The organism is Calothrix sp. CBUCES-K 9914 (assembly GCF_059640475.1).
Map to the genome: position 1 here is coordinate 1 of NZ_JBXXZH010000011.1, position 57671 is coordinate 57671.

The following is a 57671-nucleotide window of genomic DNA, read 5'->3' on the forward strand; positions in this document are numbered from 1 at the left end:
CGGCAAACCCATAACCGCGCGGGCCTGTGATTGACACAACCTTCTCTGTGCCATAATAGTTCATTAAATCTTTCTCAGTCGCGCGTCCACGCAGGAGTTGATAGTAAAACTTCTTCCGATTATGACTTCCTAGTATGTAAACATGCGGACCGCTGTTTATATCAACATCTGTCAAATAAAAGAAAAATTTAATAAACTTATAATCATCAAGGTCGCAGTGAAAAACTTGTGCTGCTTTTGACTGTTCAAAAAAAGTTGCATTCGCAGGAAAACTCCAGAAAAGCGAATTTGCTATATGTACAGGTTTCGCTTTAATATATCTTGCTGCAATTTCTAGTAAAACTGGGTCATTTTGTAGCATCTGAATCGCTTGGCATTGCGATGCAGTATTAAAATATTTAGCCAATAATATTTTTTGCTTGTAGTACATTTGCACTTTGTCTTTCTCATGAAACCGAAAACCAAGTTCCGGGTCTTTTCCTGCATAGCAATTTGTGTTACTAGCAAACTCTAAGATGTTTTCGACTATGTGTTCAGGTAGCTGTAAACCTTGATACATTCCTTCTTTTTCTAGGCTAGTAACCACATAGTCTATATTAACATTGGTAAAAATACTTGACTTTTGATTATTGCTGATATCCGGCACATCTTTATGATTATAAATACCTGTTTTGCATCTACGGACGACCTCAAATCGCCCTATTCGTCGCATGATAAACCATTGAGGATTACTAATCAGCTCTTTAAAACCGTTATTAAGATAATCAATTACCTTGATATGAAAACTCTGGAAAAAGTCTATCATAGTTTTTACTTTTCTCTCGCCAACTTATTGATTAAAATCGCTCATAATTTAATTTAAATTTTTCTTTACTAAAAAATATAAAGTTAGTATCAAGATGCTAATCTTAACTATAGAATTTTGATTTAAAAAGAGTTTCAAGCTACAACTGAATGATCGTAAAACCTAAATATAACAACTAGTAAACATAGAGTGACGCCAACTTAATTAGTTCATACGTATTTCTGTTTAATATAACCAAAGTTCTTTAAGTAAAAATATTTTTTATAAAAAAACATTTGTAAAATTTTTGAAATGATAAAATTCTTACACAAGATAATATACATAAATCAAAAACCCAAAATTAAATGGCCGATGAATATTTATACCGCTATCCACCTCTATATCCAGGTATTTTAGTAAAACGCTATAAGCGGTTTTTTGCCGATGTCGAACTTGCTTCAGGAGAAATAGTTACTGCTCATTGTCCGAATACAGGACCAATGACAGGAGTCTCAACACCTGGTAGTACAGTTATGGTATCAAGAAGCGACAATGAAGCACGTAAGTTAGCTTACACTCTTGAACTTATACAGGTACACGATAACGAACCAACGTGGGTGGGTATTAATACAGCTTTACCAAATCGAATAGTTAAGTTAGCACTTTCGCAATATTTATTTCCAGAACTAGGGAATTATACTTTTGTTAAGGGTGAAGTACCTTATGGAATAAACAAAAAGAGTCGTATTGATTTTTTATTAACAGGAAATAATACTTTTATACCAACTTATGTTGAAGTCAAAAATACAACTTGGACTTCGGGTAGATTAGCGTTGTTTCCCGATACTGAAACAACGCGCGGACAAAAGCATTTACGGGAACTAATGGCATTATTACCTTCAGAGCGCGCGGTAATGCTGTATTTTATCAATCGAGGAGACTGTACAGCTTTTGCTTCCGGTGACAGTGCTGACCCCGTGTATGGCAAGTTGTTGAGAAATGCTTATGCTATGGGAGTTAAAGTATTGCCCTGTCTATTTGAGGTTACTCCACTAGGTGTTCGCTACCTAGGTTTAGTTCCATACGTAGAGACGTGATTTATCAGGTCTCAATTCTCACAAATTAAGTTGATTGACGCTCACCTGCCTAAAGGCGAGGTGATTCACTACCTTAACACTGATTACATCACGAAAACGTTTACGTTTTCACCTAGTTTTCATCCCTGCCCTCAAGGATACTGCTGGCGAATAGGGGGTAGTACCCATCATTTCATGAAAACAGGCGTGTAGAGACCGAACATGTAAGGTCTCTACATTTCCGGAAATGACGCAAAATCGTGATACTGAGGGGTCAAACCTATCATTCGCCAGCGGTATCCTGAAGGGTCAGGGTTTTCAACATATTTCTTATAAAAAAGCAGGCGCCTTCAAGACGACTGCTTAACATTACTTAGAGATCGAGGTTGACTTTTACTGAAATGTTTACTTTAGAGTACCTAAAACAGTTGCGGTTTCTGTTTCAGTAATTGTAGGAGCAAAGAGTTTTTGAGCATAAATGCCAGGATTTGATGCTGCTATTTGCGTGTAAGCAGAGCGAATTTGAGTATTAATTGCAACTGTCTTCACGTCATACATTTGCATTGTGAGCTTGGGATACAAACCAATACCAATAATTAGTACTAGGAAGCAAGCGGCAATAAATACTTCGCGCGGGCTAGCATCTCGGTAAACAGATTTAGTTGGGAGTACGCAGTCAGTACCAAAGCAGACAACATCTTCTGTTTCTAAAGTTTGCAAACCATCACTGCCAATTTCGCACTTAAGTACGCTTCCATTACCGTAAAACACTTGTTTGAGTAAGCTTAGTAGGTAAATTGGTGTGATAATAACTCCGACGGCTGCAAGGAAAACTGTAACGGTACAGAAGGTTGAACTGTAAATGTCGCTACTTGTAACGCCGATGAAGACTGCGAGTTCACTAGCAAAACCGCTCATCCCAGGTAAAGCTAACGAAGCCATTGCGCCAATGGTGAATAATGCGAATACTTTGGGCATTACCTGACCAACACCACCCATTTCTTCCATCATCATTGTATGAGTACGGTCATATGTAACACCAGCTAAGAAGAACAGCACTGCTGCGATTAAACCGTGGGAAATCATTTGTAACATCGCACCATTGATCCCCAAGTCGGTGAAGGAGGCAATACCTAGCAGCACAAACCCCATGTGCGATACTGATGAATACGCCAACCGACGTTTCATGTTCTTCTGAGCAAACGAATTCAAGGCGCCGTAGACAATATTAATGACACCAAGAATAGCTAAAACTGGTGCAAAGTAAATGTGGGCATCCCCAAGAAGCTCCATATTGACGCGAATTAAACCATAGCCGCCCATTTTGAGCAACACACCCGCCAAAATCATTGAGACAGGAGCAGAAGCTTCGCCGTGAGCATCTGGTAGCCATGTATGTAACGGAAAAATAGCTAGTTTTACACCAAATGCAATCAGCAATCCTGCGTATAAAACAAGTTCTAAGCCTATTGGATAATCTTTCAAAGCGAGAGTGGCGATATCAAAAGTCAAATCACCACCACCGTAAAGCCCCATTCCAAGGGCTGCTACAAGAATAAATATAGATGCCGCCGCTGTATATAGTATGAATTTTGTAGCTGCGTAACGGCGTTTTTGTCCACCCCAAATCGAAACAAGTAAATAAACGGGAACTAGTTCAACTTCCCACATAATAAAGAACAGCATCAAGTCTTGCGCGACAAATACCCCTATTTGCGCCGAGTATAAAACCAGCATCAGCGCGTAAAATAAGCGTGGTCGTCGGTCAACTTGCCATGCTGAGAACATAGCTAGTGTCGTCACAAACCCCGCTAAAAGAACAAGCGGAACCGACAACCCATCAACGGAAACAGCCCAGTTCAAACCTAACTGGGGTATCCAGGCATAATTCTCCGCAAGCTGGAATCTCGCACTAGTCGCATCGTAGTGCCTCCAAAATGCATAGCACATAAGCACTAAATCGGCGATACCTACTCCTAAAGCGTACCATCGCACTTGCTTGCCATCTTTATCAGGCAAAAATGGAATTGCAAGCGAAGCAACTAGTGGTAAGAAGATAATCGCGGTCAGCCAAGGAAAATGTTCCGCCATCATGTCAATAAGAAAAAATACTCATTTTTGTTATGAAGTCATTCTACTAAAGTTTGTAAAGTTTTGTTCATAAGTCTTTACCATAGTTATCCATAGCACTAATTTATAGTGCAATTTCGTACTTAATTTGCACTTAAGTAGTATTTCCGTAAACTGAGCGCTATATCATTAATAAAAATTAACACTCTGTAATCTCAGGTAAACATACCTAGAATTAATTTGATATTGTCATCAAAGCATAACAATCTATTGCGTTTTCAAAGTTGGCAATTAGATGCTCAAAAGTATTAAGTAAACAGGGGATAACACGAGACTCAGTATATATGTTCTAAAAATTGCAGCAAGCCACTGTTAAAAAAGTGTAGTGTGCCAGTGGCTGTAATTGGCTGTAAATAGATAAAATTTTCGTGTCGGTAGGCATAGTCGCGCTCTAAATTTCCTGCGCTCACTATGCATTTTTGTATCAAGTAGGCTAAGATTATTAGTCCTGAGTGTCAAATCCGTTTGGAATTGATTAAAATACGTTGTATACAATAAGAACAGTTTGTCAAGTCTCACAGGGCTGACATTTCAGTAGCACGTTCGCGTGCGATTAAAATTAAATAAGCTAAAGTTAAATTAATCTGCTGTTAGGGCTGATTCTGACTACACGTCCGCGCCAGACAGTGCGGTTGTTCCAACTTCAAGCGGAGCCACTTGATTGAAATAAGGCTCATTATGTCAAAATTTACGTGTTTGTAGCTTTAAAAAAGCGTGCAGGCACATGTTTGTGGGAAAAGGTGCCCGATGGAGGTGGTAACCACTTTACTGTTTGGGCATCTATGCTCGGGGTTACTGTAAGCTCCAGCAGTTTCATAAGGGAAAACCCAAATATTTTACCCATCTGTTCTGCAAACCCTGTAGATACCTCGGAGGAAATACCAAACCGGAATGGCGCTCTTGCTGCGCGCCGAGCAGCAAATTCCACTCAAAAAATATTAATTAAGGAAGTGTAATGTAAGACTGCTAAAAATTTTTAAAGAGCGTATGGCACTTTATATTCCGGTTAGTTTTGGCTTGCTGACCAGTTAATAGAGGTTTTGGCAAATACCTTGAACTTTCATGTAAGAGCGCGTTTCCCGGAATTTTAAACTCCGATATACGTGTTTGGAAAAGTTGAGGTATACAGTTGCCACTCGAAATTTCTATTTGGTATAACAGGCTTTTGACAATTTTAAATTATTCATGGATATTACACAAAATAAGTGCAATTTCTGTGAAACAGGCTACAATCTAAAAAGTCTTGACGAAAAAATATCCGCACTTACCATTAGTAAAGATGTTTTTTGCAAAGGCAATTTAACCGCAAATTTTTTGCGAAGGCAACAAAAATCCTTTTTCAACTAAGAAAACAAAAATGCCAATCACAATTTTACAGCCGCTACTACTCCATTCGTTGAGAAATCAAGAAGTGGTGGTTAGTATTTGTGTGCGGTAGTTTGAAAAAGCCCTAAAGCATATATATCGAAGTAGGGCTTAGTTTCAGAAAAGTATAAACATATTTTTTTGAATGAAAATATGTAGCATTTCTGAACATTTTTTAGCTAAATTAGTCATTAACCTAATGATAGGTATGACAGTTAACGCTCTATTTATTTAAGAGCAACTGCAATACCTTGAGTAATTGATTCTGCAAGGAGCATGAGGAACGCGGCATGAACCAGGCTAACAACGTACTCGAAAATATATTTCAGCCTGACCTAGAAGTAGCAAATCAGCCTGATTTCGAGTTAGAGGAACTTTTAATAGACGACGAAGACGACTTGTTACTTAACGATGAAGGCGAGATAGATGATTTTCTAGAACCAGCATCTGAAGAAGATGAGGCAAAGTCTGGAAAAGCCGCTAAATCTCGTCGTCGGGCACAGTCTAAGAAAAAGCATTACACCGAAGATTCGATACGTCTCTACTTACAAGAAATTGGTCGAATCCGTTTACTTCGTGCGGATGAAGAAATTGAATTAGCGCGTAAAATTGCTGACCTACTTGAATTAGAGCGAATTCGAGAAAGGTTGTCGCTGCAACTAGACCGTGACCCTAGAGATAGTGAATGGGCAGAAGCAGTACAGTTAACATTACCACAATTCCGGTATCGTTTGCACGTTGGACGTCGGGCAAAAGATAAGATGGTGCAGTCCAACTTGCGTCTTGTAGTTTCAATTGCCAAGAAATACATGAATCGCGGGCTGTCTTTCCAAGATTTAATACAGGAAGGAAGTCTTGGTTTGATTCGTGCGGCTGAGAAGTTTGACCATGAAAAAGGTTACAAATTCTCAACCTACGCTACATGGTGGATTCGTCAGGCAATTACGCGCGCTATTGCAGATCAATCACGCACTATCCGTCTACCTGTCCATCTCTACGAAACAATTTCTCGTATCAAGAAAACAACTAAGCTACTTTCTCAAGAAATGGGTCGTAAACCTACCGAGGAAGAAATTGCTACCCGTATGGAAATGACTATCGAGAAATTAAGGTTTATTGCGAAGTCAGCGCAATTGCCTATCTCGTTAGAAACCCCAATTGGTAAGGAAGAAGATTCTCGATTAGGCGATTTTATTGAATCGGATGGTGAAACACCAGAAGACCAAGTTTCTAAGAATCTATTACGTGAAGACCTTGAAAAAGTCCTCGATAGCCTTAGCCCTCGTGAGCGCGACGTACTTCGTTTACGCTATGGTTTAGATGACGGTCGCATGAAGACCTTAGAAGAAATCGGACAAATCTTCAACGTTACGCGCGAGCGGATTCGCCAAATTGAAGCAAAAGCGCTTCGCAAGTTGCGTCACCCCAACCGCAATAGCGTATTAAAAGAGTATATTCGTTAATAGCATTTTTGTCCATCTAAAACAGGTTAACAGATGTTAACACTTGTTAACGGGAGCTTAAAAATGCAATCTTCTACTTTCAATTAGGTAAAAGCCTGGGAGTTGTTTCTTCCAGGCTTAATTTTTTTGTCTGGACTTATATAGCAATCTAGTGGGCAGTGCCCACCTACCACATTGAAAATTAATTAAGAAATATTACAATAAATTTACTTACGTAAAAATCCTGGGAAGACAGGCAGGTATCTTCCCAGGTATTATCACATCTATAGGGTATCAATTTTAAGTAGCCAAGCTTAGACTTAGAGAATTCCCCAGAAGTGTAAAAATCCTTTGCCTGAAAAAATTTCGATTAGAGTTGCTGCCAAAAAGCCTATCATTGCTAGACGACCATTCCAAATTTCAGCTTGTGGGGTAAAGCCCCAGCGCCAAGCATTACGGTCTGCAATTACTGGTGCGTTGATATTGGTTGTTGCTGCTGTATTTTGCATGACTGGAACTCCAAAGTAAAATTAAAAGTTAACTGTCTTATGTAAATAAATATAACAAATATTTTCTTTTTTGTTACAAAACTTTAATAAAATCATACTTGAGACTGAATGTGATAAAAAATACTAATATATTACAGCCAACTTAAGTATACTAAAACACAAAAAATCAGCCGCGCGAGAATTATGCTGCACGGCTGATTCATGAGATTGAATTATCTCTATCGTATTTCGATAACCGAGATTATTTTCTCATCACGGTTAAGTTGAAGGATGTTTTCACCTGTACTATCGCGGTTGGATGTTGCTATAGTATCAATCGCAACACGAACAACTCGTTGATGGTTAGTTATTAAGGCAACTTCTTCTGTCGTCGCAATTGCAATTCCAGCTAAAGCATCAGTTTTGTTGGTGAACTTACAAAACTGAGTACCAATATCGCCTCGATTCGCCATTCGTAAACTGTTTAGGGCAATTTGCTTGGCATAACCTAGTTGAGTAACCAGCAGTACGCTAGCTGTATTTTTCATACTGACACAACCAGCCATTGTTTCGTTCAAGCGTAGACGCATTCCTTGTACACCCATTGCAGTGCGTCCCATTACTGGAAGTTGTTCGTCATTGACTGCAAATCGTAAAAGGCGCCCACCGGAACTTGCCAATAAAAGTTGTTCGCCTGGGTTTGTAAACTGAGTTACTAACAGTTCATCATCATCTTTGAGCTTAGTGATAGTGATACCTCGACGTGTAAGGCTTGTGAACTCTGTCAAAGATAATCGCTTGATACGTCCCTGTTTAGTTAATAAAATCATTTCACCCTGTTGAGGGTTATCTGGCTGCATAAACCGGGTAATGATTGCTTCGGTCGCGCCTTGAGCAGTGTTGCTAAGTAAGGTAATTAGTGGAGTTCCACGAGCGTTTGACCTTCCCGTTGATAGGGGAATATCACTAACTGCAACTGGATAAACTTTGGCGCCACTGGTAATTATAAGTAACTCCTTATCGGTTTGAGTTTCTACCGTCTGGAGAATAAAATCATTTTCGGACAAATTACCGTCAGTTTTTGGCTTTTTGCCGTTAGGTTGAGAACGTCGAACATAACCACGATGGGTAAGTTCAAGCGTTGCGTCTTCAACTTTAATATCAAGCTTTGGAGTTAGATTTGATTTTGTCTCGTCAGAGGAATTTTTTCTTGTTCCCTTACTTGGTTCGATAATTTCCTCTGTCACCATTCGCGTTCGACGCTCATCGCCAAACTTTCGCTTTAGAGTACGAAAATCTTTTTTCAGAGATTTTAGTAACTCTTTACGGTCACCCAACAAACGCCGTAATAAGTTAATTTGCTCGCTTAACTCATTAAACTCTTGCTGGAGATTTTGCTGTTCTAAGCTAGTCAGACGACGTAATGGCATTGCCAGTATTGCATCAGCTTGTTGCTCGCTCAATTCCAACCGACTCGCAATAGTTAATTTTGCAGTGCTCCCATCAGGCGCCTGACGTAATATACTGATGACTTCATCTAAATTAGACAAAGCTTTGAGCAAACCTTCAACCAAATGTGAGCGATTTTCTGCCTTACCCAACTCATAAGTATAGCGGCGTACTAACGTCTGCTCACGGAAATGTAAAAACTCCAGCAATAAATTACGTAAGCTCAACTGCCTTGGTTGACCGTCTACCAAAGCCAACAAAATGGCGCCAAAGTTAGTTTGTAAAGCAGTTTGATGATACAAAGCTTGAAGTATTTCAGTTGGGTTAATGTCCCGCTTGAGTTCAATAACAACTCGCATCCCATCACGGTCACTTTCATCACGGATATCGGAAATACCATTCAACCGTCCTTGGTTAACAAGTTCGGCAACTTTTTCAATCCAAGCCGCCTTATTTACTTGGTAAGGTAACTCGGTGATAATTATTGCTGTTCGCCGCTTCGTTCCTCTAGTTGCCGCTATTTCCTCAACTGTCGCAATTCCACGTAAAACTATACTGCCACGACCCGTAGTATATGCTTCGCGAATTCCCGAATTCCCAACAATTTCCCCACCTGTTGGAAAATCTGGACCAGGTATCAATTCAAACAACTTACTATCTGGCAACTCTGGATTGTCGATTAGCGCAATTAACCCATCAACTACTTCGTTCAAATTATGCGGGGGGATATTCGTTGCCATTCCCACAGCAATACCGGCACAACCATTGAGTATCAAAAATGGTAATTGTGCAGGTAGAACCGTTGGTTCTTGCTGCGAGTTATCAAAGTTACCAATAAACTCAACGGTTTCTTCGCCAATTTCGGTTAACATCCCTTCATAGCTGACGGGAGCAAGGCGCGTTTCTGTGTAGCGCATCGCCGCTGGAGGGTCGTTATCCACGCTACCAAAATTACCGTGACCCGCAAGTAAGGGATAGCGACTGGAGAAATCTTGAACCAAACGTACTAATGCGTCGTAAACCGATTGGTCTCCGTGTGGGTGATATTTACCGAGAACATCGCCGACAACGCGCGCGCATTTTCGATAAGGTCGTTCGGGTGTTAATCCCAATTCGTGCATCGCGTATAAAATACGACGGTGAACAGGCTTTAAGCCATCGCGTACATCGGGTAACGCTCGCCCGACAATTACACTCATGGCATATTCAAGATAAGACCGTTGCATCTCGGTGTGCAAGGCTGTGGTGACTACCTGTCCCGCTGAGAGAAGGTTTAACTGTTTCGCCATGAGTTTTTACCTGATATCTAATCTATACAAACAAGGCTGTTAGTTTTGAAGAATGGATGTTGCTGTGTAAGGCTTTGCAACTGCGGTATTCAGAGCGTTACAACACAATTTTGATACAAGACAGGATAAAAACAGTAGTATTATCCGTATTGGAAGAAGAAACATATGGATTGATAAAAAGGAGACTTTCAACCTTTGCTCAAAAAGCAGGTGGTCATCCCCCACACCCAACACGTTAAATTTTTATGAAAACAGTATTGATTGTCGAAGACGATCTGATTAACGCTCGCGTTTTTTCCAAGATTTTGATCAAGCGGGGCGGCTTAGATGTTAAACACACGGAAAACGTGGAAGAGGTAATGAGAATTGCCCAATCAGGAGATGCCGACATCATTCTGATGGATGTTTCGCTATCTCGAAGCGTTTATCAGGGTAAGTCTGTTGATGGTATCAAAATTACACAAATGTTAAAATCTGACCCACAAACTTCGTCTTTACCAATTATTTTGGTAACAGCACACGCTATGGAAGGAGACCGTGAGAATTTCCTCAAGCAGAGTGGCGCCGATGGCTACATTTCTAAACCTGTTGTTGATCATCAACAGTTTGTAGACCAAATCGTGGCACTTTTGCCTAAAGACGACAAAGCTTGAAAATGTTTGCGCTATTGACGGGAAAATCCCTTCATGCATACAACAAATCCGAGAAGCCGTTTTGGAATTACCCCAAAATATCACCTTTTAGTTCGTTTTAGCTTGACTAGAGTTGGTCGAGCTATTGCTTTTTAATCTTTACAATATATATGTACTATATTGTGCGTAATCTTGCAATAGGGAAATAAAAATTGGGAAGATGAGAAGGTGGGAGCGTAAGAAATATGCACTCCCACACTCCCATCCTCTTATTGTGGTCTTTGTTGTCTAGCTTCAGGGCTAGAGTTTTGTTCAATAGCTGCTTGAATGCGAGGTATGGAGACAAATTTCTTGGTATCAGTGAGCAAGCGTGAACCCCAGAGGTTTTGTTTAAGAAACTCTAAGTCAGCGTAACGCTTGTCGATACGTAATGCTTGTTCTCCAAGTGCAAGAGCTTGCTGCTGGTCGCCTTTGGTATACAATGCAACAGCTAATGCCATTAATGGTTCAGCAGCTTGTTTATCTAGCACGACAGCAGCTTGCCATTGCTTGATGGCACCGGCAGCGTCACCTTGTTCATATTTGATTAAACCGATATTGTTAATGGCAGGCCAGAATTTTTTATTTTGAGCTACTGCTTTATTGTATTGGGCTACAGCATCGGGTAATTTCCCAAGCATGTAATAAGCGTTACCCAAGTCAAATAATCCTTCTGGGTCTAATGGTTTTAATCTTAAACCTGAAGAGTAAAATCCAGCAGCTTCTTGATATTTTTGCTGTTGAAAGTGGACGGAACCCAGAGCAAACTGAACGTCAGCATTCTTGGGATTGAGTCCTTGAGCCTTCCTTAAGGAAGCGATGGCATTATTATAATCTTTCGTTTGTAAATACAACCCGCCCAAAAGAAACCAGACTTTATCGTTTTTCGATGCGAGTTGCGATGCCAAGCGCGCGCGTGGTAAAGCGAGTTCATACTGCTGAAACTGTCCTAGCGAAGCTGCTTCTTGAGCTAAAGAAAGCCCTTGTTTTTCCAGTTTCGCTGCATCCAGTTGCAATGTATGTGGTATCAAAGCTTGTGCGTTAGCATTTTTGGGCAACATCCACAAGCTACAAACCATTAGAAGAGAAATTAAACCAGTTTTTTTAGGCACACTACCGCCTCAATTGCCATAAAATCAAAGAATCTTCCGCTAGCTTAAACTATCTACGGCTTTGACGACAGCAATATTTTACCTAGAAAGGCGCCGCTACCCCTCATAAACCGTAGTTTTTAATAAATTTTAAACACAGAAGCGTAGGTTTGATACCGTCTTGTGAGAAATTGTTGAAAGTGTAAAAACTTTCTTAAACTGATTAAAAATATAGCTCCTCCAAATGGTTAACGATACCGAATATATCAAACAAGCCGAAGCAACGCGCGTCAGAGTTCTGAGTGAAGCTTTACCCTACATCCAGCAATTTGCAGGTCGTACCGTAGTAGTAAAGTACGGTGGTGCGGCAATGAAAGACAGTAAACTCAAGGATACAGTCATTCGTGATATAGTTTTTCTGTCTTGTGTGGGTTTACGTCCCATCGTCGTTCATGGAGGTGGACCAGAAATAAATAGCTGGTTAGACAAGCTCGGTATCGAAGCGCAGTTCAAAAATGGTTTACGTGTCACTGATGCACCAACAATGGATGTTGTCGAGATGGTGTTAGTAGGGCGTGTAAATAAAGAAATTGTTGCTTTAATTAATACTGCTGGTGGAAAAGCCGTCGGGTTATGTGGCAAAGACGGTAACTTAATTAAAGCCCGTCCTCAAGGTCAAGAAGGAATCGGTTTTGTTGGAGATGTAAGTAGTGTTGATGTTACAATACTTAATACTTTAGTTGAGAATGGTTATATACCAGTAGTTTCCAGCGTTGCAGCGGATGAAACCGGACAAGCTTACAACATCAATGCTGATACAGTTGCTGGGGAAATAGCTGCCGCACTCAATGCAGAAAAATTAATACTACTAACCGACACGCGCGGAATACTCGAAAATTATAAAGACCCATCAACGCTTATACCCAAACTTGATATTCAAGAAGCGCGCGACTTAATTGGAACTGGAGTTGTAGCGGGTGGGATGATACCAAAAGTTAATTGTTGTGTTCGTTCACTTGCCCAAGGAGTAAAAGCAGCGCATATCCTAGATGGTCGCATACCCCATTCCCTACTCCTAGAAATCTTTACCGATGTTGGTATTGGCACAATGCTTGTTGGGTCACATTTTACACCGTAACGTATCAGTAGCTACTAATGCATTATTACTAATAGAGTTAGAGACGCGATGTTCCTCGCGTCTCTACTGTGTTATCTGTGGTAAAAAATATCAGTAGTATCTGATTATGGAAAACTATACATAAACACAGAGCCTTTTCTTGGTTGGCGCCGATAATAAGGATTATTGATTATTGTTGGGTTGATAATAGTCGAGTTGCGAATATTAGGGTTTACTAATACTGGATTAACTAAGGTAGAGTCATTCACATACTGCCTAACATGTGGGCGCCTGTATACCCTAACTTCCGGAAACAAAATATTATTACTAGGATTATTAGGGAACAAACTATTTGTGGGATTTTGATTAAATAAACTATTGGTAGGTGGAAATAAACTCCGTCCTCCAATTGGACTTACAGGATAAGAAGTAGGAATTGGGCTACCGTAAATGTACTGAGTAACTTGGGGGTAAGTGGTAGTGTGTTGGTAAATAACTGTTGAGTTTTGGGCAAATGATGGAGACGCTACTACTAATGTGGCGCCAACCAAGCACGTTAAATTTAATAAACGTGATACTTTGTAGGCGCCTCTACATGGACTCAAGAGTTTTTTAAACATGATTTTATTTTTAGTTAGTTAACAAAGAAACCGGGTTTTAGTGAGACACGAAAAGTTCAGCTTTTACTTATTCGCTAATTGTTCTAAGAATGAGCCAAACTCAGCAATATTGTTTGCAGTAGCAGCTTTTTTGTGGATTTCGCTAAGGCAAGATAAATCCTCGATTTGATTTAACTTTTCAACAACTTTAGAAGGCGCATTATTGGTAAAGCGAACTTTCAAAAGTTCTAAAATGTACTCGCGCGCATTTTCTACCTTTGCTTCTTGTCGTACATCCTGAAAGTACCGTGTTTGTTTCAAATCATCTAAGGTAAACACACACTCTAACTCCTGCTTACAAACCTTAATGATGTTGGGTTACGCGCTTCGCTTCACCCAACCTACATATTAATTTTAGCCATTTAAAATGTGCTTTATGAATGGTCTATTATGCACGATTATCTGGTACTTGTTTTAGAAGTGAACCAAACTCCGCAAGATTCTTAGCAGTAGCGGCTTTTTTTACAATTTCATCAAGATAAGATGATTCTTCTATTTGATTTAACTTTTCTACAATTTTAGAAGGTATATCATTGGTAAAGCGAGCTTCCAAAACTTGCAAAATTTTCTTGCGCGCCTCTTCTACTCTCGCTTCTTGTTGTACATCCTGAAAGTACCGTGTTTGTTTTAAGTCATTTAAGCTAAACATACGCTCTAACTCCTGCCTACTTAGTTGAGGAAATTTGTATACCAATATTTTATCGATTAGTTCTAGGATTTTCTCTTGTGCATCAAAGGATGTTACTTGCTGCCTAGTTTGTTGTGCCAATGCTCTAGCTTTGTTGCCAGCGTTTGCTTCTGGCTCTTGTACTAATTCTATCATTCCTAACCCAAGGGATGAAGGTGAGGATTGTGATAGCTTATCTAAGTACACTATTGACACACGCCCACTCTCAAAAAACTCTTGATACTGTCTTAGTGGGCCTGGGTCAAAGCTCTCTTTGGCAAATATTGCTACCGCGCGCCAATTCTGTTTAGGTTGATATTGGCTATTGAATAAACCTATCTCTCCAAACAAGTCCCAGTAAAAGCTATCTTGCTTGCGGTATTGCACTTCAACAAAATAAATTAGCGTTTCCAAATCATTGGTTGTGGGCAAATATATGCCATCAAAACGAAACGCTAGCTCTTTTACCTCTCTAGAGGAAAATTCGTAACTATCATATTTTGACGCTGACTCTCCAATCAGTTCAAACAATACGCTTGGGACTAATTGAAATAATTGATAGAAAATTGTATCTGTTCTCATTGCTTTCGAGAAGTTATAGACCCCGGTTGATTCAGTATCTAATATTCTTGTATTGTTGAAATAAATTGATAACAAATCTTTAGGTGAACATTATTTTTAATAAAATGTGTCTAATTTTATACTGCAAAGTTAATTACTTCAAATAAATTAATAAATTTAAGCCAGGAATTGTGCGTGATAACGTCCATAAGAGTAGAGTTATATAACCCACTCCTAAACTCCATTGGAACCACGCCAAGCTTGATATAATTCCAGGGAGACATTCATCGCGCAAACGAATGTCATTAAAACCTAATCGCATTAAATTGTTTAGGCTAAAGTCGTAGTAATTCAACCAATTCCACCGTTTGTCCCATAATATCGGCATGTATCTTTCACGAAATGATGGGTTTCTGGGAATTACTGGCAGGCGCCCAATTAACAAACGTAGCTGGCGTAATGTGCCATCTTCGGTAAAATAGGATACGTCCATTTGGTTGTGAAAACGTCCTATTTTGTAAAGTCGAGCTATTAGGGTTAAGGATATAGGTAATATTATTAATACTAAACACCCTAGTGTAAACCAAGGCTGTTCAGCGTTGCGAAAAATGGCAAGTAATCCGATAGATGTGAATATACAATAGGATGTTAGTATCCAGCTTGTTTCATAACATGTTGGAACTATTGGAACTGGACGCAGGCGCCTAAATTTATCGATAAGCCAATACAATAATCCAAAATATGCTATTACAATGCTGCCAACACCAAATACTAACCAAACTTGTGTACCGTAACCAGATAGTAATAACAAAACAGCAATAAATAGCCAATTCCATGCTGTTAATAACCATCCACCAAGTAATAAAGGTTGATCAACAATAATTTGGTCACGTATTTTGATATATGTTTCAATGTCAATTTCGGGTAGTTCTAATAGCTCGCTTTGGTTGCGAAATGCTTCTTTGTGACGATAGTTGAGAATAGCTTCTATTTGCAGTTGTGTTAAACCTAGACTTTTTAATTTTTCTGTAGAGGCTTTATTTATATTTGTGCCGAATAATCTCCGACTCAATTCTATAAACCGTAATTGTTGCTTAGTATATTCAAGTTGGTTAATATCGCTAATTTGTTGCAACGAGCGAAAATTTTGCATTAAATTCCGTAATACGTTTTGATTTCCTTGTAAAGAAGACACATAAAGCATTTTGCCTATTTCGCCAGGATTTCCTAAAATTTTGGCGCTATTTGAGTTAAACGCTAGTCCAGACACATTTAAATAAGCACTATGAGCAAAAATAGCGTCGCTGAAGTCAGCTATACTAAGTATGCTGGTGCCTCTTAATGTCACAGGTTGCTTAAATCTAGCTTCGCGAAATGTTACAGCTTGCTCGAATGCAACTTCTGTTAATAAAAGGAATTCATTAAAATCTGCTGCGGTAAACTGCACTTGACCAATAAAGCTACCTCTTGAAAAGTCAGCATTTCCTCCAAAGCGCGCGCGGTTAAACTTGACCAAAGACCGAAAACTGGTGTCTTTGAAGTTAACACTTTCTAAGAAACTGCTGTCTTGAAAATAAGTAGCTTCCTGAAATTGTGCTTGCTTAAAATCTACTTTGTCAAAAAATATACTATTAACTAGCAGAATGTCTTTACGAAAACTAGCGTTAGAAAAGCTGACAGTACGACTAAACCGTGCTTCTGTAAAATTTACAGATTGATTAAAAATGGCGCCTTGGGCATCAATTGGTTGGAGAAAAAATGTATTTGCAAATTGAACGGCGCCATTAAACCGTGTTTGCTGCATGATGAGTGCCGAGCGAAAAACGCTGATATCAGTCGATATATTTGGTTCTTGACGTAATAACGAACGACAATCTTTTGCACTTGGTAATCCTATAACGAGTGATTTTAGACATACCTCGCGCAGCTTGAGTAGCTGTTCTTGCTCACTGGGAGTAAAAGTTGGAGAAATTGCTTGGGGGTAAATTGTGGTTCGCAGTCCCAAGTCGCTACCGATAAAATCACCTTGAATTAACGAGTTACTTAAATCTAGACCGAAAGGTTTGGCGCCTGTTTTTTGTATTTCCTTTCGTAGCGTTTGATAAAATTCATCACGAAACGCGGAATTATCTGGTCGTAAATCTATCGTCATTTGCCGTAAATCTACGGTGAGACTCCCTTCACGCAAAATCGGGTTATTAAGTCGCTGTTGTAGTATTTCTAAGGTTAACGGTGTACGTTCTGGTTGTGATTGAGCTTGGGCAGTGGGTATAAAAAACAATGAAATAAAAAATAAAGTTGCGGTTAGCGCAAAGGTTATTAATGTAGAAAGTATTGAATTCCCAGTTAGAACCTGGGAATGATAACGGTCAAACAATGCGTAGTTAGTCAAGTGCGGTAATGTATCTTTTATTGTTCTGTCAGTAGAATAATTTTACCCGTGATTGACCCTGTTTCAAGTAACTGATGAGCTTTCGCTGCGTCGGACATGGGTAGTTGGTGACGCACGTCGATTTTTAGTTTACCTTCGTCTATCCAATTTGCACATTGTTCTAATATTTCGGCTTGATGCTGTTGTGCTTCTACCATTCCTTGTAACATTGGTGTGAGCATCAATTCTAAACCAATACGAAGATTGCGGTTACGCGCGACTTTCCAAACTGTATTTTTATCAGGTTCTAAAATTGTCACTACATCACCATATACTCTTACTGTTGGAAAAGATTTTTGTAAAGTTTCTCCACCAACGGTATCGAATGCTATATCTACTCCTTCTCCGTTCGTCCAGTCTAATACTGCTTGCACAAAATCAGTTTGCTTGTAGTTTATCGCCAAGTCGGCACCAAGTTGTTGAGTATAGCGTGCTTTTTCTGGTGAGCTAATTGTAGTGCAAACACTAGCGCCTTTAAGTTTTGCAAGCTGTATTGCCACATGTCCAACACCACCTGCACCAGCATGAATTAATACTCGTTCACTTGGCGCAAGTCTTGCCCGTTCATACAAAGCTTCCCAAGCTGTAATTAATACTAAAGGCGCCGCAGCAGCTTCTGCAAAGGTAGCATGTTTAGGTTTACGCGCGGCTAACCGTTCGTCTATTGTTGTATATTCAGCGTAATTACCCTGATGTCCACCCAAGCCACCATTACAAAAATATATCTCATCGCCCACGCGAAACTTTGTTACATTGGCGCCTACTTCTTCAATAATACCCGCACCATCACAACCTAAAACAGCAGGCATTTTATCAGGGAAGAAAGTACCGCGACCCCTAAGTTTAGTATCAATAGGGTTAACACCAGCAGCTTTTAGCTTAACTAACAGTTCGCTACGACCTGGAGAAGGTAATGGTAAATCTTGTAATTGCAGTACATCCGGATTACCAGGTGCAGTCATCACAACAGCTTTCATAATTTTCCCCAAAAATGCACACCACGTGTAACTGTAGCACAGGCATCTCGCCTGTGAAGTGGTCAGGCGGGACACCTAACCTACGGTGAAAAATATTTTGGTTCTTTTTAGTTTGATCAAAGGATAATGTATTTTTTTATGTAAGAAATAAAATTTACTGTTAAGAAATAATAATATAATAGCTGCTACTTGATAACAGATGTTTATGGCTTCCTGAGAGCTAACCACAAAACATTACGAATTGTAACAATATTGGTTGAAGAAGGGATAATCAAGCTTGGCGCCATCGTGTATAAGTATATCGTTCTGTTTCGTCTTGGTTCTACGTAGATTATCAAGTTAAAAAAATATGTCGATTTTCTAGGCGTTACGCTTTAGAATTCTGAATGAATTTTAAATTTATATTTGAGGTCGGGCAAGTTGTATGAGCAGTTCCAGCGAACCTAGAGCAAACTTTCAAGAGTTTTTTAACCCAAAGGCAGTAAAAATACTTATTGCTATTGCTTTAAGCTTGCCTGTGTTTGTGCTTAGTTATATGTTACTTATACAACCATTGGGACGTTTAGCGCTTCCTCCAGAACAATGTCAGTTAAAAAAGTGGAATTTACCTCAATCTGCTAAACAAGCTAAAAGTCAACCAGGTACACCAAGTACATCAAGGCGCCCAGTACTTGTTGCTAGACCGTATGTTACATGTTGCGAAGGTGATGCTTCGTGTCTTGATAATCAAATTTGGGGTGAAAACGAACCAATTAAAGACCAAAAAGGTTTAATAGCGTCGATAGACCAAAGTTTAAAGTACTTACAAACTCCTTTGGCTGAGGCCGCATATAAAGATTATCCGGTAGCTTCCATTACGCGCGCTCGTGTGATTGCTAGCTTACAGCGGTTTCGACAGTTGGTACAAACGAGTAAATCTGCCAAAGAACTTAGTACAGCAGTCAGAAAAGAGTTTGTTGTTTATCAATCTATAGGTAGTGATAAAAAGGGAGGTGTGCTGTTTACCTCTTATTATGAACCAGTATATGAAGCTAGTCGTGTTCCCACTGCTGAATTTCGTTACCCTATTTATCGTAAACCACCTGACCTCGAATCATGGCAAAGACCTCATCCAAAACGTGTTGACTTAGAAGGAGCAGATGGTTTACAAGCTTCTAGAAGTAAATTACGTGGGTTAGAAATTTTTTGGTTCCGCGACCGTCTTGAACCTTATATGATGCAAATACAAGGTTCTGCAAAACTCCAACTGACTGATGGTACTGAAACTACGGTTGGTTATGCAGCCAGCATTGCTCAAAATTATAAAAGCATTGGTAAGGCACTTGCTGACGATGAAAAATTACCCTTAGAGGGTATGACAATGCCAAAGATTTTGGATTATTTTCATAAGTATCCACAAGAATTAAATGTGTATATCCCGCGTGACCCTAGCTTTGTATTCTTTAAGGAAAATCATGGTGTTACCGCAACTGGTTCGACTCAAGTTACTCTTACTACTGACCGTTCGATTGCTACCGATAAATCACTTATGCCACCAGGCGCCTTAGCTTTAATTCGTGCGTATCTTCCGTTTCCTAATACTCAAGGTCAAATGGAACACCGTGTCGTCAGTCGTTATGTACTCGATCAAGATGCTGGTGGCGCCATCAAAGGTGCTGGTAGGGTTGATTATTTTGTAGGTGCAGGTAAGGTTGCAGGCGAACGCGCAGGTGTTACCGTTGGTCAAGGACAATTATTTTATTTAATGCTTAAACCTAAAACTTAAGTAACAAATCAAACAATGCTAGTACTATAACAAAATATCTGATATGTTCTTCACATTTTTGTTGTTATCCAACCTGCATAAAATCTTTGATTCAACATAGTTATTATTACTAAGAAAGGAACTGAAGTAGATATACTTCGTCGAATATTCTTAGTATTAGTAACCAAGAGCGTAGTTCTTTTGTCTTTTCAGATTGACAAAAGCCAATAAATATGTAGATGCTTGGATGTAAATAATTCGTGGCGCCAATCTGTAATAAGTTCTTTTGGATTTGTAGATAAATCGTATGTAGGAACCTCTCTGGCATTGAAAATTATCAATGCTGTCTGAAACATAATAAACGTGTTAGTATTTAAATCGGGAGAATTATACAGTGATTGGAATATTAGTTGATGCTGATTTAATACTCGAAGTACTGATGAATAGAAATCAGCTATTAGAAGATATTAGTGAATTATTTGATCAAAAACAACCTTTAATTAAAATGTACGTTACAGATTTTGGATGGCAAAAGATATGCGCCTATGCAAGTAGATTTCAGAATTCACAAATAGCCCAATTAGTTATTGATTGGTTAAAAGAAAAAATTAGTATTTGTGCAGTTGATAAAAATGTCCTCCAGCAAGCACGTTTGTCACCAATTCAAGATTTTGAATCAGCAGTGGAATATGCGTGTGCTACGTATCAAGAATTCTACGCAATTGTAACTCACCGATACCAGGACTTTATTACTGCACCAAATAATTTTGTAATCTGGTCTGTATCTGACCTACAAACCCGAACATCACTTGAAGAACAGTTTCGCTCCACTGCCTATTCCAGTAAAACTGAAAAATATTCTTACTGAGAAGCAAAAAAACGGGTAAAGGAAAATAAAATAGCTGCAATCCCTTGTGTGATAAGGTTTGTAGATAAATGTGAACCACGGTTCACAAACTTAACGTAGCATAGGCGTCTCGCCTGTGCTACAAATCAAGTTTACTTTCAGATTCCCGACTTCGCATTCCGGAGTCGGGAATCTTACCATTAAGGTTAATTAAAATTTTGGATAGGCAGGTACATCAACTTGTACAGGTACATTGACTTTAATTGGTGGCATATTAATACCAGTAGGATTATCGCCACCGCTAACGTATTGAGAACTGTTACGGTTTTGATTCACTGAACCTGCACCTGTATATACTTGAACACCAGTATTTGTTGCACTATTGTTGTAGCAATCATTGCTTGCTTGTTGATTAACGTTATTGTTTTGACGAGCAACGCTGTCTTTACCGTGAATTGCAACTTGTACACCAACATCTGTAAGAACGCAAACCGCACTAGCTTTAGAAGTTAAACCAGGAATAAAGGTTGAGATAGCAGAAAATGAAAGCGCGCTAAGTGCAATTAATTTTAGTTTCATCGTTAATTTCCTTGTTAATTTGTCTGTTTCTTGTTTTAGGTAAGTAGTAACCGTTCAGGTGGCGCCAACTAAATTAAAGAAAGCATTAGCTACAGATAGTTGTAGTGCTACTGGTAAAAATTCGATTGTTTCCAGTAGACGAGCTTCTACGCTGTGTGACATTACGGCACTTCATATTGTTTGTCCGATTGTTTGTCCGATTCACACGCACTCGACGATTTTTATTAATATTTGGGTTTACAATTGGATTTACAATTACAGGTGATACAGGCGCCGTTCTAATAAAAACACCACCATTCGCATCAAGCAACATATCAACATTGCCCGTTTGAATTTCTACATCACTAGCATTTGCCATTCCAGCAGGTAATGCAACCATTGCAGCAATAGCAAGCGAAAACATCATTTTTTTGGCAGGCATGGCGTTCATCCTCAACTAATTAAAGAGTGATGAGTGCGCTCGTTCTGAGTGCTGAGTAAAGTTAGAGGTTCGTAGTTCAATACTCAGCACTCAGCACTTTCTACTCAGCACTCACTAATAGCAGTATTTTGATGCGTTAACTTGGTTTTGAACTGTTCTTTGTAAGGCATCGATATCAACTTTGTTGTTGTAGCCGTTAACAAGAGCAACTTGGTTTAAGTTATTTGCAGAACTTTGAGTTTGATTTCCTCCGTAACAGGCGCCTGACTGAAACTGGTTCTGGTTATTAATTTGTGTACCGCTTGTTTTAGTGGAGTTACCAGAACCGTTAATAACGGTAACTTGATTCATTGTGTTGTCTGAACCTTGGCTTTGGTTTGCTAATGCTGCGCTAGGAGCTATAATCAGAGCAGCTGCTAGAAAACCAAAGGTGCAGATTTTATTCTTCACCATTTTTCTAGACCTAATTAGTTGTGTGTTGCTGGTGTCGAGTTAAGTAAGTCAAAACGTCTATTAACTCGACTAACCAGCTTTTTAAATTACGCTATGTCTTGCTGGCTAATTATTCGCTCTTACGGAAAATAAGGGAAGGAACAGTTAGCATTTTGATTTTGAATAGTGCGTGCTGAGTTGGAAATACCGCTTATATTACCGAAGCCAACATTTCCAGTACTAATACCTGTGTTTGCAGCAGAACCTTGTGTTTGATTGCCAGAAGCGCAGAAAGGGTTACTGTTTTTTCCTTGATACTGGTCTGTATACGTACTACTGCTAATCCCGCTAACGTTTCCTGTACCAACGTTACCTGTTGTGATTCGGGTGTTACTTACGCTGCCTTGATTTTGGTCTGCTAACGCAGCAGGTGCCATTGCTAGAGCAGCAAGTACACCAAGAGCAAAAGATTTCTTCAACATAATTTTTATTCCTTTTTCAGTGTTTCTTAGTATTTCTTAGATTGAATTGAATAAATCTGAATTTAAATCGAGAATTGAGGCGCCTTGAAATAAACATTCATGTGAAACTTCATATGAAATTTATAGTCCATGAACGTTTATTCTTGTACAGCGCCCTATTCTCTAGACCCGCTTACCAAGAGCAACCAGCGCTTTGAGCTTGATTTGTATTGGCAGAGTTAACAATACCGTTAACGTTACCTAAACCGACGTTTGCCGCGTTAATGGCTGCGCCTGCTACGCTGCCTTGAATTTGATTACCTGAAGTGCAGAATGGGCTTTTATATTTACCTTGGTATTGACCAACACTGGTATTGTTATTAACGGCGTTAACGTTTCCTGTGCCTACGTTGCCAGTTGTAATTTGGTTGTCAATTGTACTGCCTTGAATTTGGTCTGCGAATGCAGCAGGCACCATTGCAAAAGCAGCTAGTACACCGAGAGCAAAAGATTTCTTCAACATGTTTTTAGTCCTTGTTAGTTGTGTGTTTTAGTTGTTTGTTGAATAAATGCTATTAGAGATTAATGGCGCCTGTTATCGGCAACCATAAGCATACTGAGATTGGCTAGTGTTAGCTGAGTTAGCAATACCATTGACATTACCTAAACCTACGTTTGCTGCTGCAATCGCATTATTTGCTACGCTTCCTTGTACTTGGTTGCCAGTCGAACAGAAAGGATTACTGTACTTCGATTGGTTTTGGTTGACAGTAGTGCTGTTGACGATGCCCGAAACGTTACCTGTACCAACGTTACCCGATTGAATATCTGTAGTAATTACGCTTCCTTGAACTTGATCCCCTGCAAACGCAGCTGGCGCCATTGCAAAAGCAGCTAATACACCTAAAGCAAAAGACTTCTTCAACATGATTTATAAACCTCATTAATTGTGTGTTTTTGATTCACCTAATTGATTTAGCTAAATATATTAGGTGTAGAAAGGCAAAAAAAAGCATTTTCAATTTCATACCCAATAGTCATCAGGGATAGGAATTTGAGCAGCTATAACCTTGAGATTGAGTGACTTAACAATAGCATTTTTCAGTATTATTACTGTTTCAATGCAGTGTTTTCCTCGCTAAGAATAATTCAAGCTACAGTATTAACTCGTATTATTCCGGATGGGTCAGAAGTTAGTATGACTTATTTTGTGTAACTAAATACGTTATCAACTTCTTCCCTTACACTACTTACTGCCTTGATTTAATCAATCGAGCGTAAGTAGCTGATAAGAACTCACTCAGTTCAATCAGCGTGTGTGTTCTCTATACCTAATATTTTTAACCTAAATTTTTAAGGCTGTCAAGGTCTTGGTTAAAATTTTTGGGCGTAATTTCTTTTTGGTGTTACGATAAACGACTAGTAAGTTTAGACAATGAGTGCTGTAACTGTGAAACGGAAAGCAAAACCAAGGATAGCGACATTACGCGAAAGGGCTGGCTTGACTCAGTTAGAGTTGTCCCGTCTTGTCGGTGTTACCGAAAGTACGATTCAAAACTGGGAAAGCGGAAGGACTGGCGCCGACCATATTGAGCGGATAGTAAAATTTTGTAAAGCGCTTAATTGCCAAGTTGAGGATTTAATTGAGTATGTAAGCGACTCATCCGACGAGAAGGTAGCGATACCGAGTTCGTTGAATGACATCCGTAGCCTTTTAGGAACCGAACAACCGATAGGTGCCGACTCGAAGCAGGAAAATACTGCTGAAGGAGTGGGACTTAGGGAATAAATAGATTTTAGATTTTAGATTTTAGATTTTAGATTTATTCCTAAATCCAAAATCTAAAATCCAAAATTGTTTCAGCTTGAAACATTATGCAGGGTATTAATAGTAACAAACTCATAGCCTCGTTCTAGTAACTTGGGTATTAAAGCTGCTGTAGTTTCGGCGACATCCTCACCCCCAAAGTAGCCATCGTGCAGAACTATAATAGAGCCATTTTGAACTTGGCTTAGTACACGCTGAAGTACTGTGTTAACACCAGGTCGTACCCAGTCTTCTGGTACAACGCTCCACATAACTGGGCGGTAATTCCACTGTTTTAATAGTTTTAAAGTGTTAGGAGTAAAAAAACCATTTGGTGGTCTAACATCACGAAGTAATTCTGGTGCTATATTACAGGCACTCTGGATAGCTGCTTGCGTTTTCTCCAAACTATCTTTAAGTTCGGCTGGCGAGAGCATTGGAAAATTGCGATGGTCATAACCGTGTAAACCTATCCAGTGGTTACGACTGTATATCATCTTAGCTACTTGCGGCGCCCGTTCTACACAAACACCTAACCAAAAGAAGCTAGCAGGAATTTTGTAATGGTCTAAAACAGCAAGTAACTGCGGTGTGTACGTCCGATGAGGACCATCATCGAAAGTGAGAGCAACTTTTTTACAATTCTTGTCACCCGTCCAAAGGCAGTTAGGAAAACTTGGTTGGAGAACACGATAGATAAAAGGATACAAGGGTGCAAACTGCAACATTGAATAAAAATTAATAGAACAAGCTTATTAAAACTCTAGCAAATATTTTCACAGATGTAGGAGTGTCAATTTTACTACACTGATAATAAACATGTTTTAAATTTTAATTCTTGTACATAATTATATAGAATATATAGAACAAGTTATATATTTTGGCTTATAATATACTCAGCTAACTTATAGATGCTTTTTATTTAGGTGATGATATAGCTACATAAGCTTTAAAGCGATATTTTTTACTGATTGCGTTTCTGAGAAAATTAATAAGTTATTTAAAGATAATTACAAAAAGGTGGAAAATACCTAAATTTATGCAGTAGAATAAAAAACTTCCGAGTAAATAGTATTTTTCACAACTGCATGAAATGAACAAAAACTGTAACATCTCCCGGCGCCGTATTGCTCCTGCTGTTAAGGAAGTACACACTTCGGTAAAAGGGAGGGCTAGGTATAAAGTTAATGGTCTTCAGGGTTCAAATGCTCTTAAGAAATACCTAGAGTTGAGATTGTCAGAATACAATGATATTTGTTGTGCTTCTGCCAACCCAGTCACAGGAAATATGCTGGTGACGTATAAACCAGCGCGCAGTTCGTCGGGTCTTGCATCGCTGATTGAAAATCTAGTTTTTGAATACCAAAAACAAAATAAAAATTCTGTCATCTTGGTAACGAAAAAAATCCACCAAGCTAACAAGAGAACGAAGAAGTCACGCGAGATTACCGAAACCAAAGCGCAAGAGATAGCACCTTGGCACGTATATTCTGCTGATACGGTAATTGCCCAGTTACAAACATCAGATGTATCAGGTTTATCAAGTGACTTAGCTGCTCGCAAACTCAAAAAGTACGGTTTGAACACCCTGCCGCAAGCGAAAGCGCGTTCTGGGTTAAGTATGTTTGTTGACCAGTTTAAATCACTACCTGTAGGGCTTTTAGCAGTTGCCGCTGGGGTATCTGTGGCTACGGGTGGGTTACTGGATGCTGCTGTAATCATGGGAGTGGTCGTTATCAATGCAGGAATTGGGTTTGCAACTGAAAGCAATTCTGAAAGGATAATTCGCTCGCTTCAAAACATAGTTAAGCCGACGGCAGTAGTTATTCGTGACGGTAACAGTGTTGAAATAAGTGCCCAAGAAATCGTCCGAGGCGATATTATAGTTCTCAAACCTGGTAGCTATGTACCATCAGATGCACGTTTAATTGAAGCTGAACGCCTAAGTATTGATGAGTCGGCATTAACAGGTGAAAGTATGCCTGTTGGTAAGTCTACCGCAGTTCTCGAAAGTGAAAAGGTAGCTTTAGGTGACCGGGTAAACATGGTTTACATGGGTACTTTGGTGACAGGGGGACAAGGAAAAGCGGTAGTTGTTGCAACGGGCAAATATACCGAGATGGGTAAAATTCAGGCGATGCTTGGTGAAGCTTCGACACCTGAAACCCCAATGGAAAAACAACTCGACCAAGCAGGAAGTCAGCTTGTTGTAATTAGTGGCGCCATTTGTGCAGTTGTATTTGGCATTGGTTTGTTGCGCGGTAATAGCGTGCTGCAAATGCTCAAGTCAACAATTTCCTTGGCTGTAGCAGCAGTACCAGAAGGACTACCAACGGTGGCAACGACTACATTAGCGCTTGGTATCGCTAACATGCGGAAGCATAACGTACTAATTCGGCGCCTTGATGCTGTAGAAACGTTGGGTTCTGTACAAACTATCTGTATGGACAAGACTGGCACCATTACAGCTAACCGGATGACGGTTGTTGAGTTGTATGCAGATAGTAGATGTATTGATGTTGCTGATGACAAGTTACGTGTTGGGGATGAGTCTATTAACCCTTATAGCAACGAGCAAGTGCTGAAGTTAATGCATATTTTGGTGCTTTGTAACGAAAGCATTATCGAGGAAGGAAAATCAGAACCGAACAAAGCAAACAATTACACCGTAAAAGGTTCTTCAACAGAAAATGCGCTGATCGACTTAGCAATAAATGCTGGGGTTAACGTAAACAGTCTGCGCGAAAATTATCCGTTGCAGAAAATTAGTCACCGTTCGCAAGCGCGTAATTACATGGTGACGCTGCACAATACACCTGACAATAATCAAAAACTCGTTGCAGTTAAAGGCAGTCCATCCGAAGTATTAGCGCTTTGTAGTCATCAACTCAAAAACGGTCAGCAAATACCTTTAACTGATGCTGATAGACAATTAATTGAGAATGATAACGAGGATATGGCAGGTAAAGCACTGCGTGTTCTTGGAGTTGCTTATTTAATTCAAGAGTCGGATGAGATCAATGCCGACAGTGAGTTAATTTGGCTAGGACTAGTGGGAATGGCAGACCCCATCCGTAAAGGTGTGAAGGAACTAATGGGAGGTTTCCACGCTGCTGGTATCAATACCGTAATGATTACTGGCGACCAAAGTCCAACCGCTTATGCTATTGGTAAAGAATTAAATCTTAGCCAGGGCAAACAGTTAGAAATTCTCGACTCAACCCACCTCGAACAAGTTGACCCAGAAGTAGTTAAAGGACTCTGCGACAGAGTAAACGTTTTCGCGCGTATTAGTCCCGCAAACAAACTCCAAATCGTCCAAGCACAACAAAACGCAGGTAAAATTGTTGCAATGACGGGGGATGGAATTAACGATGCTCCCGCGCTCAAAGCTGCTAACGTCGGTATTGCAATGGGGCATAGTGGTACTGATGTTGCCCGTGAAGTTGCGGATATCATCCTCGAAGACGACAACTTGGAAACCATGATTATAGCTGTTAGTCATGGACGCACAATCTACAACAACATTCGTAAATCTGTTCACTTTTTATTATCAACCAACACCAGTGAAATTATAGTGATGCTCGCGGCTACTGCTGCTGGTATTGGTGAACCAATGACAGCCATGCAGTTACTATGGTTGAACTTAGTGACAGATATCTTCCCTGCGCTCGGACTTGCAATGGAAGCTCCAGAACCAGATGTATTACTGGCGCCACCGCGTGACCCCTCGGAACCAATTATCAAAAATTCCGACTTCCGACGCATCGTTGGCGAGTCAGCGATAATGTCAGCAAGTGCTTTGGGCGCCTATGGTTATGCTATCAACCGTTACGGTATTGGAGCTACTGCTAGCACCATCGGCTTTATGAGCTTAACAATGGCACAGTTAATGTACGCTCTAAGCTGCCGTTCGCAAACCCACAGCATATTTAGCGGTAAGATATTACCACAAAACAAGTACTTGAATATTGCTTTGGGTGGTTCGTTCGCGTTACAAATTGCTGCTGCTACCGTACCTGGACTCAAAGGATTGTTGCAAATCGCACCAATTAACCTAGTAGATATGGTGGTTATTGGCGCCAGTGCTGTACTTCCTTTCTTGGTTAATGAGGGTCGAAAAGAATTTGTATCGCGTGACCGCAAAAACGAAGGCAAATATATTACAATTTTGCCCGATAGCGAAGACAAATCGAATTATACATTCACACCTACCAAAGAACGTGAGTATGTTATCACACGTAGCATAGGCGTCTCGCCTGTGTAGTCACATAGTTGCTCCCCCCAACCCCCCTTAATAAGGGGGGTTGGGGGGATTTAATTGTGCAAGATTTATTTCTGACATACACGACGCGCGCGAAAGTTTAAGACAGCAATCAATAACAGATATTAAATCGCTAAGTGGGATAGGAACTTGAGGAGAAAAAGTATTACTCGCGATATCGTTTAATACTTCAGGTGTTGCAATATTTCCAGGGTTAATTACTGTAAAACCAATCCCAGTGTTACTAAGTTCAATCTGTAACGCTTGTGCGGCGCCACGTAGTCCAAATTTAGAAGCTGTATTCGCTACTTCTCTTGATGCTTGATTATCTAGACCTGATAATGAGCCAATAAAAATTACTTTTGGTGCCTGAGATTTTTTCAAAGACGATATTAATCCTTTTGTTAGTTTAACAGGAGCTATAAGATTAACAGCGATTACATGGTCAATTTCTTCATCACTACTATTGATAAAATTATAATCGCTGGTGAAGGCGCCTTTTTCCCAAGTTCCCCCAAGAAACAAAAGCGCATCTAAAGGACTACTATCAAAAGCTGTAACAACTTTGTCAATACCTTCCTGCTTTGAAATATCAGCTTCAATCCACTTTCCATATTTTGATGCATTTCTCGAAACACACACCAGGTTATCTACTTTGTTGTGGTAATGTTCTGCTACTGCAAGACCTATCCCACGACTACCACCAATAATCAGTATATTTTCTGCCATAAGCGCAAGTTTTATCTAAATTTTTCTAGATTTTACACTACTAGCCTTTTTCATTTTTCATCTCGTATAGTAGGTATCACCTGCTAAAGCGCCTACATGGTGGATATTCTAATTATAGAAATAAAGTTAAAAATTCAAATCGATTTATTATGAAACGAAACTAAGCGTTAAAGTTGTTCAAAAGCCAGCAAATAAAGCTAAAAGATTAAATAATTATTTGTCACAAACAGTAAATTTTTTAATGGCGCCTCTAAAAAGCATATTGAAAAATATTTATTCATTGTCATGCTGAACGCAGTGGAGCATCTCATAAATATCGAAATTTTTAAGATTCTTCTCTTCGCTCAGAATGACAAGTAAAATTACTAGGTTCTAGCAGAAACGGAGCGTTGTAAATTAGCGAACGCGCGGTTATAGTCCAGAATAGCAGTGACGCGATTACCTTGCGCGCGTGTTAAGTCGTTTTCTGCTGCGATAACGTCGGTTTGTGTACCAACACCAGCTTGAAACCGTAAACGCGCGAGTCGTAGTGCTTCAGTCGCTTGGTCTACTGCTGCTGCTGCTGTTTGCACGTTGTCTAAATTTGACTGCAACTGAGCATAGTATTGTTCGACTTCAAAACGAATTTGGTTACGCTGGTTTGCAAAATTACTTTCTGCTATTGCAATATTTGCTTTCGCTTGTGCTGCTTGCGCTCGTGCTGCACCTCCATCGAATAAATTCCAATTTGCTCGCACACCTACTGAGTATCCATTGCTTGCGCCAACACTGTCGTTGTACTGGTCTAAGACTTCATAACTTGCAACTAGCGCAACTTGTGGTCCAAGTTGTCCTAAAGCAAATTTACGTCGCTGTTCACCAATATTACGTTCTGCTAGACGCTGTTGTAGCTCAGGTCTGTTTTGAAACGCTTGGACTATTGTTTGTTCAAGTCGTTGGTTCCATAACCCTGCTATTTCTACCCGGTCGGCAGTGCTTATACTAATGGTCTGCGGTATGTTTAATAATGCTACTAATTGCCGCTGTGAAATTTGCTGTCTAGCACGCGCGTTTGCTAAGTCTTGTTGAGCGTTAGCAAAATTTACCTGCGAACGCAACACGTCAAACCTTGTACCAACACCCGCGCGTTCAAGTGCTTGAGCATCACGTAAACTTGCGCTTGCATTTTCTGTTGCCGCACTACTAATACGTACTTGTTCGTCAGCAGCTTGTAAATCGTAGTAACGACTAGTAACTTGAAGCTTGATTTCTTGAAACCGCGTTTCTACACTTAACTCGTCAATTCTTAATTGTTCCTCAGCTTGACGAATACTTGCTGCTCTGCGACCTGAAGTATAAATATTGTAATTAACTTCGGCTCGTCCGTTAAAAGCTGTTCTAGCTTTATCACTACCTGGAGGCGCCACACCTGATTCTACAGAAAGTGTGTCACTAGCTGATTTACTGTTTGTAATGCCGCCATTGATATTAACAGTAGGATAAAGTGCAGCTTGTGACTCTCGTAGTGATGCTCGACTACGTTCAAGTTCAAGCAGCGAGGTTTGCAATTGTGGGTTGTTTCGACGCGCGATTTCTAGCGCTTGAGTCAGCGTTATTGCTTGGTTTTGTCGAATTTGAACTTCCTCTGGTTTGGTTGGGAAAAGAAGTTCCGGAGGTGAAGCAGGGAGAGCTTTTGAGGCAGGGGGAACTTCTGGAGCAGTGGGGGAGGGAGCAGGAGACAGAGAAACAATTCCTCCTAGCTTTGCTGCCTCTTGTGGGATAGGTTGAGCTATTTCCTTACCACGTTCAATATTATTACCCCTACCCGCTTCCCCAACTTTGCTTTTTTGTTCTGTTAAAGTTTTAGCTTCAGCATTTTTGATCGAAGTGGGAAACAAAAAAGCTAAAGCAATAGCAACCCAAGAAGAATGCAGCAAAAATCGGTATAGATTCATAGATGGTGCGTGTTGGGTGTATAGCGCGATATGTTGATTAAAGGTTGAAACGAGATTGAAACGAGATTGAAACAAGTTTCAAGCGAGGTGTTTTTCTCGGCTCATATTTTGGTTATAAAGTCAAGCAAGTGACTGTTTTGAAGCGATGCACTTTTTGAAGGGAAATAAATAATAAGCTAATCGCAAAATTATCTTATGTACTGTTAGCCATTAACTATTGCCTACCTTGAACCCTTCAAATTATTCTTCAAAAATTAATACAAGCTTTATCTAATTGTTGTCATAAGTGTATTAACATAACTTACTAATTTTATGGTTGTAGTTTATGAAACCGAAGCTATGGCGCCGACGAGAAATAGTTAGCTTTATAAGTAAGCAAGGTATAAATTTAAAAAATTCAGTCTTCAAAAATAGTCATTTGTGGAAGATGAGAACAAGAAGATTTTTACTTGCCACTACTGGAGTATTCGTGGCTTCACTTTTAGTGGTCATACATTTAGCAACAAGCGGCTTTGCTGTAAACGCTTATAAAACATCTTGGATAGGCAATACTTTTGGCAATAATGACAAGTGGGTGCAAATCCAAATTAACGGAATGTACGTAGGGTCTGATGGTACTGTTTATACAAATAGCTATTGGGACGAAGCAACGCGAGAAGCTGGAATTTATAAAAATGGAGATGTTGTTGGCAAAGCTCTTGATTTACATGGTTGGGGAAGACTTGGTGGGGTTGCAGTAACGGCAGATGATAAATACATTTACGTTGCTATGCAACAATCCCATAGCGGTCATCCAGATCAAGAAGATCCTCCAAAAGGAACTAATTGGTATTGTGTGCGGCGTTACAACTTGTCAGGAAAACCCGCACCATTCTCTGGAGGACATGGTTGGGATAAAAGCATGTTAATCGTTAGCACCAAAAACGAAGTCACCGGACTAGCAACTCTGGGTCGGGAGTTATTTGCTAGCGAGAAAGAAGGAAATAAAATTCATGTGTATAACAAAGACACTCTCCAAGAAGTTCGTAGCTTTGCAGTTACAAGTCCTGGACAGTTAGCTGTTGATACCAAAGGCACACTATGGATAATTCAAAGTCAAGAAGGTAGTAATAACCAAGTTTTGCATTATTCTAAAGATGGAAAGCAGCTAAAAGAAACTATTACAGATGTAGAGAAACCGAGCGCACTTGCTGTTGATAATCAAGGTAGATTACTAGTTGCCGACAATGGTAAAAGGCAGCAAGTACTTATATATAATATTGCTGGTAATCCAACTCAAGTGAGTACTTTTGGTGAAAAGGGTGGTATTTACGCAGGAGTTAAAGGCGAAATCAAAGATTTGAAATTTTACGGCATTAGCGGCGTTGGTAGCGATAAAAGCGGCAATATATATATTGCAAATGATGGCTTCAACCGTTCTGGTGTAGATTTACGAAAATTTACTCCTCAAGGAAAGCTTGTTTGGCAATTGTTAGGCTTGCATTTCCTTGATAACGCTGATGCAGACCCAGCTACAGGGGGCGCCAATGTCTTTACCAAACAAGAACATTTTGTGATGGATTATACTAAGCCATCAGGTAAACAATGGACTTACAAAGGTTATACGCTTGATGCAATTAAATATCCCCAAGACCCACGTTTGCACACAGCACCTGATGCTACTTGGATTCGCCGCATCAAAGGCAAGCAGTTTATGTTCTTGATGGATATGTACGGAGGAACGATACAAATCTATCGATTTAATCAAGCAACTGATGGCGAGATTGCAATTCCTTCAGGTATCTTTGTCGGTAGTAGAGATGATGACAAACCAGCATTCGACAAGGGCAAATGGCCTCCCTACCAACCTTCATCAGGTGAGTGGATATGGCGCGACAAAAACGGTAACGGCAAGTTTGAAGCCAACGAGTATGACCGCAGTAAAGACCATGCTTATATTGGTGGTTGGTGGGTTGACTCTAAAGGTGATATGTGGAAAAGTTTGCGAACGCAGGACGGTATCGGTATTCGCCATTATCCATTACAAGGACTTGATGCTAGTGGCAATCTGATCTATAACTACGCTTCGATGCAAAAGCAAACACATCCAAGCTTTTTCACCGATTTGCGGCGGATTGAATATTTTCCAGAAACCGACACAATGTATTTATCAGGGTACACGAAAGAGCATCCTGCTATTGGTGGCGATTATTCTGGGTTAATTGGTTCGGAAATTGTTCGCGTTGACAATTGGAGCAAAAGCAACCGTACACCTAAATGGCGAATTACGCTACCAACAGACAACAAAAGCGATCCAAAAGAGGTTCTGAATCCTATTGCCATGAGTGTTGCTGGCGATTATGTTTTTGCTACTACTGTAAAAACTTGGGAAACTTACGTGTATAACACATCCACAGGCGCCCTTGTCCGAAAATTAAAACCAGGTCCCGAAGTTTCTGGTCAACTAGGTTGGGTTGATATTGCCTATGGTGTGCGCGCGTTTCGTCGTTCTAATGGTGAGTACTTAGTTTTTGTTGAGGATGATTTAAAGGCAAAGGTGATTATGTATCAGATGAAGTAAGAAGTTGCTTCCAAAAAGATTTTAATGATTGGTGCCAAAAAACGCATCTTCAAGTAACAAGCAACAAAAAAGGACGTAGGAATTGGCGTTAGCAATTCCATGTCCTTTTTTTACATTGCTCCTCTACGCATAAAACGACCAATAGCTGAACCTAAACGCAACGCAAATCTATTCCACTTGTAAGTATTTTCAGAGTACACTTGTATTGGAGATTGAGAATGTTGCCAATATAGTTTGTCGGTAATAGTAGGTGCATCTGCCTGTAAAGCACTTAAAATTATTTTTTTACGCCACGGCTTGATGCTTGGTGCAATTGCATGAGACATTACTATTCCACCTGGTACAAAATCCATGCCATCCGGTCCTACCGTTGTTAATGGAAAAGTACATAACATCAAAGCTAAATTTAAGTAAGTTTGGTCACCGTGCAAATACGGATAAAAATGCAAGGTGTCACTAGCATAAACATCTTGTAAATCTGCATATCCTGCTTCGTTACCTATCTCAATTAATTTCTGCCAAAGTAATAGGAAATTTTTAAATTCTTTTGGAACACCAATGAATCCACTATTGTAATTGTAATCAAGATTACGTTCGCAGACAAGACCTTTACTAGAAGCAAATTCCAGCCAAGCCAGACGACGAGGATGGTTAGATGGGACTTGATACCAACAATCTCCACAAAGCGCTATTCCACGGCTAACCCACTTTTCGTAAAATTGCCAATTAATTTTATTAACAATATCAGGGTCAAAATAAAACAACGCATCGACTTCTTGACTATGATTTTCCATCAATTGCCACATAAAATCGGGCTTATAAAATGCAAAGTGCTTTTGAGTATTTAATTTTACAAATCTAATTACGCAATCTGAAGCTACCTCTAGTTCCTGATACCCTTCTTTTTCGTTTACAGTTTTTGCCCAAGGTGGCAATTGACCTCGATAACCCGCCCATACAACACCGCGAAAGCCGTGATTGTAGAGCGAGTTTACTAGTACCGCAACACCGTAATGATAATCTTTTTCAAAGAGTGTACAAATAGCTGTGTTCATAACAATTTGCCTTAACTAACAATTGTATTCAATTATACTCATAAATCTTCGCCCTTTGTAGGCGTTAATTCATTTGAATTACCTGACATTAAATACTGGTTATAAAGTAAATATTCGTACCGCTGTTGCTCATAACTCTTATGCCCAGCAAGTGCAAGAGCCGCAAAACCCCAAAGGAAGATACCACTGAATCCTAACATTGCGCTACTAATTGGTATCGAAGTAATACAGGCAATGCTAATAGCACGACAAGCAGTCATAAATGGGTCTCGACGCAAATCAGGTAGTTGTAACATTTTGATTACTATCAAAACCATACCACCTACATACGGTAAGGCGCCGAACCAACCAAGAGTAAAAAATGTATCTAGAATTCCACTGTCTACAACCAAGGGTACGAGAATTCCTCTCTCATCTACAATAAATGTATTACCAACACCGTTACCTAAAGAATTTGTTAAAGCGCTATTTAAACCACGCTCATATATTTGTTGTCTAACTTTAGCACTATCATCTTTCTCAAGCTTAGTAAAACTTTGTAAACGAGAGTTTATAGCATCAGAAAATGGCTCCATCGTACTCAACGGTAAGACGCAAAATACCATTATCAGTACTGTAGTCATTAGACGCATCTGCAAACGTGGGCGCATCGAAGTTATCATCGCCAAAAATCCGACAACCCATGACCCCCACATTGCGCGTATCATCGTAAGTAGAAATGATAAGTAACCAACTCCAGCGGCTGGCATTGTCAAAAATCCTTTGTTGTTAAATAACAACAGTAATCCTGACATCATCATGCAGGCAAATGGACCAGGAGAAGTCATCGTACTCCAAACCCGAATTTTTAGAGGTTCTGGCTCTCCCATACTTGTAAGTTTTGTACTAATTAACCAGAATTTGTCCCATTCAGGAGCAATTAGGTACTGTATAATTCCGTATACTCCAGTTATTAATACACCCCAGACAAATACACGTTGGATGTTTTTTTGATATTGTGGGTAGCTACGCCAAGTCGCAAATAAATAGAAACTAAAACTAAGTGGTACTAACCAATCAAGTAAACCACGTGCGGCAGCAAATGGAGATGTTTTAATTAATCCAATTAAAAAACCATAACCTACCCCAACAAAAGCCAGAATAAAAGGTAAACCCCCCTGACGATAAGACTTCGGCAGGTATTTAAATACTGCATGTAGGCTAATAAGCGTTACTAAAAATTGAGATACCAACAACAAACGGGACTCATCAAAACTTGAACGCCAATCAATTAAGCGCGAAATTAGAGGTGTAATAAACCACATCCACCAAGTAAAACCTGTGTATAACACCGGATGGCGAATGTAGAGAAGAAGACCTACTAAGAAAGTTAAGACTATGTAGCCCGGTCTAAACAAAGATGCCGCACCTGCACCAATGCCGATTATACAAAATAAAATCAGCACACCAATCGCCAGCCATGCAATAAGTGAATTGGGTTCTTGTTTACTACTATTGGTGAAATTAATTGGGACTACCTGCATAATATTTGGATTTGGAAGTAATTTGCTTGTAAGCACGCAATCCTTGATAGCGTCCGCGCACTGATGCTAACCATTTACGTTGTGCTAACCGACCCTCGCTAGGTAGTAATCGCAACAATTGCAATAATCCAAGTGCCTCACGGGTGCCAATAAGAAATGCCCAGCACATAAAGATTACACGTTGCGGTAATGGAAAATGTTCAAGTAATGTTAAGGTTTCGTTGTGTACCGCATTTGACCAAGCAATATCGTTAAATTGGTCACGTTTATCTTCATCGAAACGTACCGCTGGGTAGTGGTCCACAGCTACCTCTGGATCAAAAATTATTTTCCAACCCCGGCGCCGTAAAGCAAGATTAAATGCTAGTTCAAAATGCACTTGGGCGCCAGTACCCAGCATCCGTTCGTCAAAACGCATTCCTTCGATGGCGCCACGACGAAAACTCATGTTAACTCCCTTAAGAACATCCACCTCACGAGCAGGTCCAATGCCAAAGTGATGATTGCCTATTACTCGCCCAAACCATTGCAGGCGCCCAACAACTTCGCATGTACCTGCTTTTTTGATTTGCTCCCCAACGTACTGCCAATCACGTCCTCCAACTGCTCCAATTTGAGCATCAGAAACAAAGTGTGCTTCGATACGTTCTAACCAGTCGGGGTGAGGTGCAGCATCATCATCGGTAAAAGCAATAATATCGCCCTCTGAAACACTCAAACCCAAGTTCATCGCAGCAACAACACCCGCGACCTCAACTTTTACAGTTTGTAATGGTAATCCATGACAGTTAAAGGATTCTAAAAATTGCCAAGTCGCAGCGTCAGTATCCCTTATGGTAACAATAACTTGTGATGGTTTTAGTGTTTGCTTTTTAAGCGCCTCCAAACATCGCGCTAGGTCGAGCGGACGGCGATAAGTCGGTACAATTACAGTGATGCTTATCATTGACGAAAACCTCAAACAAATCTACGTAGCGTTGTGCTTTGCTAACCCAAGTATTTTCTTTCGCAACTGCATGAGCGACTCGACCCATTTTAGACCTGAGTTCGGTATCGCGCTCAAGTTGCTCTAGCGCACGTGCTAATCCATCTACATCATCAGAGTCAGAAAGTACAAACCCGCATTCAGAAGTCACAAGTTCTGCACCTCCAGCAGAAGTTGCCGTAATAACAGGTAAACCTGATGCCATTGCCTCAAATAATACCAAAGTACAAGCTTCGTACCGCGATGGAAACACAAATAAATCAACCGCACGCATTATTTCGGCAATATCGCGACGGTAACCAGTAAAGTGGACGCGCTCGCTCAAGCCCAAAGATGCTGCAAGTTGAGGATAAGGACTACCCTCAGTACTTCCGACGACAACTAAATTTAAATTTGGTACTTTAACAAGTGCTTTAAGTACTGTATCTAAATTTTTACGATTGGTACGAATGTCTCCCGCAAATAGTGCAGTTACACCTAACGGTAAGCCCAACTTTTCACGGTCGCCAACTCCTGGAAAAAACTCTTCTATGTCAACACCATTATGAATAACGTGAATACGCTCACTTTCAATATTAAGATCTGTTATTAACTCCTGCTTAATTTTTTCTGATACAGCAATTGCCAATTTAGCTTGTTGAAATGCTCGCTTTTCCCAATAAGCATTAAGCGCACTATAAGCCCAATGATACAACCCATAAAGATTGGGATGAATACGAGCGGTATGTACTGGAGAACGGCGCCATGAAGTATGGACGAACTGGGAAGTGTTAACATCTCCATAAGCCGAAGTCACAGCACCGTACACTTGCACTAAGTCAAACTGATGACGATGTTTGGAAAGCCATGCTGCACTCCGAGCAGAAAATACCATTTCTTTAATAAGTGCCGTTGGAAACTTTTCAACATCAAAATGAACCGAGTTGACCAATTTGTGTTCCTCAAGTTCCGGAGCAACTCTCCTTGCTACTAAAGTCACATGATGACCACGGCGAATAGCTTCCCAAACAACTTCGTAGTTAGCTCTACCCTGACCATCACCTTTCATAACATACGGTGTGACTATGCAAAGTTTCATAATTTATCCTGTTGTAAAACGAATTAAACAGCGTGAATGATAGTTAACTCTTAAACATTCAAAGACGGTTGCCACAAGCGTTGAATCTGGGAACGACGCAAAATTTCTGGCCAAACATTTATTGCCTTCCGTTTAAATAGATAAGCTGTCATATGGACAGCATATAAAACTACAAAAGCTAATAATTTGAATGGATTTGGAAATAAGTCTTTATATCTTTTTATGCCTACATAAAGTCGAGCCGCTTCAACCGATATTTCATAGTTTGTGATGTTACCTCTTGACTCGTTTATACTACTACTGCTATCGGCTCCCATATGCGTAACTTTTAAATCGGGACAGTGAATAATTTTATACCCCTGTTGCACTGCTCGCAAGCAAAGCTCTGCATCTTCGTAGCCAAAAAATATATTTTCATCCCACTGTTCTTTCTCGAATAAAACACGTGGAAATATCGCTGCGTGAATTGCTACTGTTTGAGGTGTATCTGTAGTCGCAGAGAAATAACCACGAAATGTTAGTTTTCCTGATGCCATTTCGCCATTACCATTATAAGCGCGACTCACACCAGACAAAATTGTTCGCTGTTGATTTTCGATAGTTATTTCTTGATATCGTGCAATTGCTCGCGCGATAAAATCTGGTTCAACATCAATATCATCATCAATAAAAGCAATATAATCAGTTTCAGACGGAGGAATTGCTTTGACTGCATTATTACGGTTTCCGCAAACTCCAATCTGCGGACCTAAGATATATTTTGTACCTGGATATTTTTTAACTATTTGATGATTAGTTTCTTGTGTTTCAGGATTTTGCGAGTCATCTGAAACTACAACCAAACGTGGTTTAATAGTTGAATTCCACAACGCTTTTAAACAGGTATCAAGATACTCTGGACGGTTTCTAGTTGTAATACAAGCTGAAATTTGCATAGTTTTTGTTGAAGATTATTAATAACGTAATAAAATTTATTTGCTAGTATAATTTTACAGTCAAAACCCCGCTTTATCACTAAAATTTTGCTGCTATTTTTGGTGAGATAAAGCTCAACACTAATGCTGCAATGGTTCGGAAACTAAATTTTTGACGCAATGAACGCCAAAAATAACTGCGTGCGGTTTGAGTTTGTTGCGAGCGCATTAAACCAATTCCTAAAGTTGTACTAATATAACTCCATTGTTGTAAAAAATAAGGTTTAAATTCTTGCAATTCTTTATCTGACATAAATTGCTCGTAACAGAAAATATCAGCACTAGCTTTCCGAATTTTAGCCTGATGATTGCGACTACCGCTTTGCATCGTATCGGTTTGCTCATGCGCGCGATAACGAGTCAATTTTGCTGGATAGTAATAAGCACCGTGACCTAAATGACAGGCAAGATAGTTTAAATAAATATCCCAAGAACCTCCTACTTCAGATGGAACGCTATCCCAATTAATAGCATCGCGACGAATTACAGCTGCTGTAGCAGTGGATACAGCTTTATCTACCAGTGCCAATTTATAAAACGGTTTATAAATTCCTTCTTGTAGATTAGCCCGTTTATAAAAGGTAGAATTCTGTTGTGTTTCAGCGTGATCTATTTTTCCATCTGCATCCATAATATAATGGTCGCAAAAAGCCAATGTTAAATCAGGATTAGCTTCAAGAGGGGGAACGAGCTTCTCAAGAAAGTCTGCCTCCCACATATCATCATCAAGTAAACAGGCAACGTACTTACCTCGTGCCATTTTAAAGGCGCCTATTGTGTTAGCGAACATGCCAATATTGCTGTCATTGCGTGAGAATCGAATTCGCGAGTCGTTAAAAGACTCCACCAATGACTGAGGATTTTCCAAACTGCAATTATCAGAAACAATAATTTCAATATTGCGGTATTTTTGTGCAACTGCACTTGATAGTGCTTGTTTAAGATACTCTGGGCGGTTGTAAGTAGGAGTAATAACGCTAACTAGTGGTTGTTGCGTTGTCACATCGTCTGTGATTGTCATAATATGAGAATACCCTGACGCTTAACTAACGATTGGCTCTTTTTAGTTTATGCGTTTTTGTGAAGATTGATTAGTCACAAATACGTATCTAAACAATACCTTCACATATACAAAATTTGTGTAAAGAATAAAACGTTAAATATTAAATTTTATATTAATGCTAGGGCACAGGTATTACCAGACCCAACCTACAATCAAGTAAGACTGCCATTGGATGCACGAATACGTCGATCCAACAAAGCTAAAAAGGCGTTTTGCAAAAGAATCCGACTACTAGACATCATGACTTTATAGGAGGAACTGTATGTAAGTCCTTGCTTCAGAAGAGCATATGCTTTGCGGGTATCTCCTTTCTTGAATTCACATTCTGCTGATTCCAGAGCTAAAAATGCACAATTTTGTCGCATTTTTTTGGCAATTTTGCGGTGTACTTCATTTGGAACTTGAGCCAAAATCGCATTCACTGTATTGAAGTTTTCTTGAATAAAGATAGGATTCTTTGCATTTGTTGCATTACTCGAACCTGAGTGTCGGCGCCACATTGCCAAAAGTTCAGTTTCAAACCAGATGGAGTAGTTTTTGAATATTCTTACCCACAACTCCCAATCTGCGCTGATACCACATCTAGTGTCGAAACTGCCAATAGTTTCGTAGACTTCGCGGCGCACTACTGCTAATGAAGGTACTGAAATTCGGCACTGTTTAGCAAGTTCGACAATCCAGCTAGAAGGTAGAATGCCGCTTTCGGGTAGTTCTAAACTGGAGAATCCTTCCTGATTCAAGTGTTGGTCTACAAATACGCTACGACAAAACGCTGCACCAAGGTTTGGGTGTTTGTCAAAAGGCTTTGCCAGCTTTTCATAAAAACCATACTGAAGCAAATCATCACTGTGTAGTAAGTGAATCAGCTTTCCACGAGATAGTTCCAAACAGGTCTGGAAGTTGTTGATACTACCCACATTTTTCGGTTGACGGTAGAACTCAACGCGATATGAGCCAAGTTCTTTGACAACAGCTTCAGGATCATCTTTAGTCGAGTGGTTATCAACTACTGCAATTTGCATGACATCAGCACCTGGGTCTTGCATCAACACAGTTGTTAATGTTTCACGTAGAAGTTCAGCACAGTTGTAGGTGGGTATCATTACCGACCAAAGTGGGCGTTTTACTCCTGCGGGAACGGGTGCAACAGTTAAATAATCAAAGTGTGGCTTATTCATAAAGATAACTGTATTATGCGTAAATTAACTGTTGGTTTTTTGTTAAAAACGCGCGCATTTCCAACAAAAAGCCAACTTTTAAATTAAATATTAATCAGCAAGCACATTATCTGCGTTAACTGACTGACAAACACCATATAAAACATTTTTCATCAAAAATCGCGCGAAATAATAAGCTCGTTCCGACCTCGAATAGAAGGCTCTTGCGTACAAAGCGCGTGCTAAAGAGAGTTTTTAAACTAAAAGTGCCTGTAAGCCTTAATTTTTCGGCAAACTTATCGACTGTAATTAAAAATTTAGCACAATTATTTTACATCTATGACAACTTAATTAATCTGTATAAAATCAACATCAAAACTATACAATCTATCAATCTATTTTAATTCACAATAAATTACCTCCCACGTTTCAAAACAGAGGAGGTTTCGTCATCTTTAATTAAAGGAAGTTAATGCTGCATTTGATGATATTTCCAAAGGCTGCCACGTAATTTAAGTAAATCTTCGTACATACCTTGTTCGACTATACACCCAGCTTCTAGAACAACAACTTTATCTGCTTTGGCAATTGTGGAAAGTCGATGGGCAATAGCAATTACAGTCCTACCAGCCGAAAGTTTCTCTAGAGATTCTTGAATCAAACGTTCGGACACAGAATCTAATGCGCTAGTTGCTTCGTCTAAAATTAAAATTTCTGGGTCACGTAGAAGCGCGCGAGCTATAGCAATTCGCTGTCTTTGTCCACCAGATAAATTTACTCCACGTTCGCCTAGTATAGTATCGAAACCATTAGGCATTGCTTCAATAAATTCGAGCGCATTTGCGTTTCGAGCTGCTTCTCTAATAGCTTCATCTGTCGCGTCACGTTTACCATAGGCAATATTTTCGCGTACAGAAGTATTGAAAATAAACGTGTCTTGACTAACGACTGCCATCTTGTTACGAAAAGATTTCACATCAAGCATTCGCAAGTCAATGCCATCAATAAATATTTGTCCTTCAGTTGGGTCATAAAAACGTGGTATCAAATCAGCTAGAGTTGTTTTACCGGCGCCTGAATTCCCAACTAACGCTGTTGTTCTACCTCGTTCTACTGTTAACTTGATATTTCGCAAAATTAATTTATTGTGGTTATAGCCAAAATCTACTGATACAAAATCAATTGAATGTTTTAACCCATTAAATTCAAGTTTGCCATTCACGAAATAGCTTTTATCTTCAGTTCTTAATAAAGCCTTAATATTTTCCAACGAACCTGTTAATGTACTTACAAAAGCTAAAGTACCGTTTAAATCTTGAATACTAGGTGTTACCCGCACTAATACAAAAAAGAATGTTAATAATGAATATGCAGGAATTGTAAACTTGGTAAACGAAATTATAATTAAACAGATAAGAACGGTCATTATTATACATTCGGCTATTGGTTTGACCAATGTCCAAGCGTATGTGACTTTAATTGATGCATTTAGTAGGTTTGTACTGTTTTGATAAAACCGCTGACGTTCAATATTTTGTGTACCAAAAGCATGAACCGTGCGAATACCATTAATAAACTCAAGCGCATTTGAGTTGAATAATCCATTAGCTTCAGAAATACCAAAGCTTGCTTCTCTAACTCGTCGGTTTAAAGTTGTTAATCCAACAGCTAACAATGAAAAGACGAAAATACATATGACTGTAAGCTGCCAAGATATACAAAATAAGCAAATGAAATAAACAACTATTACTAACGCACGTGTTAATATAAAAGCAATTGCGCTGAATACTTGCTTGAGTCGTTCAACTTCTGTCGTCAATGTATTGATGATTTCTCCGGAACGAGCTTCAGTAAAGTACGATAGCGGAAAAGCTTGTAACTGTTCAAAAATTTGCTTTCGCAAACGGTCAGCAAGAATTAGTTGAGACTTTTCTGTATAGATTCCTGCAAAGTAGTTGAAGCCAGCGCGTATCCAAGTACTTAGTAATATCAAAAATGATATTAAATAAAGACGGTTATTTGGCGATGGATTATTCCCTAAGATTGATATCGCAATCTTACCAACAATCCCCGTTTCCTCAACAGGTGCATTTGGAGTAGTTAAACTTTGCAAAAATGCAAGTAAAAAGCTAATGCTTACCCCTTCAAACACCGCAGCAAATAAAGTAAATATTATCGCTGAAACCGTTATCTTGCGGAAATGTTTAAATTCACGCAAGATATAATAGTTTTTTTGCCAAAACTTGGAAGCTTTCAATACTTCATTAGGCAGCTTAGATAATTTGAGATGCATAGATTTTTCGTTCTTAGCGTATGAATATAACTACCTTAGACATGAAAGCTAAAGTATTTGACGATCTAGACGCAAAACGTTTGTTTGAGTTTTAACTTGCCACAAACTTATGATGCCTGGAACATGATTTAATTGTCTTTGGTCTTCCCTGCTTAAGTTTACTGCATCTTCAATAGAACAGCAGTGCTGCGCGCTTAAATTCATTTCTCCACGTAACACGTTAAATAATAAGGGTAGATTGTCTATACCATATTTATTTACCAAGTATAGCAAATGTATCATTAAAGACCTATTATTTTGTTCTAAACAAATTTCACAGCTACTGGCTCTGTTAATCTTTGTCTGATTAGTAGCAATGTTTGTACGGAATTTAATCGCACGCAATAATTTACCTCGCTTTCCAACATACCAACTAAACGAAAACACTGGTTCTTTGAAGTAAACTCGCAAACTTACAGCTAATACAAGCATTATTGGACTAGCGGCGGCTATAAACACGAAGGCAACAACCCAATTAATCAAGAAGATTAGCCATTTACTCAAAGTATTTTGCTGTGTTTGAGCAGACCGAATATTTAAAAATATTGGCTTACCCGCAGAACAAGTGGCATCAGCCCAGAATTTCACCCTTGCTTCACCCAGTTTTGGGTCAATGCAAACTAAATCTACTGGAGAATGCTTGAGACACTCAACCAAGGATTCTTTTTCATGAGTTGCTGGCAAGTATGGTTGATGAACTTTTCCAGCAGATCTAACTAGCAACTTACCACGGCGCCAAGCAAGTGTACAGTAAGACGTGCGTTCTTCCTCTTGGCTTTGGATTAAACTATTTTCTAAATCCCGAATAGTAGATATTGTCATAACGCTTTTTCATTTTATGGTGGTAGATTGCTAACGTAATATCAAAGGCCAATGCCCTTTGAGTCACGAGGAGCATCTTAGTGCGGGCTGAAAAACTACCAAAAATTACAGGTGTGATTGGAGAGCGTTAACACGACCTCTTTAATCCACATCATCAATGCATTTTATATATTTATATATATATATATATAATCATTAAATTATGCACAAAATGCATTTGCACAAGTTGAAGATACTTTTAATGTGTCCATTCTTATTTTTGGAAGTAGATTTAATATCTAGGATATAAGAATTCGTAAAGATAACTAGATCACAATTAAATTCTTCATTTACTCTTCAAGCACAATCGACTTTTTTGCTTTGATTATTAAGCTATGATGAATTTTGCGTCCTGTATTTTTATAAAGGATAAGTAGTTACACTGTTATTCTAGCACAGTAAAATATTCAAGTTAATTAAATCTTAATTTGCCTATATGGGAATTAAGCGAATGTTTACTTAGTTGAAGGATTATGAATGGATTTTTACGCTTTTATGTTAGCGATTCTATAAAATAATAAAATAAAAAAGACGTGACATGTCACGTCTCTACGGTAGAACCAAATATTTGGTTGGTTTGTTATTTAGCTATTAATTTTCAGCTTGTTTCAAAGCTAAACGTTGCTGTTGAGCAGCATAGGGAATATATGTGGCTACAGAGCTTGATACACCATTTGCAACAACCCCAATCAAGTTTAATTTGCTCAACATCGCTGTTGCTTGAGTAAGTTGACCACGAGTAACCCGACCGATGCTCGCTACCATAACGGTACTGCGGCAAGCTGAACCAGCAAGCAATGCATCGACTAATCCCAAAATTGGAGGTGCATCAACGAGTACTAAGTCGTAGTTTTCCTCGAATTTTGCCATCAATTGCTGGAACCGGGGTGAACTGAGAAGGTGGGCAGGGTCAGCAGGTATAGGGCCGGATGTCAATATATCTATATAAGATGAACCACTAGATTGGATACTAATTTGATTTGGTAAATCGATATCGCTGGCAAGTAAGCTAGAAAGTCCTTGTTCGTTAGGCAGGTTGAGTTGTTTGTGTAAAGTTGGCTCGCGTAAATTTGCATCTATTAATAATACTCGTTTGTGCAAACGCGCGGCACTCATTGCCAATCCTAATGACAAAGCTGACTTTCCATCATCAGGTAACGCTGCTGTCACCATCAATGACTTAAGGGCTGTAACCGTGTTCAAAAGTTCGATATTCTTGAATATTAAATCCAAGGATTCCCAGCGTGGAGGAGATTGCAGTACCTGAATTGTCCAAGGTGACGAAACTTCTGGTTTACCAAAGGGTAGTTTGATTACAGATTCCCTGTTTTTAGCAGGTGGAAGTTTAGGTGTAGCTCCTAATAAGGGTATTGCTATTTGTTTTTCTAATTCAGCAGTAGTGTGAACCGAATCGTCAGAAGCTTCGCGAATCGCAGCGGCAACTCCTCCTAAAATCAATCCCACAACTCCACCTAACAATAGGTTTTGCTGGAGCAAAGGACCCATAAAGGCACCTTGTTGAGGTTTTTCCACGACTTTCCAGTCAAATTGACCTTTATCAAGCTCTTGTCGAAGTTGCTGTTCAGTTTTCAGCAACTGATTATAGCGTTCGCGGTTAAGTTGTACAAGCGGTTGTAAACGGTTATATTCCGCTAAAAGCGCTGGGAATCGTTTTAAATCATTACGTAATTGTTGCTCTTTTTCTCCAAGACTTTGATAACGCGCTTGTAACCCTAATATATCGGTTTGAGACTCAACTAGTTTACCAGCTAAGTTAAGGTCTATCTGACTGTCGTTACCTTGAGAGCGAAGGTTTTGTGGATTTAGATTAGCTGCACTTACATTTCCTCCCAAAGTTGAGCCAACTTCTTGCTGCAAAAGCTGCTGTTGTTGCTGTCTTTCCTCAATTAGCTTTTTAACAGTCGGAGCTTCGTCTGTATATATCAGTCGCTGTTTCGCAAGTGCTAAATCAGTTTTCTGAATTTCGTTGAGCAGTGCTTGGTAACGTGTAGATTGACTTAACCGCGCGGAAACAAGCGCATTTTGGGGAGTACGCTTGAGTTGCTCCTGTAACGACTCGTAACGCGCGACTGCTTCTTGATACTGCGCGCGGATGTTGCGTCCATCTTGTTGAAGAGTCGTTAAAGATTGCTCAAGTGTTTTTGCTTCGGATTCTGGGTCAGTTAAATTTTGAGTTTTGCGGAACCTTAAAAGCCTAGTTTCTGAATCAGCAAGCTCTTTGCGTACTTTTTCCAACTGCTCGTTGATTACTTTCAAACCTCTTTTTAAGCGGTCTTTCTGCTGCTCTTTATTATAATCAAGATAAACTTTTTGCAGCACCTCTAAGACTCGCTGCGTTTTAACTTTATCTTTATCTGTGTATTCTATCTGAAAAATTTTCGTAGCCTGGTTATCGTCTTTTTCCTTAACTTGAGAAAGTGCTAAAGATTTTCTAATATCACCGATAGTAATACCTGGATACTCACGTTCGAGTTCCTTCACAGCTCTCTCAATATGCTCGGTATTTCGCATCAAGTTAAGCTGTGTTGCTGTGTCTACCTGAACGCTTGGGTCAGTAAATTGGTTTTGTTGAGTTTGTGTGGCATCACCTGACTGTGTTTTTGCTTGATAGTTTGGTTCTACCAAGAACTGCATCGAACTTTTATAAGTTGGCGCCGTTTTCTTAGTAATAAAACCAGCGATGGCAAGTGATGATAAAAAGACTGCCAAGAACCAAGGAAGTCTGCGTACTAAAACTGACAACAACTGCCCATATCCTGGGTCATTGTCAGTTCCGGAATTTAAAACTGGATTGACTGTGGTCTGAATCACGTAAGTTTCCCTCAGCGAACAAATCAATTAAATGTGTTAGATAATTGATACGAGCTACATGCTTGGTCGATGACTTTTTCGACCTTGCCAAAAAACGCTTGTTCTGAAAAATTCAATACCGCGTGTTCGCGGATATTTTCATAATCCCAATAGATATCCCTGGATTCTAAAAGCGCTGTTTGTAAGGATTCAGGCGTTTGCCGCTTAAAGAACACACCAGTTTTGCCTGGTACTTGGGTGTCTAATACTCCACCCGCACCAAAAGCAATTACAGGGGTTCCACTAGCATTCGCTTCGACTGGAACTAGTCCATAATCCTCCAATGCTGCAACGATAACCGATTTTGCATTTGCAAACAACTGAGTACGCTCGGCATCAGTAACGTGTCCGACAAACTCAATATTTTTCAATGCCTTTGATTTTAAGCGTTCCCGCTCCGGCCCGTTGCCTGATATCAATAGTGGCCACCCTAACCAATTAAAAGCTTCGACTATTATATCAAGGCGTTTGTAGCTAATCATCCGCGCCGAGGCAAGATAGTAATCGTCCTTACTATTCGAGAACAGAAATTTGCTTGTATCGATTGGATAGTTGACTACTATTGCTCTCTTACTGTAAATGCTTTGAATTCGACGAGCTACTACGCTCGAATTTGCTATATACAGGTCTGGTTCTTGTGCGTATGTCAAATCAACACGACGCATGTAATCAAAAATTTGTTCAATGAGAGGAGCAAAGTAACGATAGTCTCCGTACTCACGTAAGTAAGTTTCGGTATCCCACAGAAAGCGCGTCACATTATGACAAAAGCAAATATGACGTGCGTCCGGTCTTTTCCGTACTGCTTTTGCAAAGCTTGTGCTACTGCTAATAATTAAGTCGTAAGACTGTAAATCTAACGACCGAAACGCTGGAAAATATAGAGGCGCCATTAGCCGAAAATATTTAGCGGCGCCGGGAATATTTTGTAAGAAAGTAGTGTTAACTGCTCTCTCTCCCAAATCAATTGTTCGTTCACGGTCGTATACAGAAGTAAAAATATCAGCTTTGGGATAGCGCTTGCAAAGTAACTCAAACACACGCTCTGCCCCACCGCACTGAGTTAAGTAATCATGGACAAGAGCAATTTTCATAATAGTTCCCTGACAATTGTATAAATTATGCTTTGGTTAATATCACAAATTATTAAATAATAGATTTGACTGACTTTTATAATACAAAAAGTTTTTATATTTCTATAGGATATTAAGTAAAGGTTTTGTAAACAATAGGTGAATAATTGATAAATAATTGGAAAATATCTAATGGGAAATATCTAAGAGGTTATTAACAGTTTTAAGTTATGTAAACTCTCTTCCTCCCAAATAAAGCTTTCGGATGCAGCTAGCAGTGCATCCAGTACTTTAGAACTATTTTACTATACCGAGCTTTAACTAAATTTTAAATTAGTTGGAATTAGCAGTAGGTAGCGATGTAATTATCATATGGGCACTCAAAGTATTTAAGCTCATTCTTCGCAATATATTTACAGAGATTTTAAATTTCGACTGCCAAATGTAAATTATTCGCTACACTGCGTAAATTTCACTTCAATTGAATGAAGCTATCCTTCATTAGGTTATCCAACAGTTGCCATTGTTCTTTGTGCAAAGTATGCATCTTGTTCAGTACGCAATTTGTCACAAAGTCTACCTTGGGGTAACTCTACATCATCATAAGTTAGTACCTGGTCTTTCGCAATATCACGCTTTAGACGACATCCTTCCGCTAAACCCATTGGCAATAATTTTTGCTGTTGAGCAACTTCTGAATTTTCACACTGTCCGTATGTCATGTAATAACCGATACCATCTAACGTTTCACCAGCTTTAAGATTAATTTTGGCAGTAGTCACGACATCGACTAATGGCTTTCCTTTTGGCGCCAATATATAGTCACTGAAAAGAACGACGCGCGCGACGGAGAGGGGAACTTCAAAGTGACAGAGGTGATAAGGGGTGTAAAAACTGTAAAGTGGACCTTCACCTAATTTATAAAGGTTCAAGTAGTGCTGCTGTTTTGGATCATCGTGGGAGCCAAACACAAATACACCTGGGCCAGGTTTGGTGCCAACGACATAATCAACAATGCCTCCCAATTCTTTAAGTTGGTCAACATCGTACATCGATGTCATTTCATCGACATGACCAGTAAAGTCATACCCTAACATACCGCGTTTGGCAACCTTCATACCTGTAGCATTTGCGACGATTGCCTGTTCAAACGATATTTTGGTTCCATCTGCAAAGCTTGTCACCATACTAGGTTTTTGTCCCCAGCGTTTCGCAAATGCTTCTTGAGTAGTTGGGTTACGATAGGGGTCTTGCAAGCCCTTTATATTACCGCACAACAGTGGAGTTAAGCCGATACTTTTAACAAAACGGTATAGATTTAGCTGTACGCCTGGTTGATCACCATCGCAAGCTGTTAAAATTACACCAGCTTTATCAGCGTAAACTTTTAGAATTGCGCCAATCGTGCCATCAAGCTCGGCATTCATCATTACCACGTGCTTGCGATTTGCTATCGCTTCCATCACGATGTGGGCGCCAAATTCAACGGCACCAGTTACTTCGATTAGTGCATCAATTCCTTCTGCACGGCACAATAGCATCGCATCTTCGGTGACAGCATACCCTCCACTCTTGATTGTGTCTTCTAAATCTGTTACGGTTGCTACAGTTTTTAAATTTTCAATCCCTGCTTCAGAATACGCCCGCTTGGCAGCATCGAGATTTCGATTCGAGATTGCTACTAATTCCATACCAGGAACTGAATTAGCAATTTGATTAGCAATTCCTCGTCCCATAAATCCCGCACCAATCATTCCAACTCTAACAGGATTACCTGCTTCGTGACGAGCTTGTAAGGCGGTGTCAACAATTATCACACTATTCTCCTAAGTCTTCTAAGTTTACAGAAATCGGGTTTATATGGGGATAGCACCGGCTAATGATTTATCTGATTGTTCTGGGTTGCCAGACTTTTCTGTTATACTACGAATCCGAATAATGTCTTTTATGGCATTACGGTAAGCAATTGCAAAGTGTTCTTTGGTGTGATTGTTTCTTGCATACTCCCATGCCTTGTGAGACATTGTTTTGAGTTCTTCCGCTGGTCGGTTAGATACCGATTGAATTGCTGCCTTGATCTTTTCAATCGAGCAGTCTTTGAGAATTACACCAAAATCATACACATCGGCGCCTGTTTCATAGCTCAGAACTGGAATCAACCCAGCTTGCATCGCGGTAATAGCAGCACCTGCTTGTCCTTCACAAGCTGAAGGATAAATTAGTCCTAAAGTATTTTTCGTCAAATCTAAGAAATCTTGGCTACCAACGTTAATCCACCCGTAAGCGTGAATATTAGGAGTTTCATATAATTCCTTATGATAGGCACGCTCGAATACTTTATCGCTATCGACCGGACCACAAACTGTTAAATGATAATCAGGCATTTGAGCAAACGCTTCGAGAGCTAAATCTAAACCTTTTAGTACTAAAGCATTACTTCCAAACCATAAAAACCGTTTTTTTACAGCTTCAAAATCTTTATCTTCTGCCCAAGGACAAACTACAGCGGAGGAAATTGGAATTTGATACATCGGCTTTTGAGCATACGCAAACGTCCCACAGGTAAAGTCATTACCTAGTACTGTTGCGTAATCGGCATTTTCAATACCTAAATTAATTTCCTCGTAGCGTTGTGGATGCATGGTGATACCACGTCGTTGCTGCAAGTCATAAAGTCTTTTATACTCAGCTAAGTTACGGAACATCATGTTGGCAATATCAACATGCAGTATTTTTATACAGTCAGGGTCAAGGACAGGCGCCAAAGATTCAAGACGATGGCGGATGTCGATAAAAAAGTCATATTTTTTAGTAGGGCGAAATTCTTCGTTGTGGAACTGAATTACATCAACGCTGTAGCCTATATCCAAAAAAGTTTGAGCAATTATCAAACATTCCCAGTTCCAACTTTGATCATTCGGAATAGGTTTGCCTGCTGCCTGTAAAAGAAATGGTTCAATTCGATAAGAAAGCAGCATATTTCCGATAGATGGAGTTTGCGGCTTCAGCGAAATAACTTTTAACTTGCTAATATATTCGATGCGTGCGCTAATTTTTCTAGAAACTAGAGAGAACAATCTACCTACTTTACTTGTGATTCCTAACATTTTCCACCCCGAATTAACTAACCCTACTAATTAGATCAATCACTAACCATCTTGTGGGGTGGGCATCCTTGCCCGCCCTTATATATATTAGGACGGACTTTTTGTGCCCTTAGTATTGGACATGCAGGATGCCTCTAGTATGGGACGGGCGAGGACGCCTTTAGTTATTCGGACGTGCAAAATGCCCTTAGTATAGGACTTGCAGGATGCCCCTGATGTCGGAACGGGCTTTGCTGCCCATCCCACAAGAAAAAATTTCAGAAAAAATTTTGATTTGGAGTTAACTAAACACTGCCGCCTACAACCGTTGCGCGTAACAAAGGCCAGTTCATGTCCTTGGACGAAATTTCGGTAACTTCCAAAGGCCATTGAATATTAAAAAATGGGTCATTATAACGTAAGCCGCGCTCGTAACCAGGAGTGTAGAACTCACCGACTTGATACACAACTTCTGCATCATCGGTAAGCGCTTGATAACCATGAGCAAACATTTCTGGAATGTAGAGCGCACGTCGATTATTTGCGCTGAGTTCCACTCCGAAATGCTGTAAAAATGTTGGCGACTCCGGACGCATATCGATGATTACATCGTAAATTGAGCCAGATGTACACCGCACTAACTTTGTTTCTTCTGCGGGCGCCACTTGATAGTGCATCCCACGTAACGTTCCTTTTTTATAGTTATAGGACAAGTTACACTGAGCAACAACAGGTTTTAATCCATGCTGCTCAAAATCTTGAGCGCAGAACGTGCGAGCAAAAAAACCACGGTGATCGTGTTTTTCTTCGAGGTCAACTGTGAATGCACCTTGAAGCTCGGTTTCTTTAAAAATCATAAAAAAATACTACCTCAAAACGATATTGTTATTCTGTACAATTACTTAAATATTTGCAAATTGTAAAGAATTAATGTTTCTTTATAATATTGGTGCATACAGTTCGGTTTCTACTAACGAAACTATTTCGTCAAAAAGCTATGCCTTGTTCAATCGGTTTTGGTTTCGCAAAAGTATCATCCCAATATTGTGTACAATCTTGAGGATTTTTTGGCGGATTGGCTGTGTAAACGTAAAACAAGGCCGAACGTTCTTTAGTGCGTAGCGTACCGTGATGGAGAATTGCTTTTGTATCTGCTAGTAAAACTGTACCCGCTTTTCCTGGGCACGATTTCCAAGCTGACCTAGGAATAATAGAATCGAGAGTTTTATCTTCAATACCTAAATAACCTGACCGCCATAATTGATAATAGGTTTGATAGTAATTTAGGTTATATAGTCGAGTATAATTTCTAGGTACATATTCAAATGGTCCGTGTTCTGGCTCTACGTCATTTAAATATACGAAAACTTTAATAATACGACGGTCTTCAGAGTCTTTATGCCATAATAAGGTGCCAAACTGGTCTTCGTTTGGAAAATCCTTACGTAAGTGTACACCCTGAAATGCGACTGGTAAACCAATATAATTTTCTATAATATTAAGCAACCTTTCCTCGTTACCCCAGCGCGAAAATTCAGAAATATCAGTTACTGTATAGATTTGCGGTAATTTTTGACCCTTGCTGCCTAGTTGTGGTGACACCATCTGAGTTAGATATGCGGACGACGCGCGAAGTAGTTCTAGAGATGAACTAAGTCCCAATTCGTCGAGCGAAGTTTGACAAACTCCTTCAGTTAAGAGTACACGTACAATATCAGCATCTTTTTCTTCAAGAGCAGGTAGCTTAGGTGCATGATTTGAAAGTGCCACTCGATAGTCAAGTTCTGATTTTAAGACATTAAATTTTTGTGTAATTGCCTTGAGCATGACATTTTCCAAGTATAGTTTGACAACACATCATCAATGCGCGCGCCTTGAAATTAATTTAATTACTAGCACTTGCATTGATTTGTAATTGATCTGATTCTTTCTTATTTGAAGCTTTATTAAGCTTGATTAACTGTAAAGCGGACAGTGCTACTAAAATCCAAAAAGGAATTACTATCTTGAGCGTATAGAAAGGCCATCGACGAGCGGCGCCTAAAAGTACTTTGAGATTAGCTTCTCTAAGTGACTGCAGTATCATCCGCCGACAAAATTGTTTAGAATATCCAGTTTCCTCTAATTTAATTATTACTTCTGGTGTATGCTTGTACTGCATTAGCAACGCTGATTTTGGATCTTTTTGCCAGTAGCTAACACCAACAACACATTCCATGAAGTTGTCTGTAGTGACAATAATTCTACCTCTTGCTGCACAATATCCAGCTAAGTAAGCTAAAAATATCCAGTTATTTTCAGCATCTGGCCAATAATTGAGCGCTTTTTTGACAAGCTCAGTTTTATAAATTGTTGCAGTTAAGAAAATTACGGCACCGATGCTTTTCTCAAAGCAATGTTCATAAATTGCTTTACTATCACCATTTCCATCATCAGCATTCGCGTCAAACCAGCGATTTCCAATAATGGTAGGTGGATGAATGTCTTCACCAGTAATTTGATTACGCCCAGAGAAATTTAGAAATATTAACGAAATATCTTCTTGTTCTTTGACTCGCTTCAAAACGTAGCTAACAGCGCGAGTTTGAATTGGGTCATCGTCACCAATAGTCCAAACGTATTTCGTTGTCGCAGCTTTCAAGCAATGGCTAACATTTTTTAATACTCCTAAATTTGTATCATTTCTATTATATCTAAAGGTAATATTACTAACTTGACTTTGCCATTTCTTTACAATCTCTGGAGTATTATCTGTTGAGCAGTTATCAGAAACTAATATTTCGCAATCTGTTTCAAAACCTTTAATAGCATCGACGAGCCAAGCTATTTGCCTATCAAGCGATTGGGCACGGTTGTAAGTTGGAATTGCTATTGTCAGTAATTTAGAGTTCATCGGGTTTAGATTATATAATATATAAGGATAAATGTAAGTAGGGCATAGCCCCACCTACTACTGAAAGTAAAATCTCTATGCTGATAACAGCAGTTGACGTGCGTGAGAAGGTATAATTGTTACCTCTGGAATCGGAACAACAAACTTTCCTTCCCATTCACCAATAAATGCCATTTGTTCCATAATTTCTTCCTTAAGATTCCAAGGTAAAATTAGAACGTAATCAGGCTTAGTATGTTGAATTGTGTCAGGATGAAGAATTGGTATATGAGTACCAGGTAAATATAAACCTTGTTTGTGAGGGTTACGGTCTACGGTGTAATCAATAAAATCAGTACCAATACCGCAGTAATTTAATAATGTGTTGCCTTTTGCAGGCGCCCCATATCCTACTATGGTTTTACCTTCAGCTTTCGCTGACAGCATAAAATTTAAAAGTTTTCGCTTGGTCGCTTTAACTTTTTCACCGAAAGTTATATAAGTTTCGATTTTATCGAGTCCAGCAGCAAATTCTTTTTGTTTAAGTTGGTAAACCCGTTCGCTAATAGCAGGAAATACAGCAGTGTCATGCTTTGCGTATATTCGTAGCGAACCGCCATGTGTTGGTAGCTCTTCAACATCGAATAACGTCAAGTTATGTGCGGCAAAAATCTTTTCAACCGTTAAGAAAGAAAAATAAGAGAAATGTTCGTGATATATTGTATCGAACTGATTTTGTTCTATAAGTTGTAGAACGTGGGGAAACTCCATTGTGAGAATACCGCTCTTGTTGAGGATAATTTTCATCCCAGCGATGAAGTCATTTAAGTTAGGTACATGCGCTAAAACGTTGTTTCCTAACAGTAAATCTGCTTGCTTACCTTGTAAAACTAGTTCTTTTGCAGTTTGAACACCAAAGAATTTAACAACGCTAGGAATACCTTTTTCCTGAGCAACTTTTGCAATATTAGCAGCGGGTTCAATACCTAATACAGGAATACCCTTTTCTTGAAAATATTGAAGAAGATAGCCGTCGTTGCTAGCGATTTCGATCACTTGACTGTTGTGGTTGAAACCAAATGTTTCAACCATGAGATTGGTGTAAGATTTGGCATGTTTCAACCAGCTTTCTGAGTATGAAGAAAAGTAAGCATAATCGCTAAAGATATTATCTGGAGTTTCAAATTGTTCAAGTTGAACTAATAATGTGTCTTCAGAAACGTAAGCATGGAGAGGGTAGAACTTCTCAGCTTGGTTAAGTTGGTCTGAATTCAGATAAGAGTTTGCTAAAGGGGACATGCCTAAGTCAACAAATGTGTATTGAAGTGGTTGACCGTTGAATCGACATTGCGCCTTTGCCATAAGTTTGCCCCTTGATAAGTAGATGTGAATTAGATCGTTATTTTAAGCACTTTACTGCTTTCTTTAGACAAGTACTAAAGTGCTTACTGCTGTGCTTATTACAAACTTACAATAAGAAGATTGCACCCGTATTACGAACTTATTGCAAGCTTGTTACGACCTTTAACATTAACTGTTTTTCACCCAAAAGAAATTGTTGTCGATTTGCTGAGTACGAATTAAGTATTCAAGCTGTTTTAATCGAGTAAAACCTCTAGATGTGAAAGTTTCTTCAGTCATATCAATTTGCTTAAACAAATCGTACAACTGCTGGGCGCCACGTTGAGCATTCCAATCGCATTTAAAGCCAGGTAATACCGTGTTGATTTTCTCAAATGATACTCGGTAGCTACGATTATCGGCGCCATTTTCACCAAAGCTTAATTTACAACCTGTAAAAATGTCGGCAATAATTTCGGCAATTTCTTTAACGCGGTAGTTATTTGAAGTGTCACCAACATTAAATATTTGATTATGAACAATGTCGCGCGGTGCTTCTAACGCGCAAACAATTGCCTTACAAATATCCAGAGCATGAACAAGTGGGCGCCAAGGAGTACCGTCACTTGTCATTTTGATCTCTTTTGTTGTCCACGCTAGTCCCGACAAGTTGTTTAACACGATGTCAAACCGCATCCGAGGTGAAGCTCCGAAAGCTGTGGCATTCCGCATAAATGTAGGCGAAAAATCATCCGAAGCAAGTGGCGCCACATCACGCTCTACTAACGTTTTGCACTCAGCATAAGCTGTTTGAGGATTAACCGGAGATTCTTCTGTAACGTCTCCTTCAGTTGCTACACCGTATACGCTACATGAAGACATGTAAACAAAACGGCGAATTCCAACTTCTTTTGCCAATTTGGCAAGACGTACCGAGCCTTTGTGGTTAATATCGTAGGTTATGTGAGGTGCAAGTTGACCTGCGGGATCATTTGAGAGTTCCGCCATGTGAACAACTGCATCAACACCTTGTAAATCTTCAGCACTGATATGGCGAATATCTTTGTTGAGAGTTTTAGCAGTGATTTCTGTACCGTTATATAACCAACCAACTTTGTAGTAGCCAATATCTACACCGATAACTTCATGTCCGCGTTCAAAAAGCAGCGTAGGAAGAAGTGAGCCTAAGTAACCTTCGGTTCCTGTAACAAGTACTTTCATGTTCATTAATTCCTTTGTATTAATTACTTAATGTTTTTGTGTCTTTCTATGCTTTGATTGCTGTGTTTAAATGTGATTGTTCTGGGATTTGAGCAACGATTGCTTTCCCTATTTCGAGTGAAGAGGTTGCAGCTGGAGAAGGAGCATTACATACATTGATACTGTTTTGACCATGAATAATCAAAAAGTCGTCTACCAGTTTGC

The 57671-nt window shown here is 39.5% G+C and carries 47 protein-coding genes (1 of these 47 running past the window's edge); 9 read left to right on the plus strand and 38 right to left on the minus strand.

Annotated elements, in window-relative coordinates; translation table 11 throughout:
- The coding region (locus AC2JBO_RS03970) for a phytanoyl-CoA dioxygenase family protein (protein WP_496952328.1) at window positions 1-805 on the minus strand (805 nt) is incomplete at its 3' end.
- A 344-nt stretch (window positions 806-1149) separates the two neighbouring features.
- Between AC2JBO_RS03970 and sfsA the strand changes: the two genes are divergently transcribed.
- Window positions 1150-1881, plus strand: coding sequence for a DNA/RNA nuclease SfsA (gene sfsA / locus AC2JBO_RS03975; protein WP_496952329.1), 732 nt, complete (start codon window positions 1150-1152; stop codon window positions 1879-1881).
- A gap of 384 nt (window positions 1882-2265) precedes the next feature.
- Here sfsA and AC2JBO_RS03980 read toward each other — a convergent pair whose 3' ends face one another.
- Window positions 2266-3954 (minus strand): NAD(P)H-quinone oxidoreductase subunit 4, encoded by a 1689-nt coding sequence (locus AC2JBO_RS03980; RefSeq protein WP_496952330.1) that lies wholly within the window; start codon window positions 3952-3954, stop codon window positions 2266-2268.
- 1691 nt (window positions 3955-5645) lie between these two features.
- Here AC2JBO_RS03980 and rpoD point away from each other — a divergent pair.
- Window positions 5646-6818, plus strand: a complete 1173-nt coding sequence (gene rpoD, locus AC2JBO_RS03985) for an RNA polymerase sigma factor RpoD (RefSeq protein WP_496952331.1) — start codon at window positions 5646-5648, stop codon at window positions 6816-6818.
- A 299-nt stretch (window positions 6819-7117) separates the two neighbouring features.
- Here rpoD and AC2JBO_RS03990 read toward each other — a convergent pair whose 3' ends face one another.
- Together AC2JBO_RS03990 and gyrA are read right to left on the minus strand one after the other, a co-directional pair.
- Window positions 7118-7306, minus strand: a complete 189-nt coding sequence (locus AC2JBO_RS03990) for a CAB/ELIP/HLIP family chlorophyll-binding protein (protein ID WP_496952332.1) — start codon at window positions 7304-7306, stop codon at window positions 7118-7120.
- A 218-nt stretch (window positions 7307-7524) separates the two neighbouring features.
- Window positions 7525-10023 (minus strand): DNA gyrase subunit A, encoded by a 2499-nt coding sequence (gene gyrA / locus AC2JBO_RS03995; RefSeq protein ID WP_496952333.1) that lies wholly within the window; start codon window positions 10021-10023, stop codon window positions 7525-7527.
- Window positions 10024-10268: 245 nt separating this feature from the next.
- Here gyrA and AC2JBO_RS04000 point away from each other — a divergent pair, with 245 nt between their 5' ends.
- Window positions 10269-10676 carry a response regulator gene (locus AC2JBO_RS04000; RefSeq protein WP_496952334.1) on the plus strand — a complete coding sequence of 136 codons (408 nt, stop codon included), beginning with the start codon at window positions 10269-10271 and terminating at the stop codon, window positions 10674-10676.
- 248 nt (window positions 10677-10924) lie between these two features.
- Here the strand turns inward: AC2JBO_RS04000 and AC2JBO_RS04005 are convergent, their stop codons facing one another.
- A complete protein-coding gene (locus tag AC2JBO_RS04005) occupies window positions 10925-11806 on the minus strand; it encodes a tetratricopeptide repeat protein (protein WP_496952335.1) in 882 nt (293 codons plus the stop codon).
- 223 nt (window positions 11807-12029) lie between these two features.
- Here AC2JBO_RS04005 and argB point away from each other — a divergent pair, with 223 nt between their 5' ends.
- Window positions 12030-12923: an acetylglutamate kinase gene (gene argB, locus AC2JBO_RS04010; RefSeq protein ID WP_496952336.1), complete on the plus strand. Its 894-nt coding sequence runs from the start codon at window positions 12030-12032 to the stop codon at window positions 12921-12923.
- A gap of 104 nt (window positions 12924-13027) precedes the next feature.
- Here the strand turns inward: argB and AC2JBO_RS04015 are convergent, their stop codons facing one another.
- The 5 genes from AC2JBO_RS04015 to AC2JBO_RS04035 form a co-directional block, all read right to left on the minus strand.
- Window positions 13028-13522: a hypothetical protein gene (locus AC2JBO_RS04015; RefSeq protein ID WP_496952337.1), complete on the minus strand. Its 495-nt coding sequence runs from the start codon at window positions 13520-13522 to the stop codon at window positions 13028-13030.
- 63 nt (window positions 13523-13585) lie between these two features.
- A complete protein-coding gene (locus AC2JBO_RS04020; RefSeq protein WP_496952338.1) occupies window positions 13586-13840 on the minus strand; it encodes a hypothetical protein in 255 nt (84 codons plus the stop codon).
- Between the two features lie 109 nt (window positions 13841-13949).
- Entirely contained in the window at window positions 13950-14810 is an 861-nt protein-coding gene (locus AC2JBO_RS04025) for an Rpn family recombination-promoting nuclease/putative transposase (RefSeq protein WP_496952339.1), read from the minus strand.
- Between the two features lie 133 nt (window positions 14811-14943).
- Window positions 14944-17124, minus strand: coding sequence for a pentapeptide repeat-containing protein (locus tag AC2JBO_RS04030; protein WP_496952389.1), 2181 nt, complete (start codon window positions 17122-17124; stop codon window positions 14944-14946).
- Between the two features lie 74 nt (window positions 17125-17198).
- A complete protein-coding gene (locus tag AC2JBO_RS04035; protein ID WP_496952340.1) occupies window positions 17199-18197 on the minus strand; it encodes a zinc-dependent alcohol dehydrogenase family protein in 999 nt (332 codons plus the stop codon).
- A gap of 424 nt (window positions 18198-18621) precedes the next feature.
- On the opposite strand from AC2JBO_RS04035, the gene mltA reads away from it, so the two are divergent.
- Window positions 18622-19962, plus strand: a complete 1341-nt coding sequence (gene mltA / locus AC2JBO_RS04040) for a murein transglycosylase A (protein WP_496952341.1) — start codon at window positions 18622-18624, stop codon at window positions 19960-19962.
- A gap of 373 nt (window positions 19963-20335) precedes the next feature.
- On the plus strand, window positions 20336-20809 hold the full coding sequence (locus tag AC2JBO_RS04045; RefSeq protein ID WP_496952342.1) for a hypothetical protein: 474 nt from the start codon (window positions 20336-20338) through the stop codon (window positions 20807-20809).
- Window positions 20810-20998: 189 nt separating this feature from the next.
- Here the strand turns inward: AC2JBO_RS04045 and AC2JBO_RS04050 are convergent, their stop codons facing one another.
- The 6 genes from AC2JBO_RS04050 to AC2JBO_RS04075 all read right to left on the minus strand — a co-directional run bounded on the left by AC2JBO_RS04050 (window position 20999) and on the right by AC2JBO_RS04075 (window position 23609).
- A complete protein-coding gene (locus AC2JBO_RS04050) occupies window positions 20999-21367 on the minus strand; it encodes a hypothetical protein (RefSeq protein WP_496952343.1) in 369 nt (122 codons plus the stop codon).
- A gap of 85 nt (window positions 21368-21452) precedes the next feature.
- Window positions 21453-21788 carry a hypothetical protein gene (locus AC2JBO_RS04055; RefSeq protein ID WP_496952344.1) on the minus strand — a complete coding sequence of 112 codons (336 nt, stop codon included), beginning with the start codon at window positions 21786-21788 and terminating at the stop codon, window positions 21453-21455.
- Between the two features lie 114 nt (window positions 21789-21902).
- A complete protein-coding gene (locus AC2JBO_RS04060; RefSeq protein WP_496952345.1) occupies window positions 21903-22241 on the minus strand; it encodes a hypothetical protein in 339 nt (112 codons plus the stop codon).
- Window positions 22242-22360: 119 nt separating this feature from the next.
- On the minus strand, window positions 22361-22702 hold the full coding sequence (locus tag AC2JBO_RS04065) for a hypothetical protein (RefSeq protein WP_496952346.1): 342 nt from the start codon (window positions 22700-22702) through the stop codon (window positions 22361-22363).
- Window positions 22703-22874: 172 nt separating this feature from the next.
- Window positions 22875-23204: a hypothetical protein gene (locus tag AC2JBO_RS04070; RefSeq protein ID WP_496952347.1), complete on the minus strand. Its 330-nt coding sequence runs from the start codon at window positions 23202-23204 to the stop codon at window positions 22875-22877.
- 72 nt (window positions 23205-23276) lie between these two features.
- Window positions 23277-23609 (minus strand): hypothetical protein, encoded by a 333-nt coding sequence (locus AC2JBO_RS04075; protein WP_496952348.1) that lies wholly within the window; start codon window positions 23607-23609, stop codon window positions 23277-23279.
- A gap of 522 nt (window positions 23610-24131) precedes the next feature.
- Between AC2JBO_RS04075 and AC2JBO_RS04080 the strand changes: the two genes are divergently transcribed.
- Entirely contained in the window at window positions 24132-24470 is a 339-nt protein-coding gene (locus AC2JBO_RS04080) for a helix-turn-helix transcriptional regulator (protein ID WP_496952390.1), read from the plus strand.
- A gap of 71 nt (window positions 24471-24541) precedes the next feature.
- Here the strand turns inward: AC2JBO_RS04080 and AC2JBO_RS04085 are convergent, their stop codons facing one another.
- On the minus strand, window positions 24542-25213 hold the full coding sequence (locus tag AC2JBO_RS04085) for a polysaccharide deacetylase family protein (RefSeq protein WP_496952391.1): 672 nt from the start codon (window positions 25211-25213) through the stop codon (window positions 24542-24544).
- 368 nt (window positions 25214-25581) lie between these two features.
- Here AC2JBO_RS04085 and AC2JBO_RS04090 point away from each other — a divergent pair, with 368 nt between their 5' ends.
- Window positions 25582-28755 carry a cation-translocating P-type ATPase gene (locus AC2JBO_RS04090; RefSeq protein ID WP_496952349.1) on the plus strand — a complete coding sequence of 1058 codons (3174 nt, stop codon included), beginning with the start codon at window positions 25582-25584 and terminating at the stop codon, window positions 28753-28755.
- A gap of 27 nt (window positions 28756-28782) precedes the next feature.
- Here the strand turns inward: AC2JBO_RS04090 and AC2JBO_RS04095 are convergent, their stop codons facing one another.
- Window positions 28783-29481: an SDR family NAD(P)-dependent oxidoreductase gene (locus AC2JBO_RS04095; RefSeq protein WP_496952350.1), complete on the minus strand. Its 699-nt coding sequence runs from the start codon at window positions 29479-29481 to the stop codon at window positions 28783-28785.
- Window positions 29482-29846: 365 nt separating this feature from the next.
- Window positions 29847-31415, minus strand: a complete 1569-nt coding sequence (locus AC2JBO_RS04100; RefSeq protein ID WP_496952351.1) for a TolC family protein — start codon at window positions 31413-31415, stop codon at window positions 29847-29849.
- A gap of 325 nt (window positions 31416-31740) precedes the next feature.
- On the opposite strand from AC2JBO_RS04100, the gene AC2JBO_RS04105 reads away from it, so the two are divergent.
- Complete coding sequence (locus AC2JBO_RS04105; protein ID WP_496952352.1) at window positions 31741-33975, plus strand: NHL repeat-containing protein; 2235 nt, start codon at window positions 31741-31743, stop codon at window positions 33973-33975.
- Between the two features lie 110 nt (window positions 33976-34085).
- Here AC2JBO_RS04105 and AC2JBO_RS04110 read toward each other — a convergent pair whose 3' ends face one another.
- From AC2JBO_RS04110 to lhgO, 19 genes are all read right to left on the minus strand, one after another.
- Complete coding sequence (locus AC2JBO_RS04110) at window positions 34086-35030, minus strand: hypothetical protein (RefSeq protein WP_496952353.1); 945 nt, start codon at window positions 35028-35030, stop codon at window positions 34086-34088.
- 38 nt (window positions 35031-35068) lie between these two features.
- Window positions 35069-36553 carry an O-antigen ligase domain-containing protein gene (locus AC2JBO_RS04115; RefSeq protein WP_496952354.1) on the minus strand — a complete coding sequence of 495 codons (1485 nt, stop codon included), beginning with the start codon at window positions 36551-36553 and terminating at the stop codon, window positions 35069-35071.
- Window positions 36534-37499 (minus strand): glycosyltransferase family 2 protein, encoded by a 966-nt coding sequence (locus AC2JBO_RS04120; RefSeq protein ID WP_496952355.1) that lies wholly within the window; start codon window positions 37497-37499, stop codon window positions 36534-36536. Before AC2JBO_RS04120 ends, AC2JBO_RS04115 begins: the two co-directional genes overlap by 20 nt.
- Window positions 37426-38616 (minus strand): glycosyltransferase family 4 protein, encoded by a 1191-nt coding sequence (locus AC2JBO_RS04125; RefSeq protein ID WP_496952356.1) that lies wholly within the window; start codon window positions 38614-38616, stop codon window positions 37426-37428. Before AC2JBO_RS04125 ends, AC2JBO_RS04120 begins: the two co-directional genes overlap by 74 nt.
- Before the next feature lie 50 nt (window positions 38617-38666).
- Window positions 38667-39551: a glycosyltransferase family 2 protein gene (locus AC2JBO_RS04130; RefSeq protein WP_496952357.1), complete on the minus strand. Its 885-nt coding sequence runs from the start codon at window positions 39549-39551 to the stop codon at window positions 38667-38669.
- 79 nt (window positions 39552-39630) lie between these two features.
- Window positions 39631-40611, minus strand: coding sequence for a glycosyltransferase family 2 protein (locus tag AC2JBO_RS04135; protein ID WP_496952358.1), 981 nt, complete (start codon window positions 40609-40611; stop codon window positions 39631-39633).
- Window positions 40612-40805: 194 nt separating this feature from the next.
- Window positions 40806-41831, minus strand: coding sequence for a glycosyltransferase (locus AC2JBO_RS04140; protein ID WP_496952359.1), 1026 nt, complete (start codon window positions 41829-41831; stop codon window positions 40806-40808).
- Window positions 41832-42279: 448 nt separating this feature from the next.
- A complete protein-coding gene (hepA, locus tag AC2JBO_RS04145; RefSeq protein ID WP_496952360.1) occupies window positions 42280-44103 on the minus strand; it encodes a heterocyst formation ABC transporter subunit HepA in 1824 nt (607 codons plus the stop codon).
- A gap of 48 nt (window positions 44104-44151) precedes the next feature.
- A complete protein-coding gene (gene hepC / locus AC2JBO_RS04150) occupies window positions 44152-44964 on the minus strand; it encodes a heterocyst development glycosyltransferase HepC (protein ID WP_496952361.1) in 813 nt (270 codons plus the stop codon).
- A gap of 630 nt (window positions 44965-45594) precedes the next feature.
- Window positions 45595-47835, minus strand: a complete 2241-nt coding sequence (locus AC2JBO_RS04155; RefSeq protein WP_496952362.1) for a GumC family protein — start codon at window positions 47833-47835, stop codon at window positions 45595-45597.
- A gap of 23 nt (window positions 47836-47858) precedes the next feature.
- Window positions 47859-48968: a glycosyltransferase gene (locus AC2JBO_RS04160; RefSeq protein WP_496952363.1), complete on the minus strand. Its 1110-nt coding sequence runs from the start codon at window positions 48966-48968 to the stop codon at window positions 47859-47861.
- 485 nt (window positions 48969-49453) lie between these two features.
- Entirely contained in the window at window positions 49454-50764 is a 1311-nt protein-coding gene (locus AC2JBO_RS04165) for an NAD(P)H-dependent oxidoreductase (RefSeq protein ID WP_496952364.1), read from the minus strand.
- A 39-nt stretch (window positions 50765-50803) separates the two neighbouring features.
- Window positions 50804-52054, minus strand: coding sequence for a glycosyltransferase (locus AC2JBO_RS04170; RefSeq protein WP_496952365.1), 1251 nt, complete (start codon window positions 52052-52054; stop codon window positions 50804-50806).
- Window positions 52055-52338: 284 nt separating this feature from the next.
- Complete coding sequence (gene rfbC / locus AC2JBO_RS04175; RefSeq protein ID WP_496952366.1) at window positions 52339-52890, minus strand: dTDP-4-dehydrorhamnose 3,5-epimerase; 552 nt, start codon at window positions 52888-52890, stop codon at window positions 52339-52341.
- 130 nt (window positions 52891-53020) lie between these two features.
- A complete protein-coding gene (locus AC2JBO_RS04180) occupies window positions 53021-53860 on the minus strand; it encodes a phytanoyl-CoA dioxygenase family protein (protein WP_496952367.1) in 840 nt (279 codons plus the stop codon).
- Window positions 53861-53918: 58 nt separating this feature from the next.
- Window positions 53919-54926: a glycosyltransferase family 2 protein gene (locus tag AC2JBO_RS04185; RefSeq protein WP_496952368.1), complete on the minus strand. Its 1008-nt coding sequence runs from the start codon at window positions 54924-54926 to the stop codon at window positions 53919-53921.
- A gap of 75 nt (window positions 54927-55001) precedes the next feature.
- On the minus strand, window positions 55002-56267 hold the full coding sequence (locus AC2JBO_RS04190; RefSeq protein WP_496952369.1) for a methyltransferase domain-containing protein: 1266 nt from the start codon (window positions 56265-56267) through the stop codon (window positions 55002-55004).
- 168 nt (window positions 56268-56435) lie between these two features.
- Window positions 56436-57467, minus strand: coding sequence for an NAD-dependent epimerase/dehydratase family protein (locus tag AC2JBO_RS04195; RefSeq protein WP_496952370.1), 1032 nt, complete (start codon window positions 57465-57467; stop codon window positions 56436-56438).
- A 46-nt stretch (window positions 57468-57513) separates the two neighbouring features.
- Window positions 57514-57671: the 3' end of an L-2-hydroxyglutarate oxidase gene (gene lhgO, locus AC2JBO_RS04200; RefSeq protein ID WP_496952371.1), read on the minus strand. The gene runs 1057 nt beyond the window's last position; the window shows 158 of its 1215 coding nt (coding positions 1058-1215); the start codon falls outside the window, past its right edge; the stop codon is at window positions 57514-57516.

Excerpts from the sequence above, each read along its gene's own strand:
- AC2JBO_RS04125 (WP_496952356.1), bottom strand. The coding sequence starts at position 38,616 with ATGAAACTTTGCATAGTCACACCGTATGTTATGAAAGGTGATGGTCAG.
- AC2JBO_RS04025 (WP_496952339.1), bottom strand. The coding sequence starts at position 14,810 with ATGAGAACAGATACAATTTTCTATCAATTATTTCAATTAGTCCCAAGC.
- AC2JBO_RS04135 (WP_496952358.1), bottom strand. The coding sequence starts at position 40,611 with ATGACAATCACAGACGATGTGACAACGCAACAACCACTAGTTAGCGTT.
- AC2JBO_RS04090 (WP_496952349.1), top strand. The coding sequence starts at position 25,582 with ATGAACAAAAACTGTAACATCTCCCGGCGCCGTATTGCTCCTGCTGTT.
- rpoD (WP_496952331.1), top strand. The coding sequence starts at position 5,646 with ATGAACCAGGCTAACAACGTACTCGAAAATATATTTCAGCCTGACCTA.
- AC2JBO_RS03980 (WP_496952330.1), bottom strand. The coding sequence starts at position 3,954 with ATGATGGCGGAACATTTTCCTTGGCTGACCGCGATTATCTTCTTACCA.
- AC2JBO_RS04195 (WP_496952370.1), bottom strand. The coding sequence starts at position 57,467 with ATGAAAGTACTTGTTACAGGAACCGAAGGTTACTTAGGCTCACTTCTT.
- hepC (WP_496952361.1), bottom strand. The coding sequence starts at position 44,964 with ATGACAATATCTACTATTCGGGATTTAGAAAATAGTTTAATCCAAAGC.
- AC2JBO_RS04120 (WP_496952355.1), bottom strand. The coding sequence starts at position 37,499 with ATGATAAGCATCACTGTAATTGTACCGACTTATCGCCGTCCGCTCGAC.
- AC2JBO_RS04075 (WP_496952348.1), bottom strand. The coding sequence starts at position 23,609 with ATGTTGAAGAAGTCTTTTGCTTTAGGTGTATTAGCTGCTTTTGCAATG.
- mltA (WP_496952341.1), top strand. The coding sequence starts at position 18,622 with ATGAGCAGTTCCAGCGAACCTAGAGCAAACTTTCAAGAGTTTTTTAAC.
- AC2JBO_RS04060 (WP_496952345.1), bottom strand. The coding sequence starts at position 22,241 with ATGGTGAAGAATAAAATCTGCACCTTTGGTTTTCTAGCAGCTGCTCTG.
- AC2JBO_RS04160 (WP_496952363.1), bottom strand. The coding sequence starts at position 48,968 with ATGAAAATTGCTCTTGTCCATGATTACTTAACTCAGTGCGGTGGGGCA.
- sfsA (WP_496952329.1), top strand. The coding sequence starts at position 1,150 with ATGGCCGATGAATATTTATACCGCTATCCACCTCTATATCCAGGTATT.
- AC2JBO_RS04070 (WP_496952347.1), bottom strand. The coding sequence starts at position 23,204 with ATGTTGAAGAAATCTTTTGCTCTCGGTGTACTAGCTGCTTTTGCAATG.
- rfbC (WP_496952366.1), bottom strand. The coding sequence starts at position 52,890 with ATGATTTTTAAAGAAACCGAGCTTCAAGGTGCATTCACAGTTGACCTC.
- AC2JBO_RS04190 (WP_496952369.1), bottom strand. The coding sequence starts at position 56,267 with ATGGCAAAGGCGCAATGTCGATTCAACGGTCAACCACTTCAATACACA.
- AC2JBO_RS04140 (WP_496952359.1), bottom strand. The coding sequence starts at position 41,831 with ATGAATAAGCCACACTTTGATTATTTAACTGTTGCACCCGTTCCCGCA.
- AC2JBO_RS04000 (WP_496952334.1), top strand. The coding sequence starts at position 10,269 with ATGAAAACAGTATTGATTGTCGAAGACGATCTGATTAACGCTCGCGTT.
- AC2JBO_RS03990 (WP_496952332.1), bottom strand. The coding sequence starts at position 7,306 with ATGCAAAATACAGCAGCAACAACCAATATCAACGCACCAGTAATTGCA.
- argB (WP_496952336.1), top strand. The coding sequence starts at position 12,030 with ATGGTTAACGATACCGAATATATCAAACAAGCCGAAGCAACGCGCGTC.
- AC2JBO_RS04055 (WP_496952344.1), bottom strand. The coding sequence starts at position 21,788 with ATGCCTGCCAAAAAAATGATGTTTTCGCTTGCTATTGCTGCAATGGTT.
- AC2JBO_RS04185 (WP_496952368.1), bottom strand. The coding sequence starts at position 54,926 with ATGAACTCTAAATTACTGACAATAGCAATTCCAACTTACAACCGTGCC.
- hepA (WP_496952360.1), bottom strand. The coding sequence starts at position 44,103 with ATGCATCTCAAATTATCTAAGCTGCCTAATGAAGTATTGAAAGCTTCC.
- AC2JBO_RS04050 (WP_496952343.1), bottom strand. The coding sequence starts at position 21,367 with ATGAAACTAAAATTAATTGCACTTAGCGCGCTTTCATTTTCTGCTATC.
- gyrA (WP_496952333.1), bottom strand. The coding sequence starts at position 10,023 with ATGGCGAAACAGTTAAACCTTCTCTCAGCGGGACAGGTAGTCACCACA.
- AC2JBO_RS04130 (WP_496952357.1), bottom strand. The coding sequence starts at position 39,551 with ATGCAAATTTCAGCTTGTATTACAACTAGAAACCGTCCAGAGTATCTT.
- AC2JBO_RS04170 (WP_496952365.1), bottom strand. The coding sequence starts at position 52,054 with ATGTTAGGAATCACAAGTAAAGTAGGTAGATTGTTCTCTCTAGTTTCT.
- AC2JBO_RS04110 (WP_496952353.1), bottom strand. The coding sequence starts at position 35,030 with ATGAACACAGCTATTTGTACACTCTTTGAAAAAGATTATCATTACGGT.
- AC2JBO_RS04100 (WP_496952351.1), bottom strand. The coding sequence starts at position 31,415 with ATGAATCTATACCGATTTTTGCTGCATTCTTCTTGGGTTGCTATTGCT.
- AC2JBO_RS04015 (WP_496952337.1), bottom strand. The coding sequence starts at position 13,522 with ATGTTTAAAAAACTCTTGAGTCCATGTAGAGGCGCCTACAAAGTATCA.
- AC2JBO_RS04105 (WP_496952352.1), top strand. The coding sequence starts at position 31,741 with ATGAAACCGAAGCTATGGCGCCGACGAGAAATAGTTAGCTTTATAAGT.
- AC2JBO_RS04095 (WP_496952350.1), bottom strand. The coding sequence starts at position 29,481 with ATGGCAGAAAATATACTGATTATTGGTGGTAGTCGTGGGATAGGTCTT.
- AC2JBO_RS04065 (WP_496952346.1), bottom strand. The coding sequence starts at position 22,702 with ATGTTGAAGAAATCTTTTGCTCTTGGTGTACTTGCTGCTCTAGCAATG.
- AC2JBO_RS04115 (WP_496952354.1), bottom strand. The coding sequence starts at position 36,553 with ATGCAGGTAGTCCCAATTAATTTCACCAATAGTAGTAAACAAGAACCC.
- AC2JBO_RS04180 (WP_496952367.1), bottom strand. The coding sequence starts at position 53,860 with ATGCTCAAGGCAATTACACAAAAATTTAATGTCTTAAAATCAGAACTT.
- AC2JBO_RS04035 (WP_496952340.1), bottom strand. The coding sequence starts at position 18,197 with ATGAAAGCTGTTGTGATGACTGCACCTGGTAATCCGGATGTACTGCAA.